This is a genomic window from Novosphingobium colocasiae, from assembly GCF_014652555.1.
GTDB classification, from domain to species: Bacteria; Pseudomonadota; Alphaproteobacteria; order Sphingomonadales; family Sphingomonadaceae; genus Novosphingobium; species Novosphingobium colocasiae.
This window is the reverse complement of sequence record NZ_BMZA01000004.1, coordinates 181,671-233,690: the sequence shown is the minus strand read 5'-3', so window position 1 is coordinate 233,690 and position 52,020 is coordinate 181,671. Positions and strand designations below refer to the sequence as shown.

Below are 52,020 nucleotides of genomic sequence, written 5' to 3'. Positions count from 1 at the left end.
AGTTCGCGCAGGAACGGGTTGGTCTTGGGCAACAGGTCCAGCGCCTCGGCACGGGTGAACGTGTCCGGCGTGTCATCGTGCAGACGTGCGGCGAACAAGCCATAGGCGATGGTTTCGGCGTAGATGTCGGCAAATTCTTCCACGGTGATGTCGTGGATCAGGCTGGTCTTGAAAGCCTCATACTGGCCGATCAGGTCGGTTGCGTCGCCGGTGGCTTCCTTGCCCTTCATGTCGGCGACCAGCGCGCGGCCCATGATGTCCTTTATGATCGCCGCCTTGCCCGCCATCATCGCCGCCAGCCTTGCCGATGACGTGACGCTCAGCGGAGTAACATGGGCAAAGTCGCGCAGCCGGTTTTCCAGAACAGGGAAGTTTTCGGCCCGCGCAGGCAGCGTCGGGATCAGGTCGGCGATGGTGATGAAATCGACAGATTCACCATCGCGGATAAATTCGAAGTCCAGCCCGTTGGTATAGATCAGGTTGGGCAGGCCCTTCTTGTAGCGCTCTTTCTGGGCCTTGCTGTAATCGGTGGCGGCGAATTTCCGCACGTCCTTGCCGATGTCCTTGGCCTCACACCAGCCGATGGCAACATCACCGCGATTGAACACGAAGTCCGGCGCGCCAACGTCGGTTAGGTGCTTGGGTTCATTGATGACGGTCAACGCGGGATCGATGGAGCCGAACAATTTGGCCAAGGCGGGGCGGAAGCTGTGTTCGGTCGTCTGGCCACTGGCGTAGAGTGCGCGAATTTCACCGACGTAACCTTGAATATCCACGCGCTATTGCCCCTCACATTCAATCGGGGTCTAACGGCCTTCAGCCGCGACGAGCAAGCATCCTTTTCTTGGCTCTTGTCGATGGTGGATGGAACCCGCAAACGGGGAACGCCGATGTCGGTGAAATCGCATTACACGATCGACGGGCAGCGCTGGCTGCGGATCGGCGCGGCCACGACGTTACTCGGAACGAACGGGGCCACGATAAAGAAGTGGATGGGAGACGGCACGCTGGAATGGCGGCAGTTGCGAGACAACTCCCCGACCCTGCTTGTCTCCGAACGAGACGTGCTGCACCTGCGCGCCAATCGCGACGTTGCACGGAAAGGAAACTGCGAAACGCGCCGCCGCAGCCACGCGGTCCGCCGATGAAACCGGCCGTTCGATGCGCCGAACTGCGCCGCCGTCCGGTCATGGCTCCGGCGTGTTCACCCGCACTTGGGACCCGGCACCGCTGCCCCTTCCCATATCGGGCCGCGATAAGCCCGATCCAAACCGGCCGTGATTCGCTGTCATTAGGCTGGTATCGCTACCCCGCCTTCTTCCCGGTCAGCGGCACGACATTGCCCGATCCAGCGGCTCCGCCCGCACAGAACCGCCCCCAAGCTCCCATCAGCTTGACCCGCGCGCCCGGCTGGCCCGGCGTGCCCAGATACGTCGTCCGGCGATAGGCGGCCTGCACCGCGTCGGGCGTCTTGTGTGCCAGCGCGGCTTCCACCACGGCATCGGGAAAGCCCTCGTTCGCGGCCCAATCGGTCAGAGCGGAGCGGAAGCCGTGGACATGATACGGCTCGCTCATGTCGCGCAGCACCTTCAGCAGGGTCATGTCCGACATCGGCTTGCCCGTCGCGCCGGGGAAAACAACGTCGCTACCCACCATCCGCAAGGCGTCGGCCTTTGCCAGAACCGCCAGAGCCGCGTCTGACAGCGGGACCATGTGCGCCTTGCCCCGCTTCATGTGTTCGGCGGGAATCGTCCACAGACGCGCCTCAAGGTCAAATTCGGCCCATGTCGCCAGCCGCACCTCTTGCGAGCGCGTGCCGGTCAGGATCAGCAGGTCCAGCGCCAGCCGCCCGAACGATGGCTTGCGCCGCAACGCGATGAAAAATGCGGGCAGTGCGACATAGGGCATAGCCTTGCGGTTCTCCCGCGCCTTCACCTGCCGGGGCAGGCCGCGCCCCGCTTTCAGGCTGCCATTGCCGGACGGGGCTTCGCGTGAACGCCAGCCCTTGGCATGGGCATAATCCAGCACGGCGCAAATGCGGTTGCGCACCTGCCGTGCGGTTTCGGGGATTTCCTGCCAGATCGGGGTCAGCACGGTGATAATGTCGGCAGCGGCGATTCCCCCGGTGGGCAACTCGCCCAGCTTGGGGAAGGCGTAGTTTTCCAGACTGGCGAGCCACTGGCGGGCATAGACGGCGCTTTTCCAACCCGCCTCGTTCTCGGCATGATACTGGCGCGCGGCCTCGCGGAACGTCACCTTGGCGGAGGCTTCGTCCTTGCGCTCTGCCAGAACGTCGCGCTTTTCGACCTTGATGGCTTTGCGCAACTGCCCCGCCTTTTCGCGGGCCTCGGCCAGTATCAGCAGTTTAGCGCTGCCCAATCCGATGTCCCGGCGCTTGCCGTCTTGCTGGAGCCGCACCAGCCACGAAGCCGCGCCGCTTTTCCCGACCTTCAGGAACAGGCCGTCGCCATCCTGATAAGTGCCCGGATTTGCCAGAGCGGCCTTGACCGCCACCGCAGAAAGTTTGCCCATTTCGTTCCCCACACTTTCGCAGGCTACGCAAGAGCATCAGAATGTGGGGAAGAGCGATTCTCTCCCCACACCTTCCCCACATTCAACGCCGGTTGCACGCGAACGGCAGCGAACGAAGGCGGCTCTGGGGCGACAATACGCTAGGTTTTCCGGGACTTCTAGGGACTTCGGCGAACATTCGCGGAAAGGCCGGTGGTGGACAGGGCTAGTGTCGGATTATCTTTTGAGAACCGAACTGTGGTTTGGCGAACCCAATTTTGAGCCCCACGCAGGACTGCGGGACACCGATCCATTTGGCGAACCTCACTAACCTCGTTCGCGCATAGAACCGCATAGCGCAGATCGCCGCGCTCCCCATCCGACCATTTGCGCAACGATAGCTTGAAGCTCGCCCCTTTACGTCGATAAGGCAGACATTGGGCATGCGCCTCGCAAATGGGTAATTTTGGTAATATTGTCGGTTTTTCATATAGTTATTAGGTAATAAATTGGTCACTTAAAAGTAATGAGATTACCACCTCGAACAGTAATTTCATTGATCACGAAAACCCATATAAAACAATGCGATAGGCAATCGAGGTAATAAATATTACTGGATATTACCTCCGACGGCAGGCCGCACGAATGGCGAAATTTCGCCACTTTTGGCCGTCCGCGAAGGTGAGATTACCGATATTACCCCACTGCGAGACATGCACCCGTCCGCAGTTTGCGCGACATCGGTCAGAGATGCATAATTCTCGATGAAGAAGCCGAAAGCGAGGTGTGGGGGCGAGCGCGGCGCGCGGGGTCGAGGGGGCAACCACCGGTCCGCCCGGCCTGTTCGATGTTCTATTTTTGTTCTACCTCGGTCGAATGCGAATCGATCGCCTCACCCGCCTTGCCCTTCGTGTCCTCTACGACGCCGCTGCCGAGGCGGAGGGCGGTGCCCCGCAGCGCACATGGGGGCACCGCCTGGCGTTGGCCTGGCTGGTCGAACGGGGCGTAGCCGACCAATGGCAGGCCGCCGCGTTCTGGCGTGACCTGGCGATGGAATGGTCATGGCAAGAGCACGATCACATCGCCCGATATGAGCAGACCACCGGCCTGCACGGCGCTCTGACCAACTGGAGCCTGCGCCTCGGCATCGAGCCGCTAGACCCCGTCCAGCTCAAGCACCTGACGCGCCGCTATCTGCCCGACCTTGAACACGACAGCGGAACGCCCCAGAACCCATCCATGTGCAACCGCTATTCCCCCGGCGATCGCCAACGCATCGAGCATCATTTCTCGGCCCGCCGGCTGCGGGAATTCAACGCCGGCCCGCCGATCGTTCACCCGCGTGAGCCGGGCTGGGTCGTCCGGGAAACAGAGGGCACGCGGATACTCGAACAGATGACGTGGGGCTTCCCCGTCTATCTGCGCGGCAAGTCAGGCCAGCCCCTCAAACCCAAGCCGACGAACAATGCCCGCTTCGACAAGCTCGGCAGCTATTGGAAACGCTGGGCGGCCAACCCGGAGCATCGCTGTCTGATCCCTGCGGCGGCATTCGCCGAGGCGGTCGGCCCGGCCGGCGCGATGACCACGACATGGCTATCGGTAAAGGACGAACCGCTGTTCGCCTGGGCCGGCCTTTGGCGCGAGACCGATGAGTGGGGTGCCTGCTACACCGGCGTGATGACCGACAATGCAGTGGAACTGGCCGCCATCCACGATCGCTGCCCCGTCATCATCGATCGGCAGGATTGGGCGACCTGGCTCCACGCGCCGCTCGAAGATCTCTATCGCTTTGACCGGCCGCTGCCCGCCGACAGGATGCAGGTGTTGCCCACCAGCGTCCTGTGGAAGGCCGGCGGCAATGAACTCCCCGCCGGCCTCGGCATCAGTTCGTGATGATCAGCTCACCCGCAGCGGTCGCCTTCGCGCCGCCGCCGACGGTGTAGGTCAGCCGTTCCGACCGCATGTCGAAACCGGCGAATATCCGCCGCACCTCTGGGTGATCGTTGAGCGAGAGGATGAAGCGCCCGCTGATGTGGCGCAGTTGCGCGGCCATCAGCGCGAACTGCTCACGATCGAACATGTCGCGGCCGTAATCCCTCTCGCTGCCGTAATAAGGCGGGTCGAGGTAGAACAACGTATCCGGCCGGTCATACCGGGCGATGAATTCCGCCCAGGGCAACCGCTCGATCACCACCCCGGCCAGGCGCTCGTGCACCGCCTCGATCATCGGTGCCAGCTTGGTCACATCGAAGCGCGCGGGCGTGCGCGGATCCACGCCGAACCCGCGCCCCGTCACCGTCCCGCCGAAGGCCAGGCGCTGCAGGTATAGGAACCGCGCCGACCGCTGCAGGTCGGTCAGCGTGGAAGGATCCTGCCGCAGCAGCTTCTCGAACCCCACCCGGCTCGTCACCTGCCACCGCAGCATGTCAAGGAAGGCAAGATAGTGGTGCTGGATCACCCGAAAAAACGTCGCCACGTCTTCCGACCAGTCGTTGATGATCTCGGCCTTGGGCCGCAGGCCACGGCGCAGGAACACGCCGCCCATGCCCACGAAAACCTCGGCATAGGTGCGATGCTCGATCATGTTGATCAGCGCGATGAGGCGCTTTGCGAGGGCGCGCTTGCCACCGATATAGGGTGCCAGCGGCCTGACGGGATGGACCGGCTCGAAAGCCGGAAGGGGATTCGACTCCATCGTTCATGTTCTCTAATTGTTCCCTTGCCGATTCGGCAGGCGGGATGGTCTCCGAGGCGGGACCGGTCGGGATCATGACGAGCGATGTTCGTCGGGCTTGGGGCGTTGGCGCGCCCCGGTCCCCCGCCTTTTCAGGCAGGCGAAATTCAGCGCGCGCCGCTGGGCACCTTCTGGAAGCCGTTGCCGCTCTGGCGGATCACCGCCCCATCGCTGCACAGGTAATCGGCAAAGGATAAGACCGGCACGCCGAACCAGTCGTTCATCCGCAGCATCCGAGTCGCGATCGGCACCACTTCGTTAAGGTAGTAATCGTCCCGCGCCTCGCTCACCTTGCCGAAGCCGCTGCTGTTCTGCGGAATCACTCCGATGAGTTGCGGCGGCGTGCGGTGCGCCGCCAGCATGTCGTCCCGGCTGATGTTCTTGATGTTTGAAAACTCGTCCTTGGCGGTCACATCGGCGATGGGAATGAGCTGGACGCCGTCCTTTTTCCCGTTGGGAACATACATGAACAGGTTCTTGAAATTGCCCACGCCCTTGGATCGCCCAAGCTGGGTCTGGATCGCGTCAACCGTCTCATTATCTGCCAGCGGCTCACTGACATACAGGATGAACCCCGCATGCGCGCCGTTGAGGTAATAGCGCCGCCGGAACAGCGTCGCGTTCTCGCTCAACAGGCCTGACTGCAACGCCGCCAGCCATTCCGGCATGCCATAGATTTCCTGCGCCACGTCCGGCTGCTGCAAGTGGAACACTTGCCCCGCCGCATACTGGTGCGTGTCGCCGATCGGCCCGTTGACGAACCAGTATACACCGGGCTCCACCCCGGCGCGGGTGTGCACGGCGGGCGAATGCTCCGCCCGCGCAAGCCGCCCGGCAAAATTGAGCACGGCTTCGAGATAGCTGTTGCCCATCTGGATGAAATCCAGCGCGAACCGCTCGAAATCGACGGCCGCCAGCCACCGGCTCGGCACCTGTTGCGTCACCAGCATGTTGACCTTCAGGCCCACCGCGCTGCGGTGATAGGGGGCCATGTTGAACGCCTGCGCCAGCTTGCCCATCGGCAGCGGCGGTTCGTACCAGCGGTTGTTGTGCCATATCTCGAAGTATTGCGTGATCTCGCGCCGGTCCAGAACGCTCTCCGGATCGCCAAAGCTGAAGATCTGGCCCGGGTGCGTAACCGCGTCGGCCTCCACCTGCTCCACCGTGGCAGGAAGAGCGCTGGTGCTTGTCTGGGTCATCGATCGGCTCCTAGTCGAAGAATATCGCCCTGCCGCCGCGTGCGCCCTCATGGGCGGTCCCGGCATCCAGCGGTTCGTTGGAAAGTGCGTTGAGCAGCGCCCAGGCGATGTCGGCATGGCCCACCTCGCCATTGCGCCGCGCGATATAGGTGACGCCCTTCTGGCTCCCGGTCAGCGCCGGGCGGATCGCCATCAGCGCCGCCATCAGGTCGCTCCACCCGGCGTCGAACTCGATCCGCTGGGCGCGGAACACGTTCTGGCCCTTGATCACCAGCGCAGTCTTGCTGGCCACCGAATACTCGATCTTGCGCACCATCGGGAACCAGTGGCTCACCAGCTCGAACACCGCCTGCCCGTGCCCAGTGGTATCGATGGCGATATCGGTCACGTTGTAACGGGTGGCCACGGCCTTTATGAAATCGGCCTGCCCCTGGAAGTCGAGGCCGTTGAGCCGGTGCTTTTCCAGCACGCGGAACTTGCCTCGGCCCGCATCCTCCGGGGGGGCCAGCACCACCAGCGCGGCATCGTCGCGGCCCTGCTTGTTCGGATCGTACCCGATCCACACCGGCGCATCGCCGAACGGCCGCCCGCCGGGAATATCGATCAGCGCCGGACGGAAGTCGCTCCACTTGAGGAAGCTGTTGACCCGCGCCGGGGAAATCCGGGCGTAGGGGAAGCTGCTTTCGGTATCGTCGATGTCCTCGCATTCGAACAGATTGCGGAAGCGCTCTTCGGAATATTCGCGGCGCAGCTCGTCCACGTCGACCAGCTTGCCCAGCCCGCCCGCCACCGCGTCGTGGATGGTCAGCGACTGCTGCCACGAACCGTCCGGCATGCGCGCGCCGCCGCGCAGGTTTTTCAGGCTGATGTCGAACGGCTTTTGCTCGCCCTTTGCCCGGCCCTTGTTCCAGTCCTCGCCGTTCCAGAACGCATAGCTGGCGTGCGTCTTGATCGATGGAGAGGAAAAATAGGTCTTCTTGTAAATCTTGTGCGTCGCCATGGCGCTGGCGACGCCATTCAGCTCCGAAAAATTCGGCACCCAGGCATATTCATCGAAGTAAAAATCGCCGCTTTCGCCCTGCGCGGTCGCGCTGTTGGTCGAAAGAAAATAGAACCCGACCGGATCCAGCGCTGGCCCGGTCGCCGCCGGCTCGCCACCCTCCCCTTCTTCGTCGGGATACTGCCCGACGAAGTCGAGCATGATGATCTTGCCCTTGAGCTCGACGCCGGTGACCCGGCGCACCCAGCCCACGATCTCGCGCCGGAATTTCAGCGCCTGGCGCTCGCTGGCCGAAAGGAATATCTGGTTGCGGGGCCGCTCGTCCTCGTCCAGCGCCGTCGCGCCTTGGCCTTCCAGCACCGCCTCTGCCACCTTGGCCAAGGCTTCGCGGGCGAAATACCAAGTAGCGCCCACCTGCCGGCTCTTGCGCAGCTTGCGGGTGCGCTCGTTCCGATGCTCCCACCACAATTCCTGATAGGCGAAGTTCTTGGCGTGGAAATCGTCCAGCAGCGCCTGCCATTGGTCGAGCGTGAGGAAGTTCCGGCGCTTTTCCTCCCGCTTCGCCTTGGCCGCCGGGCCGTTGCGCGCCGCGATCCGCTCGTTGAGATCGCCTTCCTTGCCGGTCTCGCCATATTTGCGGATGCGCGCCGATTTTTCGAGCTGGCGCATCAGGAAATCGACCCGCTTCATGTCGCCTTCGGTGAACGGCTCCTTGTCCAGCAGCGCGGCGATCTTCACCTCGATCCGGTCGTCGATCACCGCGATCGGCGATGCCAGCTCCCACCCGTCGCGCCGGCTCCAGCTCGCCAGCGTGCTGTACTTCACCCCCATTTCCTCGGCGATCTGCACCAGCGTCCATCCGCGCCAGAACAGGCTGCGCGCCTCGCGCCGCTGCGCACGCGCCACCTGCCGGCTGATCGCGGGCGGGCTGTCGGTTTCGGTGGCGGTGGAGGCTGCGGCATGGTGCATGGCCATGCCATGCACCGCGCTGGCGGCCCTATGTCCAAGGCTCGCCGGTGTAACGCGGCGCGTCACCCGCGCGCGACATTGCCAGATCGCCGCCGCTGCGGCCTCAAGGCGTCATCAGCCTACCGCCCCAGAACCCAGCGCCGACCGGAGCCGATCCCATGAAGACCAAGCCCTTCCTCCTCGCCACCGCCGGCAGCACGGTCGATAACCGCACGATCGATGACAAGATGCTGAAGGAAATGGCATCGAGCTACGATCCCAAGACCTACGGTGCCCGGCTCAACATCGAGCACATCCGGGGCATCTCCGGGGACAAGCCCTTCCGCTCCTATGGCGACGTGATCGAGCTTTCCACCGCCGAAGTGGAGGTCAACTTCAACGGCAAGACCGAAAAGCGCCTCGGCCTGTTCGGCGTGCTCGACGTGACCGACGATGCCAAGGCGCTCAACGATGCCGGACAGAAGGTCTATCCCTCGATCGAGATCGAACCCAACTTCGCCGGCAAGGGCTTCGCCTACCTGATGGGCTGCGCCCTGACCGACAGTCCCGCCGCCATCGCCACCGATCGCCTGGCTTTCAACCGCCACCTCCCCGGCACCATCCAGCTATCGCGCGACGTCTCGGCCCTGATCGAATTCGCCGCTGACGCCGATCCGGCGGACGGCACCGGCCTGTTCGCCTCGCTCAAGTCGGTGCTCGATGGCTTCGCCGCCAAGATCGCACCGCCCAAGGCCGAGGAAAAGCCGTCCAGCGAACCGGAGGCCAAGCCGGGCGCGCTCGACTTCGCCCAGCTCACGCCACTGCTCGAACAGCTCACCGGCACGATCGACAAGCAGTTCACCACGCTGCGCACCGAATTCCGCACCGAGGTCGATGGCCTGGCGGTGCAACTCGCCGCCTTCAAGCAGGAACGCGAAAGCGAGCCGGCCCCCACCTACAAGCGCCGCCCGCTCGCGAACGGCCAGAACGGCAACTTCGCCAAGACCGATTGCTGACCCGCCCCGCCACTGCCTGCCGCCGCCACCGCACCGAACAAGGAACACTCCCATGCGCAACGAAACCCGCGCCCTCTTCAACGCCTACGTGTCGCAGATCGCCGCGCTGAACGGCGTCGCCAGCGCCACCGATCAATTCAACGTCGATCCCGAAATCGAGCAGAAGCTCGAAAGCGTGATGGTCGAAAATTCCGAATTCCTCGCCGCGATCAACGTGGTTCCTGTCATTCAGCAGGAAGGGCAGGTTCTGGGCATCCAGACCACCCGCTCCATCGCCGGCCGCACCGATACCAGCGGCAATACCCGCCGCCAGCCTACCGATCCCAGCGGCAATGCGGAAAAGCGCCGCTACCTGTGCAAGGAAACCGAGTACGATTGGGCGCGCGGCTACGCCATGGTCGATGCCTGGCGTCACAAGTCCGATTTCGAGATCCTCATCCGCAACGCGATCCTCGAACAGCAGGCGCTCGATCGGATCATGGTCGGTTGGTACGGCACGTCCGCCGCCGCCCAGACCAATCGTACCGACAACCCGCTGTTGCAGGACGTCAACTTCGGGTGGCTTTACAAGATCCGCACCAACGCCCCAGCGCAGGTGTTCAATGACGGCCACCTGACCGTCTACACCAACGGCACCAACAACCCCAACCTCAAGAAGATCTACGTCAAGGATGGCGTTGAACTCTTCGACGGCGCGGCGGCCTACAACGCGGTTGGCGGTTCGGCCCATGCTCTGGCGGATTACAGCTCGCTCGATGCCCTGGCGCTCGATGCCAAGCGGCTGATCCCCGAATTCTGGCGCGGGCGTACCGATCTTGTCGTGATCGTCGGCCACGATCTGGTCGACGACAAGTATTTCAATATCGCCCAGACCACTGGCACGACTGCCACCGAAGTCGAAGCGACCGACCGTATCCTGCGCTCGACCAAGCAGATCGGCGGATTGCCGGCGGTGCGCGTGCCGTTCTTCCCCGGCAACGCGATCCTCATCACCACGCTCAAGAACCTCTCGATCTACTGGCAGGAAGAAACCCGCCGCCGCCAGCTCAAGGACGAGCCGGAATACAAGCGGATCGCCAACTACGAGAGCGTCAACGAGGCCTACGTGGTCGAGGAATACGAACTCTGCGTGCTGGTCGAAAACATCGTGGTCGGCGGTGCACCGGCCCGATCGGTCGCCCCGTAATACCACCCGAGAGGGTAGCGAGGCCCCGAGCTGCGGTACGGCGCGGCGAAGGGAAGATCCCACATCGGCCGGGGGACGGTACAGATCCCGGCTCCAACCCGAGAGGTCCCGCATGTTCAGCCCCGCCCTGCGCCATCGCCAGCGTGTCCTCGCCCAGCTTGCCGGCGAAGCCGTGGCAGGCGACGGCCCGCAAGCCGCGCCGCCGCCGCCCGCAGCCGACACCGCCGCCGGTCAGGAATACGCCGCCCTGCGCGTCCTGCTGCATGACAACCTGCGCACCCTGGCCGACGTCCAGTCGATCGAGACGCGCAATCCCATGAAGGCGCAGATGGCCAAGGCCTTCGTGCCGTGGGTCGAAGGCGCGCTCGCCGCCGGCGATGCGGGCGAAGCCGCGCAGGACGAAATCCTTGTCACCCAGATGATCTGGGCGATCGACTATCGCGATATCGATCTCGCGCTGCAGATCGGTGCCCACGTTCTCAAGTTCGCGCTGACCCTGCCCGAACCCTACAAGCGCACCCCGGCATGCTTTCTGGCCGAGGACCTGGCGACTATCGCGCTCGCCAGCGCCGAACAGGTCACGCTCGAACAGTTGCTGCGTGTCGCCACGCTCACCGCCGATTTCGACATGCCCGATCAGGCCCGCGCCAAGCTGCACAAGGCTATCGCCCGCGCATACGATCGCAAAGCCGAAGCCTTCGACCCGGCAGACGAAAATGCCCCCGCCGGCGGCAAGGGCGCTTACCTGACCGAAGCCGGCACCCACTACGCCCGCGCCATCGCCCTATGGAAAGACGTCGGCGTGAAAAAGGACATCGACCGCATCGAGCGCCAGCTCAAGGCGATGGCCGCCGCTGAATCGAACGACGGCAACTGACGGAACGCCCCACGGCGCTCGGGGGGCGGACGGGAACGGCATCGGCTTCGCTTGCGATCACCGCCGCCGCACCCGTCCCCACCCCCCGATTACACTTTTGTAAGGACAGGACATGACCGGCCTCATTTCCGTGCCTGCCGCCCCGAACGATCCTGCCGACGCGGCAGTCGTGGCCGATGGCTGGTTCCCGCCGGTAACGCTCGAATCCGTCCGCGACCGCCTGCGCCTGGGCGATGGCACGGTCACCACCGCCCGCCTGACCGAGGCGATCGAAAGCGCGATGCTCCACGCCTTCCGCGAACTCGCCGAATGGCGCACCGCCCGCGTCCTCGCCGGCGCGGCGTCGCTCGATCAGGTGACCGATCAGCAGGTCAACGGCCAGAACCACGCCGTGATGCTGTGGGGCCGGATCGTGCGCTATTTCGCCGGGGCGGACCTGGCATCCGACTATCGCGATATCTCGGCCACGAACACCGGCCTCGATCGCGCCGTCGAAAAGGACGAAACCAGCGACGAACTGCGCCGCCGCGCCCTCGCCGCCGTCGCCGATCTGCGCAGCATCGGCGGCGATCCCGTGCCCCGCAACCGGGTGGAGCTGATTTGATGGCCTGCGGAAGGCTTCAACTGTCCCCAATATCCTTTCGGGATGCAACGGCGTTCGTTGACCTCCATCACCGCCATCATCGGGCTCCTCAAGGCCACAAGTTTAGCTTAGCGGTAGTCGAAGATAATCGTATCATCGGCGTCGCGATCGTGGGCCGTCCTGTATCTCGCTACCAAGACGATGGCAGGACGCTAGAAATCACCCGACTTTGCGTCATTCCAGATCTCCCAAAAGTAGTCGATCGCAGCGGAAGGGAGCATGCCCACCCGGCTTGTTCGTTTCTTTATGGTGCGGCGAAGAGAGCGACATTCGCGTTGGGCTATAGCCGTTTTATTACCTATATACTCGATGACGAAGCGGGAAAATCAGTACTCGCCGCTGGGTTAGAGTTCGTTGGCCGCACTAAGCCTGGATCATGGTCGCGGCTGTCCCGTCCCCGCGACGACAAGCATCCCTTAGGGTCGAAGCAAGCCTTTGAGGTGGCTGCGTGACCACCGCCACCACCTTCGACGGCGAAACGCTCGATGCCCTGTGCTGGCGCGTCCTCGGCCGCACGGCCGGCGTCACCGAACAGGTGCTGGCGCTCAACCCCGCGCTCGCCACGCTCGGCACCGCCCTCCCCGCCGGGATCGTGGTGACCCTCCCCGAACTCACCGAAATCGCGCCCAGCCTGCGCGAGACGGTGCAGCTCTGGGATTGACCGATGGACAAGCTCAACTCCCTGCGCGCCGCCGTCACCGCCGTCCTGCCGGAACTGGAAAAGAACCCGGACAAGCTGCGCCTGTGGATCGAACGCGGTGCTGCCAAGTGCCGGGGCACCGCAACCGAGGCATTCGGCTTCGAATTCCAGGCCAGCGTGCTGGTTGTGGAAATGACCACCGATATCGCCGTGCTCATGCTGGCGGTGTTCCGCTGGTGCCGCGTCAATCAGCCCGATCTGCTCGCCCCGCAAAGCCCCGGGGTGACCTTTGACGCGGAGATCCTCGATAACGGCAGCGCCGATGTGCTGCTGCAGATCCCGCTCACCCAGAACGCCACCGTGCTCAACGGCGGCACCGCGATAAGCTGGCTGGCCGAGCCCGACCCCCTGTTCGATGACGGGCTGGGCCTGGGTGACGCCGATCCGGTGCCGCCCTTCGCCGGGCTCGACGTCGCGGATGACGCGCCGCCCTGGGACGATTGATGGCCGAGGATCTGCAGCAGTTCGAGGAATGGTTCGGCCGCATCCTGCAGGGGATGGAGCCTGCCGCCCGCAAGCGCGCCGCCATGAAGCTGGGGCAGCGCCTGCGCGCCAACAACCTGAAACGCATCGCCGCCAACGTCGAACCCGATGGCTCGCCTATGGCCCCGCGCAAGCCGCGCCTGGACCGGCGCGGCAGGCTGCGCGCCCGCGCCGGCGGCAAGATGTTCAAGGGCCTGCGCCGCGCCCGCAACTGGAAGATCGACGCCGATCAGGACGGCGTCGAAATCCGCCCCGCCACCGGCGCGGTCGATCGGGTCGGCTCGGTCAGCCAGTTCGGCGAGATTTCCACCGTCGGCTATCTGCGCAACGGCACGCCGATCCGGGCCCGCTATGCCATGCGCCGCATCCTCGGCTTCGGCCCGGAAGACGACACACTGGCGCTCGAAGTGGCCGCCAGCCTGTTCGATCCCGACACGCGATAGCAGCCCTGCCGGGTAACGCCGCGCGTCACACCGCCGCCCCCTGTCCTGCGCGCGCGCGGATGGCCCATGCCAGCGGTCATGGTCGGTTCCATCGCCTCATCCCCCGCCGTCGATCTATCCGCGCTGCCCGCGCCGGATCTGGTTCCGCAACCGGATTTCGAAACGCGCCTCGCCGGCAAGCTGGCGCGGCTGATCGCGCTGCGCCCGGAATTTACGGCGCTGGTCGAAAGCGACCCGGCCATGAAGCTACTGGAAGCGGATGGCTATGACGAACTGGTGCTCGCCGAAGCCTGCAACCACGCCGCCAAACAACTGCTGCTGGCGTTCGCGACCGGCAGCAATCTCGACCAGCTCGGCGCGCTGTATGATGTCGAACGGCTCACCGTCACCCCGGCGACGGAAACGACGGCGGCGGTGATGGAAAGCGATACCGCCTATCGCCAGCGCATCCAGCTCGCCCCGCACAGCTTCTCGGTCGCAGGGCCGGAGCTGGCCTATGTCTATCACGCTCGATCGGCGCACGGCGATGTGGCGGACGCTACCGCCGTCTCGCCCAGCCCCGGCGAAGTGGTGGTTACCGTGCTGTCCGCCAGCGGCGATGGTGTGCCGTCCACCGACGTGCTCGATGCGGTCAACGCGCTGCTGCAGGGGCCCATCCGCCCCTTGACCGATCACGTCATCGTGCAGCCGGCCGAGCTGGTCGATTTCGCGATCGAGGCAGAGCTTTACGTGTTCGCCGGGCCCGATCAGGCGCTGATCCTCGAAACCGCGCAGGCGGCGCTGACCGCGCACCTTGCCACCGTCCGCCGCTTGGGCCGCGATGTCGCCCGTTCGGCGCTGATCGCCGCGCTGCATGTCGGCAATGTCCAGCGGGTCAACCTGATCAGCCCGGCTGACGATATCGCCATCACCAGCCACCAGATCGGCAGCGCCGTTTCGATCGATGTAACCATCGCGGGCACCGAACTGTGAGCCTGCTGCCGCCCAACGCCACCCCGGCCGAACGCGCGCTGGAACAGGCGATGCTGTCGGGCATCGATCTGTCCACCGTGGGCACGCTGTGGGATCCGGCGAACTGCCCGGCCGAGGTGCTGCCGTTCCTCGCCTGGGGCCTGGCGATCAGCCATTGGGACAGCGCCTGGACCGAAGCCGAGAAGCGCACCGCCGTCGCCGCCGCCATCCCGTACCATCAGGTCAAAGGCACCCGCGCGGCGGTGGAACAGGTGCTGGCGCGCTTCCACCCGCTGCTTTCGCTCACCGAATGGTGGGAGACGACACCCACGCGCGATCCGCACACCTTCGAAGTGCGCGCCCCGGCCGATATCGGCGCTGAATTCCTCACCGCCGATACGGCATCGGCGCTCATCCGCGATGTCGCCGCCGCCAAGCCGCTGCGCGCCCATTTCGATTTCGTGCAGGTGCTGGAGGCGCAGGCCGGGCTTTATCTCGCCGCCGGCGGGCTGGCGGGTAGCATGTACCGCGCCGCCGCCACCACCATGATCGATACGAGCCGTGACTGGTCGATCGTGCTGCAGACCGAGGATGGCGAGCCGATCCGCACCGAGGATGGCCTCGATTATCTGGAGACCAGTTGATGGCGGTGATCGTCCTCAAGATGACCGATGCCGGCCTTGCCGCCGTGCAGGCGGCCAGCGGCACCGATCCGGTGGAAATCACCGAACTGGGGCTCACCGCCACCGCGTTCGACTATGCGCCCACGCTCACCGCGCTGCCGGGTGAATTCAAGCGGCTCGATGTTGCCAGCGGCGTGGCCACCGCGCCGAACGTCACCCACCTCACCGCTTACGATACCAGCGGGGATACCTGGACCGCCACCGGCCTCGGCCTGTTTCTGGCGGACGGCACGCTGTTCGCGGTGCATCCCAGCGCCGATCCGATCATGACCAAGGTGGCGCTGGCGTTCGGCCTGCTGGCCTTCGATATCGCGTTCGAGGCCGATCTGGCCGCCAACATCGCCTATGGCAATGCCGTCTTCACTTATCCGGCGGCGACCGAGGAAAGCCAGGGCGTGGCGGAAATCGCAACGCAGGGCGAAGTAAACGCCGGCACGGACGATCAGCGCATCGTCACCCCGCTCAAGCTGGCCGCGCTGCTGGCAGCCCTGCTGGGCCCTGTCACCGCCGCGATCGGTTCGCTGACCGCCAGCCTCGCCGCACTTCTGACCGACGTCTGGCGGCCATCGAATGATGGCGCGGGCAGCGGACTCGATGCCGATCTGCTCGATGGCCGGCACGGAGCCTGGTACGCGCCCGCCGGACAGGTGGCGGCGTTCGCCATGGCGGTAGCACCCGCCGGATGGCTGGCCTGCAACGGCGCGGCGGTCTCGCGCGAGACCTATGCCGCGCTGTTCTCTGCCATCAGCACCGAGTGGGGCGGCGGTGACGGTTCAACCACTTTCAACCTGCCCGATCTGCGCGGCGAGTTCCTGCGCGGTTGGGACGATGGGCGCGGCATCGACGCGGACCGCGATTTCGCGAGCTTCCAGGCCGATGAGCTCAAGGAACATGCGCACGGCCTGAAAATCTCGACCGAACTCTACGCCAGCCACGACGGCAGCGAGGAGAATGACCGGATGGTGCGCGCCTCTGATGCGCCGCAGGCCAACTACATCTCGGCCGCCGGTGGCACCGAAACCCGGCCGCGCAACCGCGCGGTCCTCTACTGCATCAAGACCTGAGGGCAACGCCATGTCCAAGATTACCGCGCTGCCGCCCCACTCCACCGAGGATATCGACGGCACCGAAACCCTGCCGATCGTGGTCAACGGCCAGACCCGCCAGACGCCGGCCGGCCCGCTGGTCGATCGTCTGGCGCAGCCGCATGTCGATGCCGCCGCCGCCAGCGCCGCCGCCGCTGAAGGCGCAGCCATCGCGGCCGAGGCGGGCACGAACTATCGCGCCACGATCGCCGCCGCACTGGCCGATTTCGCACCGGGCGTGGCGTTCGTCTGCCCGCAGGTGACCGGCGAAAACCCGGATGGCGAAGATCGCCGCTATCTCCGCACGGTCGGCGTACCGGGCTACGAGCTCACCGCCGATCAGCCGTTGAGCAAGCGGGTGATGCAGTCCACCGCCGATGGCAAGGGCACGCACGCTCTGGGCCACAAGGCCGATGGCACCGGGGCGATCGACCGCACGGCGGCCGATGTCCTGCGCGACGATCTGCGCGGCGCGGACTATGCGACGATCCAGCAGGCGCTGGACAAGGCTGCGGCGGATACGGTCGGCGCGCAATCGCTCCGGCGGAAAGTCACGCTGCGCGCCGGTTCGTACAGTATCACCGGGCTGGCACCGCTGGCGGTCTCCGAAGGATCGACGCTGGAAGGCAACGGGCATCAGGAAGCCAGCGACAAGTGCGCCACCGTGATCACGCGCGCCGACAGTGGCGATGGCGTGCGGATGGGCGGTCATTTCACGGGCGGAAAATACTGGTGGTTCGGCCAGTTGCGCAATCTGGCGCTGGTGGGCGGGAAGAACGGCACGGGCGGCTACGGCATTTCCGCGCGGATGCCGACCGGCGAACCGGTGACGCTGCAGGACACAAGCACGATCGAGCAATTCACCATTCGCGGCTTCGGCACGGGCGGCATCGAATTGCCGCTGGGCATGCTGCCGGGCAGAGTGGGGCCGGGCAAGCTCTTGTGGAACGGCGCTGTTGGCATCGATTTTACGTCGGCGGCCCAATACGGCCACCAGGCGGCGCATTTCTTTGAAATTTCGGGGGACGGGCACACCGATGCGCTGATCCGCATGACCAACCTGTGTGCGCAGCAGGGGACGACTCTGCTCACCATCCCGAAGTCCGAATGCCGGGTCATGAATGACTTCGCCGGGGTGGAGGGCAACCAGAATGCGGTCAAGCTGGTGAACCCGGAGGCCGGCGCACGGGTGTTGATCCACGCGCTCGATCATATTTCGTCGATCCCGGATGGAGGAGCCTACAAGAAGCCCGCTGATGCGATCAGCATCAGCGGCAGCAACGTGCCCCACATCGAATGGTCCTGCTCGAACATCCGCGTGCGGGGAACCGATACCGGGGCCGATCCTGCCATGCTGTCCCACGCGGCACAGTCGGTCTCGATCCCCTATACGTTTGCGTCCGGTCGCTACTCCAACCTCGATCGCATCGACGCGTCGCAGGCATCGACGCCAACCTGGCTGTTCGGCAACAACTACACGGTCCCGAACAAGGGGCCCTGCACTCCCGCTATGGTGTTGGGCGGCGTCACGCCGGGCTACGTCCTGCACAACAAGGCCGGCAGTGCCGATCTCAAGGGTGGTGCGCTGGTCCTTTCCAGCGGCGTGCTATCCCTGCGGTACATCAAGGACGACAACTCGACGCTGACCGCCCTGGCCTTCAACCGCACCGGGAGCGGGCTGGGCGATATTGTCGCGGGCAGCCATTTCCGCCCCGCCAGCGACAATGTCTACGCCAACGGCAGCGCGTCATTTCGCTGGACAACGATCTATGCCTCGACCGGCACGATCAACACCTCGGACGAGCATGACAAGCACTGGATCGGTGGCCTCACGGACGCGCACCGCGCCGCCGCCGCAGCGATCCGCGCCGAGATCGGAACGTTCCAGTTCAACGATTCGGTTGCCGAAAAGGGTGAGGATGGCGCGCGCATACACGTCGGCGTGCGGGCCCAGCGGGTTATCCAGATCCTGATCGATGCCGGGATCGAACAGGCTGCGGCCGATGACTGGCGCGATGCGGTGGTCAATCCATATGCGGCCGGCACGGTGCTCTCTCCCGAGGATTGGGCCAACCGCACCGTTTTCACCGTGCCCGAGAGGCCGTCGTTCCGCCTCGCCTTTTTGTGCTGCGACGTGTGGGATGATGAGTGGGAGGATGTGACCGAATACGTCGAACTGACGCGCGAGGAGGTGGTGCCGGTCGAAACCGGCCTGCTCGATAAACACGGCAAAAAGGTCATCCGCGACGAAAAGCGTACCGTTCCGGCCGGGGAGGAGTTGCGGCTCGTCGGCAAGCGCCTGGTGCGCCCCGGTGGCCGGCTCTTTGGGTTGCGCGAAAGCGGGCTGCACTGGCTGATGATGGCGGCGCTGGACGGGGGCGCGGCGTGAAGCTCGACGATCTCCTTGTCTGGCTGGCGTCGCTGGGAGCCGCGCTTGCCCTGTGCGGCGCACGTCTGGGCTGGCTGCTGTTCGGCATGGCACCCGAGCCGCCTGCCGATCCGGCGGCGCTGATCCTGTGGCGGCGCAAGCGGCGCTGGCTGACCATCTCCGAACTCTCCGCCATCCCGGCCTTCGCCACCATCAGCGTGACCGTGGGCAAGCTGCGCGACTGGCCGATCGAGGGCGTCGTGCTGTTCAGCATGGTGCTGGGCGCGCTGGGCTTCGCGTTTTTCCTGGACGCTCTGCAGACGCTGATGCGCCGCCGCCTGGGACTCGATGCCGATCAGGGCCGCACGCCGTGACCTGGCTGGCCGATCTCGCCTTCGCGCTCCCGGCCGCGCTGTCTGCCTTCGCCTACTGGCGCGCCCGGCGGCTGCACAAGCGCATCCTCGCCATCGAACCGCACTGGCGCTGCCCCGCCGCCCAGCTCCGCGCCCGCCTTTTCCCGAAAAGGAAATGACCATGGCCTACCCACGTGGATATGAATGGCTGGCCGGAAAAACGCCGCTTCCGCGCCTGATCAGCGAGGCGCTTGCTCTTCACGGCACGTTCGAAGCACCCGGCCCCGCCGACAACCCGGTTATCCTCGCCTGGGCGCGCGAGGTGGGCAAGGATGTGGCCGCCGTCTACGGTCATGATAGCGTCCCATGGTGCGGCCTGTTCGTCGCGGTGTGCTGCAAGCGTGCCGGAAAACCGGTGATCTCCGGGCCGCTGTGGGCCGCGAACTGGGCGAAGTTCGGCCAGCCTTCGCTTGTGCCATCACTGGGCGATGTGCTGGTTTTCCGGCGCGACGGCGGTGGGCACGTCGGCTTCTACATTGCCGAGGATGCGACGGCCTATCATGTGCTGGGCGGCAATCAGGGGGACAAGGTGTGCATCACCCGCATCCTCAAGTCCCGGTTGGTCACCGCCCGTCGCCCGATCTGGGAGGTCGGCCAACCCACGAGCGTGCGACCCTATCGCGTGGCGATCGCCGGGGCGCTCTCGGTCAACGAGGCGTGAAACAGCAAGAAGACATCCCGGCCGACCTGTCCGAACTGATCCGGCTCGGCACCGTCACCGCCGTCGATCTCGCCGCAGCCACCTGCACCGTGCGCTATGGCGACCCCGATGATGACGACGGCGGTGCGGAAACGCCGCCGATCCGCTGGCTTGCCTCGCGTGCCGGGCAGACCCGCGTCTGGTCCCCGCCCAGCGTCGGCGAACAGGTCATAGTTCTCGCACCTGATGGCCAGTTGGCCGGGGCGGTCGCGCTCACCGGAATCTGGCAGGACGCTTTCCCGCCACCGGGTGTGACCCTAACCGAATTCTTCCTGTTCGCCGATGGCGCGCGAATCGCTTACGATCCGGTCGGCCACGCCTTGAGCGTCACCCTGCCCGCCGGTGGAACCGCCGAAATCGATGCACCCGGCGGCCTGACGATCCGGGGCGACGTATCGATCGAAGGCACGGTCACCGTCAGCGAGGACGTGACTGCTTCCGGAATCAGCCTCACCGGCCACAAGCACGGAAATGTTCAGAGCGGCACCAGTCAGACTGGCGGGCCGCTCTGAACTCGATTACTATCGACGAATTCTAATCAGTGTCATCGGGAATTTCACATCCAAGCGTTGAACGGTAGTGCGACAGAGCAGCGGCATATTGCTGCAAAGCATTGCTCAGGTGGAATTCAGATGCTCGGATTGCATGGGTTCGTTTTATTTGTGAGGCGCGGTGAGCCAAAAAGGCATCTTCGTCAAACGCGCCATCGTCGGCGACCATGAATAGGTTTCCGGATTGGTCTCTTGGCGGCTCTTCATCAAACTCGTCTTCGTAGATGCCCCGCCTTCGGTTCGAATGCTGCTCGTTACGTTCACTATCGAGGAAGCTGTGAACCGCTAGCAATCTCTCAAACCATTCAAGGACTGGCTCGCCCTCAAATTGATCTATGCCACTGTATTTCATGAAAATTTATCCAAAGTGGTGCCGGGAGCAGTGCTCGAACCCAATTGCATTCTAAACGCTTCGCTGTTGAAAATTCTGCCCCCCTAAGAGGGTCCGAGCACGCGGATTTTAACACTCTGAACTGCCGATCGCTATTGGGAAAGATTATCGAAATGCCCGCGCCCCTAATCCTCGCAGCCGCAGCCGCCGCGTGCATTGCCTCAGTGCACGACGGCGATACATTCCGCACCTGCGCGGGCGAACGCATCCGCATCGCCAATATCGATGCGCCCGAACTGCCCGGCAGCCCCAAGTGCACCGAACATCGCCCCCGCGCCTGGTGCGATTACGATCTCGGCTATCGCAGCCGCGATGCCCTGTCCGCTCTGATCGCCACCGGCCCGGTGCGCATCGATCGCAGCGGCAGAGATCGCTACGGCCGCACCCTCGCCACCGTAACCGTCAACGGCCGCGACGCCGGCGAATATCTGATCGCGCGGGGCCTCGCCCGCCGCTGGTAGCTGTGTAACGCGCCGCGTCACCCCGCCGCCCACTGGCCGCGCGCGCGCGTTCCGCGCCATGCCTCCATCCCATGAACGGGATGAACGCCACCACCGGCCAGGCCATTGACGGCGCGCAGCACCTTGCGCAGTCGATCGCCGATATCCTGTCCACGCCGATCGGCACGCGGACCATGCGCCGCGAATACGGTTCGCTCCTGTTCGATCTGATCGACCAGCCACTCAACGCTGCCACCGCCATGCTGCTGCGTGCCGCCACCGCCGTGGCCCTGCGCCGCTGGGAGCCGCGCATCAGGCTCTCGAAAATCGCCCTGTCCGGCACGCCAGCAGGGGGCAGCCTGGTCATCACCCTGTCCGGCACCCGCACCGATGTGCCTGCGCCCACCGCGCGCACCACCCTTGCCATCCCCCTCCCCGCCCTGATCGCAGCGTAGAAGGATCCCGCCATGCACCACGGCCTGACCATCACCGATACCACCACCGGCGCCCGCAGCGCCCAGGTCCGCAGCACCGCGATCATCGGCCTGATCGCCACCGCCAGCGCCGCCGTGGGCCAGCCCACCACCGATCTCAACGCCGCCTTCCCGCTCAACACCCCGGTGCTGGTCACCGATGTCGATGCGGCGGCGGGCAAGGCCGGCACTGGCGGCACCCTGGCCAAGGCGCTCGAGGCCATCGGCGATCAGTGCAGTCCGATCGTCAACGTCTTGCGCGTGCCCATCGCTACGGGCGAAGAGGATCAGGATGATCTGGTAATCGCCGGCATCCAGGCGCTCATGGCAGCCGAAAGCGTCACGGGGCAGCGCCCGCGCATCCTCGGCGCGCCCGGCCTCGATACCCAGGCGGTCAGCGCCGAACTGGCCGTCGCCGCCGCCCGCCTGCGCGGCTTTGCCTATGTCGCGGCTATCGGCGACGATATTGCCGAGGCAGTGGTCTACCGCGATGAATTCGGCGCGCGCGACATGATGCTGTTCTGGCCAGATGTGAACGACTGGGAAGGCTGCGCCATCGCCGATGCGCTGGGCCTGCGCGCGAAGATCGATGAGGAACAGGGCTGGCACAAGACCATCAGCAACGTCCCGCTCGGCGGCGTCACCTCGATCACGAAGAGCGTGCATTTCGATCTGCTCGATCCGTCCACTGATGCCGGCGTGCTCAACGCCGCGCCGATCACCACGATGATCCGCCGTCAGGGCTATCGCTTCTGGGGTCAGCGCACCTGCGCCGGCAATGAACAGCCCGAATTCAGTTTCGAAAGCGCGGTACGCACGCGCCATGCGCTGGTCGATCTGCTCGAGGCGACGATGGCCCCCTTCCTCGATCAGCCGATGACCGTGGGCCTGATCAAGGACTGCCTGGAAAACGTCAACGCGCAGTGCCGCCAGCTCAAGGTGGAAGGCCGCATCGTCGGGGCGGAATTCTACTTCGACCGGACCAAGAACAGCGCCGAACAGCTCGCCGCCGGCCGCCCCACCTTCGGCCTGAAATACACGCCCTGCGCCCCGCTAGAAAACCCGATCGTCGAACTCATCAACACGGCCGAGTTCTACGACGGCTTCGCCGACCAGCTCGTCTAAGCAAAGGAACAAGCCATGGGCCTGCCCCGCACCCTCGTGAATATGAACGCCTTCGTGAACGGCAACAGCTACCAAGGCGTCATTTCCGAATTCGAACAGCCCAAGCTGGCGATCAGCACCGAGGATTACCGCGGTGGCGGCATGCTCGGCAGCGTCAAGCTGGACAAGGGCCTTGAACCGCTCGAAGCCACCCTCACTTTCGGCGGCCACGAAAAGCGCCTGCTCCGCACGTTTGGCACGACAGACGTCGAAGGCGTGCGCCTGCGCCTGGTAGGCGCTTATAGGGCAGACGATGGCAGCCCCGCGCAGGCCGTTGAAATCTATGCCGGCGGCCGGTTCACCGAGATCGATCCCGGCAAGGACAAGCCGGGCGATGCCACCGAACACAAGTACACCGCCCCCCTCAATTACTACCGCCGCGTCGTCGATGGCCGGGTCGAAATAGAGATCGATATGATCGGCGGCGTGTTCATGGTCGATGGCGTCGATCGCTACGCCGAAATCACCGCCATCCTGCAAGGCTGATCTCTCCCAACCCGGCGCGCGGTCCATTGCGGGGCACCGCGAACCGGCCGGGCCGGGAACGGCGGTCCCACCTGCCCTGCAGGTTCGCCCTTTCCCGGCCCACCCGCCCCGCATCAACAGGAGCCCCGCGCATGACCAGCCCCGCCGAAATCGCCGCCGTAACCAGCAATGGCCCCCGCACCGAGACGGTATCGCTGGTCGAACCCATCGTGCGCGGTGAAACCACCATCCCCTCGATCACGATCCGCAAGCCGCGCGGCGGCGAGCTGCGCGATCTCAACCTGCAGGACGTGGCGGCCAGCAACGTCGCCGCGCTTCTCAAGGTCATCCCGCGCATTTCCAACCCGCCGTTGACGGATGATGAGGCAGATATGCTCGATCCGGCGGACCTGATGGAAATCGGCGGGATCATTCGCGGTTTTTTTATGACGGCAGCCGAGCGGCAGGCCATCGCCATGCTGATCGCGGAACATCAGCCGAAGAGCTGATGGCCGACCTGGCGCTGATCTATCACTGGTCACCGGCCGTTCTTGAGGCGCTTCCGGTTGACGAACTCCTGGCGCACCATCGCCGCGCCATGGAGCGCTGGCAGGCGTCCAACCGTGCTGTCGCGGCGGAGCTGGCGCGGGTACTGGTCGGATGAACAACAAGCTCTCCCTGCTGGTCAACTTCATCGGCGTGGACAAGATGTCCACCGGCCTGCGCAACATCGTCGGCCTGAGCAGGAAGGGTTCGCAATCGATCCGCGCGCTCAACGGCGAGGCGAAGAAGCTGCAGAATGAGATCAAGCGCTATGATCGCCTGATCGAGCAGACCACCGGCAACACCACCCACTTGTGGAACAGCCAGAAGCAGAAGCTGCAGGAACTGGAAACCGTCCAGTCCCGTATCGCCCGCCAGCAGCGGATCATGGCGATCGACGCCGATCGCCAGGCCATGGCCAACCGCGCCGCCGCCTTGAAGGGCAAAGGGCAGGAAAACGTGCTGGGCGGGGCCGCGCTCGCCGCGCCGCTGATCCTTGCCACCACCAAGGCTGCCGAATTTTCCAGCGGCATGGTCGATATCCAGCAGAAGGCCGAACTGTCCGATCGCGCCACCGCGCAGATGGCCAACAACATCATCGCTGCAGCCGCCGCCGCGCGCCAGCTTCCGGAGGATATGCGCGCCGGCGTCGATGTCCTGTCCGGCTTCGGTCTGGATCCGCGCAAGGCCGCGTTGATGATCGCGCCGATCGGCCGGCTCGGCACCGCCTTCAAGGTGGACCTGTCGGACGGGGCGGCGGCAGCTTACGCCAACCTCAACAACCTCAAGGTGCCCATCACCCAGACGTCGGCCGCGCTCGATGTCATGGCGGCGGCGGGCAATGCCGGCGCGTTCGAGGTGAAGGATATGGCGCGCCATTTCCCCAGCCTCACCGCGCAGATGCAGGCGCTGGGGCAGAAGGGCGTGCCGGCCGTGGCCGATCTGTCCGCCGCCCTGCAGATCGCCCGGCGCGGTGCGGGCGATGCCGACGAAGCGGCCAACAACGTCCAGAACCTGCTGTCGAAGATCAATTCCCCGGGGACGATCGCCGCGTTCAAGAAGAACTTCGGCGTCGATCTGCCCAATGCTCTAAAGCGTGCCTATGCCGAGGGAAAAACGCCGATCGAAGCAATTGCCGAGATCACGAAGAAGGCCACCGGCGGCGACATGGCCAAGCTCGGCTTCGCGTTCGAGGATATGCAGGCGCAGTCCGCGCTGCGCACGCTGATCCAGAACATGGATGATTACCGGCAGATGCGCGCCCAGATCGCGCGGTCATCGGGCACGGTAGACAAAGCATTCGACCAGCGCGTCACCCGCGACGCCACCGTGCAGTGGCGCGCCTTCCTCGGCACCGCGTCCCGCCTCGCGATTGTCCTGGGCACCACGCTGCTGCCGGTCGCAACCGATGTTCTGGGCATGATGGGCTCGGCCGCAACCGCCGTCGCCAACTGGGCGCAGGCGCACCCCGCGCTCGCCGCCGGTCTGATGAAAGGTGCCGCCGCGCTCATCACCTTCAAGGTCGGGCTCGGCGCGGCCCAGTATGCGCTCGGCGCTATCCTGGGCCCGGTGGCCAACGTCATCGCTTTCGCCCGAAAGGCGGCACCCGTGCTGGGCCTGCTGCGCACGGCCGTCATTTTCCTCGGCCAGGGTTTCCTGCGCGCCGGGGCCATGATGCTCGCCAACCCGATCGTGCTGCTCATCACCGCGATCGTCGTCGCCGTCGGCGCGGCGGCTTACCTGATCTATACCCATTGGGACCGGATCAAGGCCGCGTTCTTGGGCGGCGTCGCCTGGGTGAAAAAGACCATCGGCGGCTTGCCGGGGTGGCTCAAGAACATCGGCGCGATGATGATGCAGGGCATGCTGCTGGCGATCAATCCCATGGCGCTGGCGTGGAAGCTGATCGAGGTGGCCCGGAACGGCGTCAGCGCGTTCCGCAAGTACCTCGGCATCAACAGCCCTTCACGCGTGTTCATGGCGCTGGGCGGCCACGTCGCCGGCGGACTTGAACGCGGGATAGACGGGAACCGCCACGGCCCCGCCCGCGCCGTCGGCCGCATGGCGGCGGGCGTCATGGCTGCCGGCGCGATCAGCCTTTCCCCCATGCAGGCCGCCGCCGGGCCAATCGGCTCCGGCCGGGGCGGCGGCGACACGTACATCTTCAAGATCTACCAGCAGCCCGGAGAGGATGGCGAAGCGCTCGCCCGTCGCACCGCCGATCTGATTGACCGCATGAAGGCGCGCAAGGCGCGCGGCAGTTACGAGGATCGCTGATGGCCACCGCCCCCGTCACCCTGCCGCCGCTGATGTCGCTGGGCATGTTCGTCTTCGGGATGAACACCTGGGCCTATTCCGAATTCCAGCAGCAGATGGACTGGCGGCACGAAAAGGCCGATCGCTTCGGCGCGCGCGCCGCCAGCCAGTTCGCCGGGCCGGGCGACGATCGGATCACCCTGTCCGGCCTGCTCGTCCCCGAAATCGCCGGCACCTATGGTGCCATTGCTACGCTGGAAGAAATGGCGGGCACCGGCGATCACTGGGACCTGATCGACGGGCAAGGCATCATCTATGGGGCCTATCGCATCGTGTCGCTGAACAAGGCGTTCCGGGGCATTCTGGCCGGCAATCTCCCGCGCGGCGTCGATTTCACCCTCGAACTCGAACGGCACGATTGATGCCGGCGAACATCGCCGCAGTGCGCCTCACCCTCGATGGCAAGGATCTGGCTGACAAGATCGACCCGCGCCTGCTCGCCCTCACCCTCACCGAAAAGCGCGGCGGCGAGGCGGACGAGCTGTCGATCACGCTGCACAACACCGATGGCCTGCTCGCCCTGCCAGCGCCCGGCAAGGTGCTGTCACTGGCGCTGGGCTGGGCGCAGGGGGACGATGTGACACCCGGCCTGATCGACAAGGGCCGCTTCACCGTGGATGAGGTGGAGGCAGGCGGCTATCCCGATCAGGTCACGATCACCGCCCGCTCTGCCGATCTGTCCGGCAAGTATCGCCAGCGCCGCACGAAAGTCTGGAAGGATACCACCCTGGGCGCGGTGCTGGCTGATATCGCCGCGCGCCACGGCATCACCGCCCGCGTCCACCCCGATCTGGCCGGCAAGCCCATCGCAGCGATCGATCAGCACGGCAAGAGCGACATGGCCTTCGTCCGCGATCTCGGCAGCCGCTATGACGCCGTCGCCACGTGGAAGGATCGCAAGCTGATCTTCATTCCGGTCGGCAGCGCCACCACCGCCGGCGGCAAGGCGATTCCTGCCCTTTCCCTCACCCGCCGCGATGGCTGGGCTTGGCGCTTCACCCGCGCCGATCGGGACGAGAATGATGGGGCCGAAGCCCAGTGGCACGATCAGGCCGCCGGCCGCCGCAAAAAGGTCAGCACCGGCGGCAAGAACCCGAAAAAGCTGAAGCGCGTCTACGCCAGCGAGGCGGACGCAAAGCAGGCCGCCCACGCCGAAGCCGGCAAGCGCAAACGCGGCGGCTTCAAGTTCGAATACGATCTCGCCGTGGCGGATTGCACCATCCAGCCCAATCGGCCCGCCACCCTGTCAGGCTGGGGCAAGACGGTGGACGGCATCACATGGCTGGTCGAAAGCCTTGAAACCACGATGGGCGGCGGCGGGATCAGGCAGAAACTGGCGCTGGAAAGCACTCAAATTTAGGCGCAAACCGCCAATTCTCGCTCTTCAAACCGCTTCGCAGGATGGTACTCGGACACTCGCTCCACAATAGTCTGTGTTGCGTGAGCGTTAACATCCGGCTTAACTTCCTGAATCGCAGCTTTTAACCAAGGTATGGCACTGCGCACAACGCGCCCGAACAACGCACAACGATAAGTGTCGCTCAATAAAAAAGCAAAAATCGCTGTCACATACCGCGCCCGATACTGCACCGGAATGCGATGAACAGATAAATCCTTGGCCCCAGGATTGTGCTTATCACCCCACACCATCGCCTTAATCGTGCTAAAGACCATGTACCGGGTCAACCATCCTTCGGGGAGGGCAGACATCGCTACCAGCTGTCGCGCAAACTCGGGGGGCAATTCGGGCGCACTCACCAAGTCATCCGCGATTGATATGTACAGGTCGCGAAAATGGCGGGCAGTGGGTCGCTGTCGTAAGTTTCGCCGGACCAGCATAATCAACCCAAAGCTCGCGATAGCGACGCTGAAAACGACGACCGCATAACTAGTCATGTGATTCGCCTCCTATCTCTCCTTGCGCTTTGCGGCCAACCTTCGGACTTTGACGCCGAATTTCCGGACGATTCCGGTACTTGGCCGATAAACGCTCTGAATCCACTCTTCGTTTCCGGGCATCCGCACGATCCTCCTTCCAGAGGGTCGCGAGATACGCGAACAATCCATACCTGGGTAATAATAGCAAAATTACTACCAGGGTGGATAGTGCCCACCCTGGGCCAGTGATTTCCGCTAATGTCCCGGTCGCGTTCAGAACGCTGCTGACGCTTTCGCCGCTAGTGGGCGCACTTCCCCCAAGCTCCAAATTTACCCCTCCTGATCCCTTCCTCTTCGCCCCTTAATGCTGACCAACGTCGTCGGCACCCTTAAACTTTCCCCGCGAGGGCGACCATTCGGCCCACCCCGTTCATCTCGCCGACACTGCAATTCACTCGCAAGCCACCCCGTCATTATCCCGGTCCAGATGCGGCGCATAGCCGGGCGATCCGCGATAGACCGGGGCCGCGCCGGCCGCCCGCGCCTCGCGGCAGCTTCGATAGCTGGCATGGGAGGAAGATCTGCTGCTTGCCTTGCGCTTCGCCGGCGCGGCCTTGGCCTTCGTCCGCCCAGCGCTCGCGCGCCTGGGCACCGGAACCGCAATCGCCGCAACCGGCGTCGGCGCAGCCCATCCGCCGTCCGCCGGTTCGTCCAGTGCGGCGGCCTGCGCCCTTTGCGCCGCCGCCTGCGCTTCGCGTGACCGCGCGGCGGCGTTCTCCTGCTCAATCAGCCGCGCCTGCTCTTCTTCCCGCTGGCGCTGTTCCTCCGGGTGCAGCGCCGCGCGCATCCGCTGCACCTGTTGCCCCAATGTCAGCCCGGAACACAGCGGCAGGTCGGGCAGCGTGGAACGATCGATAAACGGCACGTCGGCTCTGATCTGCTCGCCCAGCGCCGCATCGATCTTGGCCTCTGTCAGGCAGCGGGCGGAGGCAGTGGCCGGCACCATCAGTAGCACCATTGCGGCGGCAGGCCAAAACCACCTGGAAAGATCAGCATGCCCCAGCATGCTGCGCCCCGAACTCGGCCTGGCTTTTCGTGTACTGGTCGCCCGAGCTGGAAGACAATTGCTCGATCAGGCCATCGCAGGAGAACCCCGAAATGTCGAGGTACTGCCTCGCAGACCGCGCAGCCTGTTCGTTCCAATCAACATCCAGGCTATCCACTGCCGCTGTCGCATCAGCCACGTCATAGCCATCGCCCGCGTCGGACGAGAGCTGTTCGATCAACCCGCGCCGCGAAAATCCACCGATGCCAAGGTACTGTACCGCAGACCGCGCAGCATTGTTCTGCGGTCCGGTGAGGTTGTTGGCGAGCGGTTCCGCGTCCGCGTCCGCCGTCTCGGTGGCGCGCGGTGTGGGGCTCGCCGTCGCGCTGGCCACCGGAACGTCGCTTGGATCATCCGTTAGCGGCGGCGGTTTTTCCACATCGCTGCACATGGCGATCAGCAGCACGCCCATAATCACCGCCCCGCAGCCGAATGCTTTGGCTTGGGCGTGGCCCTTCTTCCGGCTCGCTACTTCGTCGGCAGTGAACACGGATTTGCAGTGCGGGCAAATCTCGGCATCGACCGCAATCGGCTCCTTGCACTTCGGACATGCTACTTCATTCAGCTTCGGTTTCTTCGGCATTGCCCCCCTGCCTGCTGATCAAACCTTCCGCACGATGGCAACCACCCGGCCCACCACGTTCATTTCGCCGTCGTAGGCGACCTCATCCTTGAAATCGCTGTTGATCGACGTGATCCGCATCGCGCCGTCCTTTCCAGGCCGCAGGGCCTTGATCATGCCCATGCCGTGCATGTCGAGCGCCCAGAACTGGTCCCACATGCGCGGCGTGCGCTGTTGGGTATCGATCAGCAGGATGTCGTTTTCCAGGATCGCCGGCATCATCGAGGTGCCGTTGCCGGTGGCCCAGAACAGGTCAGAGAAGGGCGAATCGGTAAACTGCCGGATCCATGCCCGCGAGAACACCCGCTTGCGCCCCGTTACGGCCGTGTCGTGGATATAGCTCGCGCCTAGGCCATACGACACGTCGAACTCTTGCAGTTCCACCGTTTCGGGCGGCCCAGCCCGATACGGTAATTGCAGATCAGAGACAGCAACTGGCGAAACGCTGTCCGTCTCTCCGGTGAGATACTCGGGCGTCGTGCCAAGCACGCGGGCGATCTCGATGATTTCCCGAGGATTTCGCGTCCCACCTTTTTCCAGGCGGTTCGCAGACGACTGCCCGATTCCCACGCGCCGGGCCAGCTCCGCTTGGCTGAAGCCCGCCGCTTTGCGCAGTTCCGCTAGTCTTTCGGGAATCAGTTCGGCCACGTCTTGAGCCTACCCAAATACGAATAGCGCTGCCCCATGCATTTTCGGTTTGACTGCCTATCCATTACTGGATAGCTACCCATTTATGGATATTCGCCCGACCAGATATGAAGCGCTGCTTGCATGCCGCGATGCAGCCGGATCGATAAGCCAGCTCGGCCGTGATCTTGGAATACCGCAATCCACGATGTCGCGGATCGTCCATCAATCCAAGCAGTTGCCTGCGGAGCACGTCATCCGTGCGGAATCGCTTTACGGCGTATCTCGTCATCATCTTCGCCCCGATATCTACCCTGTCGAACTGCCGGGGCACCCTCGCTTCGTGGGCGTCGATCACTGCGCCGCATTGCGGTTTCAGGGCGTAGACACCGCCGCCCGCCGCGTCCCTTTCAAACATTTAACCGAAACGAAGGGAGCCGCCGCGTGAGCAACTACTCCACGCTGCAGCGCAACACCCTCGCAGGCTTGTCCGAAACTGCGGGTGCGCTGTACCTGACCCTGCTTGACGTCTTCCAAGGCCACACCCGCGACGGAGAGCGGAAGGCGTTTCTCGCAGCATGTGACTACGACAAGCAGGTAGGAAGCACCCTTGATCGTATTTTGCGGCACATGCCCGGCGCACCGGGTCCGATGGTGCATGCGCAACTCAGTGCGTTTTTCGCAGACCGCTGGCGCTACAATTTCATGCCGCTGGTCAAAGCCCAATGACCAAGCGCCGCGAACCCCTCACTTACCAGCACACGCTGACCGAGGTCGCCGCCCGGATCGGGTGGGATCGCGCCGCGGCGATCTGCGGCGTGGGAGAGCGCGCTGCGCGCTATTGGTCCGATCCGGATTGCGAGGTTGAAATCCGCCTGATCGATGCCGAGCGGTTGGACCGGGCGTTCATGGAGCATGGCGGCGATCACGCCCCGTTCCACCGCCTCCACGCCCTGCGCCTCGATATCGCCGCCCGCGAACCGGCCGACCGCGATCTGACGCTGGTGGCAGGCAAGGTGGCCAAGGAAAACGGCGAAGCGGTGGCCGCCCTCATTGATGCCGCCGGACGGCCGGATCGCACCACCGTGCGCCGCGCGCGCAAGGAAGTTCACGAAGCGATCGACAGCCTGACCGACGGTCTGGCCATGCTCGATCGCGCAGAACAGACGGGGGACCGGAAATGAGCGGCGAAGGGCATCTGGCGGCGCGCCCGCTGATCGAGGCACCACTGGAATTCCGCCTCCGCAGCGGCGGCATGCAAACCGGCGATAGCGCCTTCGTCCTCTGCCCGATCTGCGATGCCCCGGCCTATATCCGCAAGTCCACCCGCGTGACGCCTACGGTCAAGGAACTGATCGCGCACTGCACCAACAGCGGCTGCGGCCACACCTTCATGTCCCAGGTGGTCTATATCCACACCTACAACCCGGGGATCCTGCAGCGTCCCGGTTTCGATCTGGTGCTGTGCCCGCGCGATCGCGTGCCGCATGTGCTGCCGCCCCGCGCCGCGCCCGATGACGATCCCGATCAGATGAGCATGTTCGCCGCCTCCGGCTGATCCGCGCGCGGAGCCCACCACAAAGCCTGAATTCGAATGACGGCCGCTTCGGCCGAGGGGGAAACTGTGCCTGTTCACGTCATGAAGTCGCGCAACTGCGGCAAGACCTTCGCCATCTACCCGGCCTGCGATTGCTGCGGGCGGCGGTGGAACCGCCTGTTCGATGCCTTCACGAACGGCCGGGGCTGGCAGCGTCTCTGCGCCGGCTGCATCGATCCCGAACGCGGCCCGCCCACCGCCTACACCGGCCCCTACCCCGTCACCACACGGCGCGCCAACCGCGCCCCGCACCTCTCGATCGTTGGCGGAGCCGCGCGCCCGTGAATCTCGAAGCCGACATTCTCAAAGGGCTGCAGGACAAGTTCCAGTTCCGCAAGACCGGCGGCGCATGGCTGCAGGAAGGGCGCTGCCCCGATTGCAACCAGCGCGAGGTCTACTGCGCGGCTAAAGACCCCAAGGTGGTCAAATGCGGCCGCTCCGAAAACTGCGGCTCCGAATGGTCCGTCCGCTCGCTGCTGCCCGATCTGTTCGAGGAATGGTCCAAGCGCTTCGTCGCCACGGAGGAAAACCCCACCGCCACCGCCGATGCCTATCTGCTGCACGAACGCGGGCTCGATCTGCAATACCTGCGCGGCTCCTACACGCAGGAACTCTACCGCGAAGGCAACCAGACGTCGGCCACGGTGCGCTTCCCGGTCGGCGATACCTTCTGGGAACGCCTGATCGACAAGCCCGCGCGCTTCGAAAAGAAGGCGCATTTCCAGAAGGGCGGCAAGCCGGGCGGCCACTGCTGGATCCCGCCCCGGATCGATTGGGAAACGCTCGCCCGCGCCGATGATATCTGGATCACCGAAGGCATCTTCAATGCCGCCGCGCTGGCCCAGGGCGCGGGGCTGGCCGTCGTTTCGGCCATGTCGTCGAACTACTGGCCCGAACACTTCCTGGATCGCCTGCGCGAAGAGCTCCAGCGCATCAAGCGCCCCACCCGCCCGCGCCTGGTCTTCGCCTTCGATCCCGGCGGTGCCGGCGTCAAATACGCCCGTCGCTTCGTGCTGCAAGCCAGGGATCAGGGCTGGGCTGCCACCGCCGCCCAGGTCACCCCCGATGGCGAAGGCACCGATCTCGATTGGAACGATTTGCTGCTGCGCCACCAGCAGTGGAAGGGCGATGCCGAAAAGGCCCCCCTAAGCCCGAAGGCTATCGCGGAATACCTGCACAACGGCGCGGTCACCGTCGCCGAAACGCCCCGCGTCAAGGCGAAGCTGATCTATGAAAAGACCAAGTTCGCCACCTTCGATTTCCGCCACGGCAACCGCCTCTGGTGGTGCAAGGTCAACTACGATCAGGAAAACGAACAGCGCGATTTCCTGATCGACGAGATTTGCACCTGCGCCTTCCGCGTCCTCTACATGGAGCGGGACGAGATCGACGATGAGACGAACTTCTTCATCCAGCTCGATTTCCCCGATCGGCCCACCGTAAAGGCGCGCTTTTCCAACAATGCGCTGGCGAAGAACGGCGAATTCGAAACCCGCATGCTGGCCTTTGCCGGCCTCTGGCTGGGCGGGCAGGAACAGCTCAACCGCATCAAGAAGCGCCAGCTCCGCAAGCTCAAGCAGATCACCCCGGTGCGCGCCACCGGCTATTCGGAACCGCACAAGGCCTGGCTGTTCGGCGATATCGCCGTGCGCGAAGGCAAGGTCGAAAAGCTGAATTCGAACAAGTATTTCGATTTCGGCAAGGATGCGGTCAAGCTCTACTCTGAAGAGCGGATGCTGGCGATCGATTACGATCCCGATCGCCTCGATTTCGAATGGCTGCCGGATCTGTGGACCGCCTATGGTGCCAAGGGGCTGGTCATCCTGGCCTTCTTCACCATGTCGCTCTTCGCCGTGCAGATCCGGCGGCGCGATGGCTCGCTGGGCTTTCTGGAAGTCACCGGCGTCCCCGGCTCCGGCAAGACCACCGCGATTGTCTTCTTCTGGAAGATGCTCGGCCGCGCCAATTACGAAGGCCACAACCCCAACGCCGCCAGCATCGCCGCGCTGACCCGCATCATGATGAAGGTGTCGAACCTTCCGGTCGGCATTATCGAAGGCAAGCGGGACGATGACCGGCGCGGGGCCCGGTCCTACGATTACAACGATCTGCTCACCCTCTACAACGGCCGCAACCCCCGCGCCACCGCCCGCAAGACCGGCGGCTTCGAAACCAGCGAACCGCCGTTCCTTGGCTCGATCTACCTCATGCAGAATGAGCGGATCGATGCCATTCCCGCCGTCCTCGAACGCCTCATGTCGCTCGATATCGACAAGTCGCGCTTTTCCGATGCCGCCCGCGAAGCCGCCACCCGCCTGAAGCGCTGGCCGGCCGAACGCCTGTCCGGCACCATCGTCCACGTCGTTCGCAACGAAGCCAAATACCTGCCCTTCTTCTTCGATCGGCAGGACGTTCACTTGCGCGAAATGGGCCGCCGCGTCGAAGGCCTGGTCAACGATCGCTGCATCCTCAACCACAGCCAACTCGCCGCCGCCGTCGAAAGCCTGCCGCACCTGTTCGGTCGCGAAATGCGCCCCGAATGGATCGCCGAAACGCTCACGCTGGTCGATGCCATGGCGCTCGATCGCCAGATGTCCAGCGGCGGCGATCACCCGATGGTCGCCAAGTTCTGGGATCAGGTCGATCACCTGATCGATGCCGAAAAGGCGACCGATCATGGCGAGGGCAAATCGCTCAACCAGCACCGCAAGCCGAATGAAAAGATCGCCATCCGCCTGACCGAATTCGAAGCCCGCGCCCGCCACGCCGGCCTCACCCCGCCCGATGGCGATGCCCTGCGCAAGCTCCTGCGCAACAGCCATTCGCGCAAGTTCCTGCGCTACGACAACGTCAACAACCCGGCGGGCAAGAGCGTGAAATGCTGGGTCTTCGCCCAGCCCCAGAATGCGGAACGGATCATATGAGCCGCCCGCCCCTCCCCATCCGCCAGCGGCCCTATGTCGGCCCGGTGCGCATCTGGTCCGGCATCGAAACCGAAGAGCCGCCGGTGCGCCGCGATGACTGGCCCGATCTCGCCGCCATGGCCGAAGCCATGCTGGAAACCCGCCGCCGCCGCTTCCCCGATATGGTCAGGTCAGGCCGAATGGCCGCCGATGCCGCCGCCGCCGAAATCGCCACCTTCGAAGCCATCGCCCGGGACTGGCTCTGGATCCTGCGGGGCCAAGGCGAACCGGCCGGCATCGAAACCCTGCCCGCCCGCGCCGCCGCGCTCGATCGCAGCTTGCACACCCTGCTCGATCTCGCCCGCGAAGCCGGCGGCTTCACTGCCGATCTGGCGGACAAGGCGCACCTCGTCATCGCCCTGCGCTGGCACTGCGAACCCGCGAACCGCCCCCACGCCCTGCTGCAGACCGGCCGCGAAATGCGCGCCGCGCTACCCCCTCCCGAACCGAGAAAGGCCGCATGATGCCGATCCATCCCGTCAACTGCCGTTGCCAGCGCTGCACGCCGGACGTGCGCCCAGCGCCCTCGCTCGCCGCCTCGATCCTCGCCGTCGCGGGCTTCGTCGCCATCGTCCTTGTCGCCGTCGGGGTCGAAGCCCTGCGCGGCCGGCTGTTCTGAAAGGAAGGCACCATGCCCAGCCCCTCCCGATCGCCGCGCCCGGCGGACCAGCCCCGCCCCGTCCCGCCGCCCTGCACCTTCATCTGCACCGGTTGCGAATGCGTCGAACACCGCCGCACGCCGGTCCTGCCCGAAGGTTGGACCACCATCGAAGCGCGCGGCGATATCCTGGCCTACTGCCCCGATTGCGCCCCGGCCGGAGCAGTGCAGTGAACGCCCGCCGCCACTTCACATGGCAGCGCCGCATCACCCGCCGCTACGAAGCCGCGCTTCTCCGCTTTTACGGCACCGCTGCGGCAACGCTCGCCGCTGTCGTCGCCATCGCCCAACTGGTGAAGTGGATCGGCCGATGCTGACCCGCTGGCAAAAGGTCGAACTGGCGGCGCGCGACCAGGTCATCGCCCATCGCTTCGGCGGCGCGCCGGCCCCGGTCAATCCATGGCGTCGCGAGACTGTCTCCCACATCCGCTGGAACATGGCCCGCCGCAAGGCCGAGGCGACGATCGACGCCGCCCAGGCCGCGCTCGATGATCTGGGCGCGATGGTCGGCGTGCCGCTTCCCCTCGTCCTGCCGGAGGCAAGGCCATGATGCTGCCGCTCATCGTCTCCGCCAACGCGGTCGATCGCTATGTCGAGCGGATCGGCGGCAACGCCGGCGAAGCCTTCGCCGTGCTGTCGGGCGAGGCGGTACGGCGTGGCATCGATTTCGGCGCGCGCTGCATCCGCCTGCCGGCCAGCCGAAACCGCGCGCCCGGCCGCGTGCTGATCAACTTCGATCGCGATGCCGCTGGGCGGCCCGTCGCTGTGGTCACCACCGTGGTGCCGCTCACACGCCTGCCCGCCCAGCTTCACCCCTACCATTTCGGCGGACCCGCACCCGTCGCCGCCGTTCTGGCCCACCTGCAAAGAAAGGACCGCTGATGCCCCGCGCTCACCTATGCGATGTCCCCGGCTGCGGCCGCTCCCGCAAGCGCTGGCAGCGCCTGTGCGACCCATGCTTCAAGGCCCTCCCCGGCGACATCCGCACCGCCTTGGCAGATGCCTTCAAGGCCGGTCGCGGCCCCGAATGGCGACGCCAGCGCAGGCGTGCCCGGCAACACCTGGACGATCTCCACGCCGGCTCCGCCACGCACCGCGCCACCTCACCCGAAGCCGCCTACGCCGCCCAGGCCCGCTTGCTGGGCGAACACGATTGACCTTCAAACAGAAGTGCCCCGCAAATGACTGACAAGACCTGCAACTGCCTGGCGGACTTCAATGAGAAGCTGCGCGAGCACAATACCGAAATCGAAGTGACCATCGGCTTTCCGCGCGACGGCAGCCCTTCCTTCGTCCGCCCGAGGATCGCAACGAGCAAGATCGAGAGCCGCAAGCGGGGTAGACCCGTCATTGCTGTTCCAACCTACTGCCCGTTCTGCGGCATCCAGTATGAAGGCTACGGCCAGCAAGGCGGTGTATCGTGAGCGCGGCGATCGGGGCACCGTGCCCGATCAAGGACTGCGCAAAGCACGCCAAGCCGGGTCATCTGATGTGCTGGCCACATTGGCGGCGCGTGCCGAAGGCCCTCAATCACGCCGTCTTCGACACATTTGCCAACCTGCGCAACGATCCCACCGCCTATATACAGGCGAAAGATGCGGCCATCGCAGCAGTAGAAGCCAAGGAAGCGGCGGAAGGCGGTGCCGCATGAAAGCCCTCACCCTCTGGCAGCCATGGGCCTCGCTGGTGATCGCCGGTGCCAAGCCCTACGAATTCCGCTCCTGGCGTCCGCCCGCCAGCCTGATCGGCCAGCGCATCGTCATCCACGCCGCCGCCCGCAAGGTCGATCGCGAAGAGGCATGCTGGCTCTGGACGCTGCTGATGGACCGCCACCACAGCGAACAGGAACGCATCGCCGCCGCTGAAACCTGCCTGCATGCCGATATTGCGATCCCCATCCTTGAACGCGGTTTCATGGATGGCCTCGAACCGCTCCCCCTCGCCGCCGCCCTCGGCACCGCGATCGTCGGCGAACCGCGCCTCGGCACCCGCATCGCCGAAGAATTCGGCGTCCCCCGCGCCAACGACAGCGACCGCGACAGCCACGCCAACTTGGGCTGGCCCATGCTCGATATCGAACCGTGGCCCGAACCCATCCCCATGCGCGGCAAACAGGGCCTCTGGAACTGGCCCGACCCCGCCGACTTCATCGGAGACCTTTCATGACAACCGTGACCTATCTGGACGCCTCGGCCTTGCCCGAAGGCGAATATGCCATCGTCGAAGCCCTCGGCCACCGCACGCTCGTCGGCCGGGTGGCCGAGGTTGAACGCTTCGGCACGAAGATGCTGCAGGTCGAGCCGCTCTTCGATTCGGTCATGCTCGGCCCCGTCCTGCTGGGCGGCGGTTCGATCTACCAGTTCACCCCGTGCGATCCGGCAACCGCATGGGCACGGCGGCCGAAGCAAACCTACCAGCTGCCCGCCAGCGTCGCCGCCACCGTTCCCGTGATCGCCCTGCCGGACAACAGCGAACTGCCATCCTTCCTGGCTGAGGTGATCGAGGTCGAGCCAGAGCATGCGACCGGCTGCGATTGCGACGATTGCGGATACCGCTGGCCATGACCGCCCCCGCCAACGCCCTGATCGCCGCCGCCCAGGCCAGCGAAGCCGTCGCCGAGCTCCTGCGTTTCCACCGCGAAGGCCCCAACTGGCCCGCCCCGTTCGGCGATATCGAGGTAACCTGCAAACTCGCCGAAGCGCTCAAGCTCGCGGCCGAGATCGAGCGTGACAGCCTGCACGATGGCGCCGCGTTCGATGAAGAGCGCGAAGCCCTCGGCCAGCTCATCCACGCCTGCGGCAACTTCATCGAAGGCTGGGCAGGCTGATGACCGTCCAGCTCACCGAACTCGCCACCGATTGGACCGGCCAGACTTACGAGGAACGCCTGCACCTCTGCGCCGAAACGCTGTTCTTCCACGGCCTGCTCAAAGACCGGACCTACCACCACGCCACCGCCCAGATCCGCGCCCGCGCCGATATCCAGCGCAACCACCGCGCGCGCCTGCTCCGCATGGAGACCCGAAATGGCTGATCCCGCAGACCTCGAACGCGCCCGCGCGATCGTCGATAGCAACCCCGTAATTTCCACCTTCGCCGCCTGCGAATGGGATGAGCTAAGCGACGACGGGAAGGTGTGGGTGGCCGAAATCGTCAAGCAGGCCATTGCTTCAACGGACACCCGCAAATGGTCTTGGTGGGCGGTCGATATCGCAGGTCCGGACGAAAAGCCCGAAGTCTACGCGCTCAACGAACCGACGCGCGAAGCCGTGATCGCCACGGCCGGGCGGGAATATCCGGCCGGAACGTGGATCGCCATAGTCGAAGCCACCACCGAAGGCCCCTTCCATACGCGCCCGTTTCGGGAGGATGGCGACTGCGCTCTGCTCGAACGGGTGATTGATCGCTTCTGCGATGACAACAGCGCGCGATGGGGAGAGGACGGCCCGGAAATATGGCTGCCCAACGAAGAGATCGCCAAGGCCCTCAACGACACGTTCGAACGGCTGATCGCCGCGAATACCGGCCTGATCGAAGCCGCCGTCTGGTCGTTCACCGCAACCAGAAATGCGGACGTGCTCTGCATCCCGGCAACGCAGGCCCGCCCATGATGGCCTTCATCCCGATCGACGCCACCGCCCGCGACGGCTCCGGCCACACCTTCCGCGCCGCAGACCAGACCACCCACGCCGCAAGCTGGTGCGCCCTCCGCCAGGCCTACGTCTATTCCGACGGCACCCGCGTCGCCCCCACCCTGACCCACTACCTCTCCCGCCACCCGGCGAGGGCGACCTGAAATGTGGGCCTATTACAACGAACCCGACCCCGAAAAGGCGCACGCGCTGCGCGCCCTGATGGCCGATGGCTGGATCGCCCCCGGCGAGGTTGACGAAAGGGACATTCGCGATGTCGTTCCAGCAGAACTTTCTGGATTTGCTCAGTGCCACTTCTTCGCCGGGATCGGCCTCTGGTCCGTCGCCGCCCGCGCAGCCGGCATCCCTGACGATTTCCCCTTCTGGTCTGGCTCCTGCCCATGCCAGCCTTTCAGCACGGCAGGCGCAGGAGAAGGGTTTGCTGATCCTCGCCACCTCTGGCCGCACTGGTATTGGCTCATCGCGGTCTGCGGCCCTCACGCAGTCGTGGGCGAACAGGTTGCGGATAACGACGGCCTCGCTTGGCTCGACCTTGTATCGGCTGACATGGAAGGATCGCTTTACGCCGGCGGGGCGCTCGATCTTTGCTCTGCGGGCCTGGGGGCGCCCAACATACGCCAGCGGCTATATATGCTCTGGCTGGTCCACAGCGAGCGCGCGGGATTGGAAAGACACGCCGGGAATGGCGACGATCGCCACCAACCCGGATGGTTCGGAGCGCGACAGAACAGACCTGTTGCCCCGGCAGGCCCTACTGGCCGGGTGGCACGCTCCGACCGCGATGGACGCCAACCGGGGCGAATACCAGTACGACAACGGCGACCCCACCCGCCCGCGCCTGTCGAATGCGGGTATGGCGAAGGCGGCGATGCAGGAACTTCCGCAGGGGCCGTTCGCCATCCGCTGCGCGGTCCGACAAACGGCTTCTGGGCTGGAGCTGACTGGCTGCTCTGCAGAGACCCTGACGGACCAAAGCTGCGGCCCGTTGAACCCGGCGCATTCTGCCTGGCTGCAGGGTATCCCGGCCGAACTGGCGCACTGCGTGGATATGGCGATGCGATCAATCTCCAGGTCGCGACCGCGTTCCTCCAAGCCGTCTGGCCGGAAATGAGGGCAGCATCATGACACCGAAACTCACCCCTTATCAGGCCACCATGCTGCGCCTCTCCGGCTTCGACCCGATCGACGGCAACGGCTACGGCATCGAGCTGCGCGGCTCCCCCGATTGGGCTGCCGCGCGCAAGCTGGTCAAGCTCGGCCTCGGTTGGATCGAGGGCGGCCGGCCCAACGGCTCCGAACTGCCGGGCCTGTTCTTTGCGAACCACGAAGGCACCGCGGTCAATTTTGCGGATGAACTGGCCGCATGGGAAACACGGAAAGGGCGCTGGTGATGGATACCGCCCCCGCTCCAACCCGCCCAATCCTGCGCTGGCACGGCGGCAAGTGGTTGCTCGCACCATGGATAATCGCACAGTTTCCGCCGCACCGGGTCTACGTCGAGCCGTTCGGCGGCGCATGGTCGGTTGGCTTCCGCAAGCCGCGCGCAGCCGCAGAGGTTTGGAACGATCTCGATGCCGAACTGGTCAACTTGTTCGGCGTGCTGCGCGATACGGATGGCAGCTCGCGGTTGACTGCCGCCCTTCGTCTTACGCCCTTCGCCAGGGATGAATTCTACCGCGCCTATGAATTGGCGGGCTGCGCGGTCGAAAGGGCGCGCCGGCTGATTGTCCGTTCGTTCATGGGCCATGGGTCCGATGGCGCGTCTGGCCAATATCGCACCGGCTTCCGGGCCAACTCGAACCGCTCCGGATCACCCCCTGCGGTGGATTGGACCAACCTTCCTGATAGCCTCGACCTGGCGGTGGCGCGCCTGCGTGGCGTGGTGATTGAAAGCCGCCCGGCGATGCAGGTTATGGCTGCGCACGACGGCCCCGACACTCTGCATTATGTCGATCCGCCCTACTTGGCCGAGACGCGCGCCCGTGCGCATCGCCGGGCCGATAATGGCGGCGTGTACCGGCACGAATTGAGCGATGACGATCATGCCGAGCTGCTTGCCTTCTTGGACAAGTTGCGCGGCATGGTGGTCCTCTCGGGTTATCCAAGTCCGATCTATGATCGCGCGCTCCAAGGGTGGCTCCGAATTGATCGCGCCGCTCGGGCCGATGGCGCACTTCCCCGCACCGAATGCATCTGGCTTAACCCGTCCTGCGCGTCGCGACGGCCGTCGCCCGACCTCCTGGCGACCGCATGACCCAGCCCCTCTTCATCGGCCTCGATACCGGCGCGCCCGGTGGCGACATCGGCGTTGCCCGGATCGGCCCGCACACCCTCTACCAGGCGGACGCCTACACCCTGCGTCCCAAGCTCGGCTTCTTCGACGCCGAAGTGATGGACCCGCCCTACGCCTTCAACAACAGCGGTGGGGGCGGTTTTCGTAAGGCACGCGGCGCAAGCGACCAGATAGTCAACGAAGCACTCGATCAAGGCTTCGACATGACGATCATCAACCCGCTGCGCGCCGGGAGCCTGGTGGTGTTCTGCCACAACGATCAGCTTCCCGATCTGCTGGCCTACCTCAAGCCGCGCTACCACCGCTTCTGCCTGCTGCACTGGATCAAGCCCAACCCCTCGCCCATGCGCAACAAGCACTATCTCGCCGATACCGAACCGTTCGTGCACGCATGGAACCCCGGCCACCATCCCGTGGGCGATCATCACGACATGCACCGCTGGATTACTGCCGGCACCATGGCCGCTAAGGTCCACGGGCACCCCACCGTCAAGCCGCTCGCCGTGATGGACAAGATCCTGCGCAACGTCGCCGGCCGCACGGTCATTGATCCCTTCATGGGCACCGGCTCAACCGGCGTCGCCGCGATCCGCCAGGGCAAGGTGTTCACCGGCATCGAACACAACCCCACCCACTTCGCCACCGCCTGCGCCCGCATCGCCGATGCCTGGGAACAGCAGCAGGCCTGACATGACCGAGCGCGCCGCCTTCCTTCAGAGCGATGTCGAGCGCGCGATTCGCGCCGCGCGAAAGACCGGCGCTGTCCTGATCCTTGAGCCCCGGTCCGGCAGGATGATATTCGATACCTCCACCTCGCCGCGAATCGAACCGCAATTGCCCGCGCCCGATCCGGAAGAAGAGCCCAACCCGTGGGAGGAAGGCCTCAAGGATGCCGCGCCGTAAGTCCCACCGCTGGCTGCCCGATAATGTCACCGCCTATAAGGATCGCCACGGCCGAACCCGCTATCGCTATCGCAAGACGGGCGAGAAGCCGTACCACTTCAAGGCCGAGCCCGGCACGCCGGAATTCATGATCGAACTGGCCGAGGCACGCGCCGGCGGCCCGATCGCGATCGGAGGCAGCAGGCCGGTAGCCGATGGCTCGATGGATGATCTTGCCCGCAAGCTATTCGCCGCGCCGCGCTGGCTGCGCATGCAGCCATCCAGCCAATACACGTACCGCCGGATCATCGAACGGTATCTCGATCGGGTGGACAAGCGCGGCCTGCGCTATGGCACCTATCCCGCCAGGCGCGCCACCGTCGGGGTGCTCGATTCGCACATCGCCGAGCTGGCCGATACGCCGGCGAGCGCCAACAACCTGCGCAAGGCGCTCAAGAAGCTCTTCGATTACGCGATCAAGCTGGGCTGGATGGCGACGAACCCGGCCTCCCTAACCGATTCGTTCCGCTCCGGCCCCGGCTTCCACACCTGGACCGATGATGAGATCGCACGGTATCGCACCCATCACGATCTCGGCACCACCGCCCGCCTGGTGCTGGAACTCGCCCTCAACACCGCCGCCCGTCGCTGCAACCTCGCCGGGCTGGAGCGCGACGATCTGCGTGACGGCCGCTGGCACGTGGCGCACGCGAAGGGCAACGATGAAACCAGCGTGCCCCTGACGGCCGAAGCGCGCGCCGCCATCAACGCCCTGCCGGCAACGCCCTTCAAGTTCCTGATCGTAAGTGAACGCGGCACGCCGTACACCGTCGAAAGCCTCGGCAACCGCTTCCGAAAGTGGGCGCGCGAAGCCGATTGTCCCGGATCACTGCACGGCCTGCGCAAGGCCGTCTCCCGCCAGCTCGCCGAATCCGGCGCATCCGATGCGCAAGGCCGATCGGTCACCGGCCACAAAAAGAACGCCACCTTCGCCAAATACGCCGCCAAAGCCGACCGCACCCGCCTCGCGGACGAGGCGATGCGAAAACTGTTTGGCGAACCTCATTTGGCGAACCCGGAAAAACCCGAGTAAATCTGCCGCCTAACGGCGCTCGGTGGTGGACAGGGCTAGATTCGAACTAGCGTACGCTTGCGCGGGCAGATTTACAGTCTGCTGCCTTTAACCACTCGGCCACCTGTCCACACCGGTTCGTGCGTGGCGGATTTTCGCCGCCGTCGATGGCCGCCGAGGCGACCGTCTTGCCGAGGAGCGCGCCTTTGCCCAAGCGAGCCTTGCCTGTCAATGGGGTGGCTGGCAGGAGCGGATCAGTTTTTGAAGATTCGAGGAATTTGTCGATGAGCAAGCGCGGCTCCCATCATGGCCCCCGCGGCGGGGACGCGGGCGAGGACGCCCAAGGCGGCCGGTCGGCCAGGCCGCTGCGCGGCCGCGCCGGGCGGATGAAGAACGGCCGGGGCAGCGGACGCGCCGGCACCGGCATGGTGCGCCTGTGGGGCCGCCACGCGGTAGAGGCGGCGCTGAAGAACCCCGACCGCCAGCACCGCAAGCTCTGGGCGACCCGCGAAGGCGTGGCCTCGCTCGATGGCGAATTGCCGAGCGACTTCCCGGTCGAATGGGCCCAGCCCGCCGACCTTGCCCGCCTGGTCGCCCGCGACGCGCCGCATCAGGGGCTGGTGCTGGAGTGCGCGCCGCTCGATGACATCTTCCTCGACGATGTGTTGCAGGGCGATCCCGAACGCCCGGTGGTCGTGCTCGATCAGGTTACCGATCCGCACAATGTCGGCGCGATCATGCGCTCGGCGGCGGCGTTCAACGCCTGCGCCATCGTCACCCAGGATCGCCATGCCCCGCCCGAATCGGGCGTGCTCGCCAAGTCCGCCTCGGGCGCGCTGGAAGTGCTGCCGTGGGTGCGGGTGGTCAACCTCGCCCGCGCGCTGGAGGAGATCGCCGAGGCCGGATACTGGCGCATCGGCCTTGACGGCGAGGCCGAGGCCACGCTGGGCGAGGCGCTGCCCGCCGGGCCGGTGGCGCTGGTGCTGGGCGCGGAAGGCGACGGCATGCGCCACAACATCACCCAGCACTGCGATGCGATTGCCCGCCTGCCGATCAGCGCGGACATGGAAAGCCTGAATGTGAGCAACGCCGGCGCAATTGCGCTATATGCGGTGGCGACCCGATCGGAGTGACCGGCCGGGCACCGTCGATGGCGACATGGGGGACCCGGGCAATGGCAAGGCGTATCGGACAGGCAGGCTGGCGGCGGCTGGTCGCGGCGCTCGGGATCGGGGCCCTCACCCTGCTGCTGGCGGCGTGCCTGTTCGCGCCGGGCAAGTTCACCTCCAGCCTCGACATCGGCAAGGATCGCAGCTTCACGTTCCGCTACAGCGGCGAAATCTACATGCTGCCGCTGATCGAAGCGGAAAAGAAGGCGCGCTTTACGCCCGAGGCATGCCACGCCGACGACACTTTCGACGAGCGCCCTTGCCACCAGGACGAGCTGGCCGAACAGCAAAAGGCCTGGGAAGCGCAGCAGGCCGCCAAGCGCAAGAGCGATGCGCAGGCGGCGCAGTACCTGTTCGGTGGCATCGATCCCGGCAACCCGGCCGCCGCGCAGGAGATCGCCGCCCGGCTCCAGCGCCAGGCCGGGTGGAACAAGGTGACCTATCTGGGGGCCGGACGGTTCGCGGTGGACTATGTCCTGTCAGGCCGGCTCGATCACGATTTCACCTTTCCGACGGTGGAGCGCTTCCCCATGGCCAACGCCTTCGTCCAGATCGCCCTGCGCGATGATGGCAGCGTGCGGATCGATGCGCCGGGGTTCGGCCCTGCCGGCGGCGGCAGCGGCGCGGCAGGGCTGATGGGCGGCCTTGGCGGGATGACCGCCGGCGACGATGGCGGAAAGCCCAACCCGATCGACGGCACTTTCATCATCCGCACCGACGGGCAAATCCTGGCGAACAACACCGACGAGGGACCGGTGGCCGAAACGACCGGCAAGGCGCTGGCCTGGACGATCAATCCGCGCACCCAGGTTGCGCCGATGGCGCTGGTCCAGCTTTCACCGCGTTAGCGCGTCGAGCTTTTAATCAACGTCACACGTTCCGTTCATCTCGGCCACGTCGCGCCGGCCTCGACTGCCTGTCGCCCTCAGCCCCGGCCGCGAAAGGCTTTCGCCAGGCCCCACACGGCAATCGCGGCCCAGAACGCTTCGAGCACCAGCGAGGGCGGGTTGAGGTTGACCAGCAGCGATACGGTCAGCAGCAGCGCGCCCGCAAGGTTGACGCCGTGCTGGACGAACGGGTTCGGGCGGCTACGCCCGGTGGCATAGGCATAAGCGAATATGATGCAGGCCATGCCGGCGAAGCCGATGGCGTTGGCGGCGTCGGCCGATAGCCAATCGGTTACCCGCACAGGCCGTCCAGCATTGCTTCGAAGGTCGGGAAGCTGGTGGCGATCGGGCGGGTATCGTCCACTTCCACCCCGTTGCAACTGGCGATGCCGGCCACCGCCATGGCCATGGCGATGCGGTGGTCGAGGTGGGTGGCGACGGGCTGTTCGGCCCCGCCCGCCAAAGGCGCGCCGCCGGTGCCGTCGATGATGAGGCCGTCCTCGGTTTCCTCCACCCGCGCGCCTGCCAGTGTCAGCGCCTGCGCCATCACCGCCAGGCGATCGGATTCCTTGACGCGCAGTTCCTCCAGCCCGGTCGTCACCGTGCGTCCTTCGGCCAGCGCCGCGGCGACGAACAGCACCGGGAATTCATCGACCATGCTCGGCACGATCGCGGGATCGACGGTCACGCCGGTCAGCGGCGAATGCTTCACCAGCAGGTCCGCCACCGGTTCGCCGCCCACTTCGCGCGGGTTCAGTTCCTCGATATGCCCGCCCATCTGGCGCAGCACGGTGACGATGCCGGCGCGGGTGGCGTTCATGCCGACATTCTCGATCAGCACTTCGCTGCCTTCGACCACCAGCGCGGCGACGATGAAGAACGCGGCGGAGGACGGATCGCCGGGCACGTCGATGGTCTGCGGCTTCAGCTCCGCCTCGCCGCGGATGGTGATAATGCGGGTGCCGTCCTGATCGGTCTCGACATCCAGCTCCGCGCCGAACCCCTTGAGCATGCGTTCCGAATGATCGCGAGTGGGCACCGGTTCGATCACCGTGGTGATGCCCGGCGTATTGAGCCCGGCCAGCAGCACCGCGCTCTTCACCTGTGCCGAAGCGACCGGCAGGCGATAGGCGATCGGCACCGCCGGGAACGCGCCCTTGAGGATCAGCGGCAACCGTCCGCCGCCCTGGTCGCTCACGCTCGCCTCGATCCGCGCGCCCATCTGGCTGAGCGGGGTGATGACCCGGCCCATCGGCCGCTTGGACAGCGAGGCATCGCCGACGAAGGTGGCGGTGATCGGGTGACTGGCGACAAGCCCCATCAGCAACCGCGTAGAGGTGCCCGAGTTGCCCATGTCGAGCGGTGCCTGCGGTTGCAGCAGCGCGCCGACGCCGACACCGTGGACCGACCACGCCCCCTCGCCCGTGCGTTCGACCGTGGCCCCCATCGCCCGCATGGCGGCGGCGGTGGCCAGCACGTCTTCGCCCTCCAGCAGCCCGGTCACCTTCGTTTCACCGACCGCGAGCGCCCCCAGCATGATCGAGCGATGGCTGATCGACTTGTCGCCCGGGACACGGATCCGTCCGCGAAGCGGCCCGTTGGGCAGGAAGCGGCGCGGGCGCATGGCGCTGGTATCGTGGCTCAAGAGATCAGGCTTTCGGCGAATAATACTGGAAAATCGGGGCGGCTTTTGACAGCGCGGGCAGGCTATGGCAAGGCGCGCGCCCTGATGTGGCCGAACGCGGACAAGCCCAAGCTTGATTTCGCGTCCGTGCCTACCCATCAATACACGGATTTTTTCGCGCTCCCCGGCTTCTGGCGGGAGCGGAACAGACGAGGACGTTTCATGGCCAAGCCTGAGTGGGGTGCCAAGCACGGCTGCCCGAAATGCGGCACCCGCTTCTACGATCTGGGCAAGGATGACCCGGTGACCTGCATCGAATGCGGCAATACCTGGAATCCGGAACCGGTGCTCAAGTCGAAGCAGCCGATTCCGTTCGAGGAAGTGCAGAAGAAGGAAGTCGTCGAGAACGAGGACCTGGACCTCGCCGATGAGGATCTGGACATTGATGAAGACGGCGATTCGCCCGACAACGACGTGGACCTCGGCGGCGACGACGACCTAGGTATCGGCGGCGGTGACGACGGCGAGGAAATCGACACGTAAGGCGACTTGAAAAGGAGCGCCGGTGAAAAATTCCGGCACTCCAAAAACCCTCTTGCCAAGCCGGGAGCACCCCCCTAGAGGGCGACCTCCCAAGCGCAAGTGAGGGACGAAACGAACCGCCCAGGCTCGTTTCGGCTGAAATGGACGGGGCCGTAGCTCAGCTGGGAGAGCGCTACAATGGCATTGTAGAGGTCAGGGGTTCGATCCCCCTCGGCTCCACCATTTCGACACATAGGTTTCGCGTGACGCGCGATACGCTGGTTGACGAGGTTTCGTCCGCCGGCGTTTTTCGCGTAATGTCCCGCAAGCGCTGGTCGGCGAGGTTTCGCCCACCGGCGTTTTTGGCGTTACGGGTATCGTGTCCGGTGTACGTCGCAACTGGAGTTGGTCAATGTTCGACAGTCTTTCGGATCGTCTTGGCGGCGTCTTCGACAAGCTGCGCGGCCGTGGCGCGCTCAAGGAGCAGGACGTCCGCGATGCCATGCGCGAAGTGCGCATCGCCCTGCTGGAGGCGGATGTCGCCCTGCCCGTCGTCCGGCGCTTCATCGATCAGGTTACCGAAAAGGCGATCGGCCATGACGTCCTGCGCTCGGTCACGCCGGGCCAGCAGGTCGTCAAGATCGTCAACGATGCCCTGATCGAGACGCTGGGCGGCGAGACCACCGCCGAACTCGATCTCAACGCCGCACCGCCGGTGGTCATCATGATGGTCGGCCTGCAAGGCTCGGGCAAGACCACCAGCACCGCCAAGCTCGGCAAGATGCTGAAGGACAAGCAGGGCAAGAAAGTCCTGCTGGCCTCGCTCGACGTCAACCGCCCGGCGGCGCAGGAACAGTTGAAGGTGCTGGGCGAGCAAGTCGGCGTCGGCACCCTGCCGATCATCCCCGGCCAGCAGCCCACCGAAATCGCCACCCGCGCCATGCAGGCGGCAAAACTGCAGGCAGTCGATGTGCTGCTGCTCGATACCGCCGGCCGGCTCCACGTCGATCAGCAGTTGATGGACGAGATGAAGGCCGTGGCCGCGATCTCGACCCCGCGCGAAACGCTGCTGGTGGTCGATTCGCTGTCCGGCCAGGACGCGGTGAACGTCGCGCAGAGCTTTTCGGGCCAGGTCGATCTCAGCGGTGTCATCCTCACCCGCATGGACGGCGATGCGCGCGGCGGTGCGGCGCTGTCGATGCGCGCGGTCACCGGCAAGCCCATCAAGTTCGCCGGCACCGGTGAGAAGATGGATGCGCTGGAGGTGTTCCACCCCAGCCGCGTCGCCAACCGCATCCTCGGCATGGGCGATATCGTCTCGATCGTCGAGAAGGCGGCCGAGAGCGTCAAGATCGAAGAGGCCGAGGCGCTCGCCAAGCGCATGGAGCAGGGCAAGTTCGACATGAACGACCTGCGCACCCAGTTGCGCCAGATGCAGAACATGGGCGGGCTCGGCATGCTGGCGGGCATGATGCCCGGCATGAAGAAGGCCAAGGCGGCGATGGCCCAGTCCGGCATGGACGACAAGGTGCTGCTGCGCATGGACGCGATCATCGGTTCGATGACCCCTAAAGAGCGCGCTAACCCGGCGCTATTGAACGCCAAACGCAAGATCCGCGTCGCCAATGGATCGGGCACGCAAGTGCAGGACGTCAACAAGCTGCTGAAAATGCACCTGGAGATGGCCAAGGCGATGAAGCAGATCAAGAAGATGGGCGGCCTCAAGGGCCTCGCCGCCATGTTCGGCAAGGGCGGCCTCGACGCCGCCATGCCGGGCCTTGGCGGCTCGGGGCTTGGCCCGGGTGCGGGTGGCTTTCCCGGGCTCGGCGGCGGCGGTGCCGATCTCAGCAAGTTTTTGAAGAAATAACTTTATCATACTGAATTTGAAAGAAAGGTAAGTCACATGGCCGTTTCCATTCGTCTGTCCCGCGGCGGTGCCAAGAAGCGCCCCTACTACAAGATCGTCGTCTCCAACGCGCTGTCGCCGCGCGACGGCAAGTTCCTGGAGCAGGTTGGCACGTACAACCCGCTGCTCGCCAAGGACGATGAAAACCGCGTTCGCCTGGTCGAAGACCGCGTGCGCTACTGGCTCGGCGTCGGCGCGCAGCCGACCGACCGCGTCGCCCGCCTGCTCGACAAGGCCGGGATCAAGGAACGTGCCGCCACCGTGAACCCGAACAAGGGTGAGCCGGGCAAGAAGGCCAAGGAACGCGCCGAGGACAAGGCCGCCAAGATCGCGGAAGCCGAAGAAGCCGCCAAGGCTGCTGCCGAAGCCGCTGCTGCTCCGGCCCCCGAAGCCGCTGCCGAGGAAGCTCCGGCTGCAGAAAGCACCGAGGAATCGACCGAGGCCTAAGCCTTGGCATCGCGATCCGATCGCCCCGTTACGCTTGCCGCCATTTCCGGCGCGCATGGCGTGACGGGAGAGGTGCGCCTCAAACTGTTCGGCGAAGGCGTGGAAGCCCTGAAGGCTTACCGCGCCTTCAACGATTCCACCCTCACGCTGGCCAAGCTGCGCGATGACGGCAAGGGCGGTGCCATCGCCCGCTTCACCGAAGTGGCCGACCGCACCGCCGCCGAAAAGCTGCGCGGCACGGCGCTGACCGTCCCCCGCTCGGCGATGCCGCCGCTGGCCGAAGGCGAATACTATCACGCCGATCTGATCGGCCTTGCTGTTGTCACTGACGAAGGCTTGGCGATCGGCACGGTGATCGCAGTCGATAACTTTGGCGCGGGTGACGTGCTGGAGATCGAACGCGCCGAGCCGGATGAAAAGGGCCGCCGCGAGCGGTTCATGGTGCCGATGAACACCGCCGCCGTGCCGGAGTGGGATGCCGAACGGCTGATCGTTGCCAGCGCCTTCGCGGGGTAGTATATACATTGCGTATATACAGGAGCTGCCGATGGGTATCGAGTTCACTGCCAAGAGCTTCAAGTCAGGAAACTCGATCGCCATCCGCATTCCAGCGGCACTGGGCGTTGAGCCCGATCGCGAGTGGACCGTCGAGGAAAAGGACGGCGATTTGATCTTTCATCCCAAGGCCAAGCCCAACCGCAAGTTCAATATCGAAAAAGTGCGCGGATGTGCTGCAGGCTCGGGGTTGAAACCAATCAAGTCCGAGGACCGCATTTTCGAGCCCAGGCCGTTGCGTTGGGATGATGCGGATTGGCGCGGCAAGCATCTGCCGGGCGAATGAAATACCTTCTCGACAGCAATGTCCTGATCGCGATTGGCCTGGATACTGACGACAGGATCATGGCGCGTGCCGCAGAATGCGATGCAGGGGAGATCGTGACCTCGGCCATTGTCTTTGCCGAGGTGCTGCATGGTTCGGAGCGCGGGAAGCCGCCTCCGCTTGAGGTGCTGGCATTGATGGCCGAGGAGATCCCTGTGCTCCCGTTCGACGATGCGGCCGCCAAAGCTTATGCCAAGGTACCGTTCAAGCGCGCGGGCTATGATCGTTTGATCGCCGCTCATGCGCTGTCACTGGGCCTGATCGTCGTTACCGAAAACGAGGCTGACTTCGCTGACGTGCCTGGACTGGTGATTGAGAACTGGGCGTTGTGATCTTGTTCTTCGTCTTCATCCTTCCTCTCGTTCTAGCCCTCCTCGCCTTGATGAGCCTGCTCGTTGCATGGTTGCTCTGGATCATGTGGAAGGTTGGTTTGTTGCGCAGGCCTTGGCAGTTCGTGCTTGCGATGCCGGCGATGCTAATAACGATCCCGGCATGGGCGTTCTGGCAGGGGCGCCTGCAGGAAGCCGAATGCTATCGGGTATCTGGCCCCGGTGAGTTGAGCTGTGGTGGAGAGCTTGGCGGTGTGTTCATCGACACGTTCATGATTGGGCTTATCTCACTTGGTCTCTTGGTCGGCCCGATCATCGGGCATCGGCTGGCGTGTTCATGGTTGACTCCAAGAGGCCCAAGATGACCTTCGCCGCCACCATCCTCACCCTCTACCCCGAAATGTTCCCCGGGCCGCTCGGCGTGTCGCTGGCAGGCAGGGCGCTGGAACGCGGGGACTGGTCGCTGGATGCGGTGCAGATCCGCGATTTCGCGAAGGACAAGCATCGCACCGTCGATGACACGCCGGCGGGCGGCGGGGCCGGGATGGTGCTCAAGGTCGATGTGCTGGCCGATGCGATCGATCATGCGCGCGCAACCGCGAAGGCTAAGATCGCTGCGCCCCT

The 52,020-nt window shown here is 65.1% G+C and carries 75 protein-coding genes, 2 tRNA genes and 1 pseudogene (1 of these 78 cut by a window edge); 65 read left to right on the top strand and 13 right to left on the bottom strand.

Annotated elements, in window-relative coordinates:
• The coding region annotated (locus tag IE122_RS08835) for an Eco57I restriction-modification methylase domain-containing protein (RefSeq protein WP_229813928.1) crosses the window boundary (this coding region is incomplete at its 3' end): on the bottom strand, window positions 1-686 show 686 of its 2,122 nt. The annotated region extends 1,436 nt beyond the left edge of the window.
• A 24-nt stretch (window positions 687-710) separates the two neighbouring features.
• Between IE122_RS08835 and IE122_RS08830 the strand changes: the two genes are divergently transcribed.
• Window positions 711-1,148 (top strand): hypothetical protein, encoded by a 438-nt coding sequence (locus IE122_RS08830; protein WP_189620806.1) that lies wholly within the window; start codon window positions 711-713, stop codon window positions 1,146-1,148.
• A 157-nt stretch (window positions 1,149-1,305) separates the two neighbouring features.
• Here the strand turns inward: IE122_RS08830 and IE122_RS08825 are convergent, their stop codons facing one another.
• Complete coding sequence (locus IE122_RS08825) at window positions 1,306-2,532, bottom strand: tyrosine-type recombinase/integrase (RefSeq protein ID WP_189620779.1); 1,227 nt, start codon at window positions 2,530-2,532, stop codon at window positions 1,306-1,308.
• An 855-nt stretch (window positions 2,533-3,387) separates the two neighbouring features.
• Here IE122_RS08825 and IE122_RS18355 point away from each other — a divergent pair.
• Window positions 3,388-4,404 (top strand): SOS response-associated peptidase, encoded by a 1,017-nt coding sequence (locus IE122_RS18355; RefSeq protein WP_229813926.1) that lies wholly within the window; start codon window positions 3,388-3,390, stop codon window positions 4,402-4,404.
• Here IE122_RS18355 and IE122_RS08815 read toward each other — a convergent pair.
• From IE122_RS08815 to IE122_RS08805, 3 genes are all read right to left on the bottom strand, one after another.
• Complete coding sequence (locus tag IE122_RS08815) at window positions 4,394-5,206, bottom strand: DNA adenine methylase (RefSeq protein WP_189620778.1); 813 nt, start codon at window positions 5,204-5,206, stop codon at window positions 4,394-4,396. The two genes, IE122_RS18355 and IE122_RS08815, sit on opposite strands and share 11 nt — an antisense overlap.
• 146 nt (window positions 5,207-5,352) lie before the next feature.
• Window positions 5,353-6,444, bottom strand: a complete 1,092-nt coding sequence (locus tag IE122_RS08810; protein ID WP_189620777.1) for a phage portal protein — start codon at window positions 6,442-6,444, stop codon at window positions 5,353-5,355.
• A 10-nt stretch (window positions 6,445-6,454) separates the two neighbouring features.
• Window positions 6,455-8,413 carry a terminase large subunit domain-containing protein gene (locus IE122_RS08805; protein WP_189620804.1) on the bottom strand — a complete coding sequence of 653 codons (1,959 nt, stop codon included), beginning with the start codon at window positions 8,411-8,413 and terminating at the stop codon, window positions 6,455-6,457.
• A 158-nt stretch (window positions 8,414-8,571) separates the two neighbouring features.
• Between IE122_RS08805 and IE122_RS08800 the strand changes: the two genes are divergently transcribed.
• From IE122_RS08800 to IE122_RS08730, 16 genes are all read left to right on the top strand, one after another.
• Window positions 8,572-9,408 (top strand): GPO family capsid scaffolding protein, encoded by an 837-nt coding sequence (locus IE122_RS08800; protein ID WP_189620776.1) that lies wholly within the window; start codon window positions 8,572-8,574, stop codon window positions 9,406-9,408.
• Between the two features lie 52 nt (window positions 9,409-9,460).
• On the top strand, window positions 9,461-10,594 hold the full coding sequence (locus IE122_RS08795) for a phage major capsid protein, P2 family (RefSeq protein ID WP_189620775.1): 1,134 nt from the start codon (window positions 9,461-9,463) through the stop codon (window positions 10,592-10,594).
• A gap of 112 nt (window positions 10,595-10,706) precedes the next feature.
• Complete coding sequence (gene gpM / locus IE122_RS08790; RefSeq protein WP_189620774.1) at window positions 10,707-11,471, top strand: phage terminase small subunit; 765 nt, start codon at window positions 10,707-10,709, stop codon at window positions 11,469-11,471.
• 112 nt (window positions 11,472-11,583) lie between these two features.
• The gene (locus tag IE122_RS08785) at window positions 11,584-12,075 is read left to right on the top strand and encodes a head completion/stabilization protein (RefSeq protein ID WP_189620773.1); all 492 of its coding nucleotides are present in this window, start codon (window positions 11,584-11,586) and stop codon (window positions 12,073-12,075) included.
• Complete coding sequence (locus IE122_RS18550) at window positions 12,075-12,566, top strand: XF1762 family protein (protein WP_373299124.1); 492 nt, start codon at window positions 12,075-12,077, stop codon at window positions 12,564-12,566. The genes IE122_RS08785 and IE122_RS18550 overlap by 1 nt, the downstream gene beginning before the upstream one ends.
• Window positions 12,563-12,775 (top strand): tail protein X, encoded by a 213-nt coding sequence (locus IE122_RS08780; protein ID WP_189620772.1) that lies wholly within the window; start codon window positions 12,563-12,565, stop codon window positions 12,773-12,775. The genes IE122_RS18550 and IE122_RS08780 overlap by 4 nt, the downstream gene beginning before the upstream one ends.
• Before the next feature lie 3 nt (window positions 12,776-12,778).
• Window positions 12,779-13,258: a phage tail protein gene (locus IE122_RS08775; protein ID WP_189620771.1), complete on the top strand. Its 480-nt coding sequence runs from the start codon at window positions 12,779-12,781 to the stop codon at window positions 13,256-13,258.
• Window positions 13,258-13,740: a phage virion morphogenesis protein gene (locus tag IE122_RS08770; RefSeq protein WP_189620770.1), complete on the top strand. Its 483-nt coding sequence runs from the start codon at window positions 13,258-13,260 to the stop codon at window positions 13,738-13,740. Before IE122_RS08775 ends, IE122_RS08770 begins: the two co-directional genes overlap by 1 nt.
• 78 nt (window positions 13,741-13,818) lie before the next feature.
• Window positions 13,819-14,712, top strand: a complete 894-nt coding sequence (locus IE122_RS08765; RefSeq protein ID WP_229813924.1) for a baseplate assembly protein — start codon at window positions 13,819-13,821, stop codon at window positions 14,710-14,712.
• Complete coding sequence (locus tag IE122_RS08760; RefSeq protein ID WP_189620769.1) at window positions 14,709-15,335, top strand: phage tail protein I; 627 nt, start codon at window positions 14,709-14,711, stop codon at window positions 15,333-15,335. The genes IE122_RS08765 and IE122_RS08760 overlap by 4 nt, the downstream gene beginning before the upstream one ends.
• Window positions 15,335-16,438 carry a tail fiber protein gene (locus IE122_RS08755; protein WP_189620768.1) on the top strand — a complete coding sequence of 368 codons (1,104 nt, stop codon included), beginning with the start codon at window positions 15,335-15,337 and terminating at the stop codon, window positions 16,436-16,438. The genes IE122_RS08760 and IE122_RS08755 overlap by 1 nt, the downstream gene beginning before the upstream one ends.
• Before the next feature lie 10 nt (window positions 16,439-16,448).
• Window positions 16,449-18,848, top strand: a complete 2,400-nt coding sequence (locus IE122_RS08750; RefSeq protein ID WP_189620767.1) for a tail fiber domain-containing protein — start codon at window positions 16,449-16,451, stop codon at window positions 18,846-18,848.
• Window positions 18,845-19,201: a hypothetical protein gene (locus tag IE122_RS08745; RefSeq protein ID WP_189620766.1), complete on the top strand. Its 357-nt coding sequence runs from the start codon at window positions 18,845-18,847 to the stop codon at window positions 19,199-19,201. The genes IE122_RS08750 and IE122_RS08745 overlap by 4 nt, the downstream gene beginning before the upstream one ends.
• Window positions 19,198-19,359, top strand: coding sequence for a hypothetical protein (locus IE122_RS08740; protein ID WP_189620765.1), 162 nt, complete (start codon window positions 19,198-19,200; stop codon window positions 19,357-19,359). The genes IE122_RS08745 and IE122_RS08740 overlap by 4 nt, the downstream gene beginning before the upstream one ends.
• A 2-nt stretch (window positions 19,360-19,361) precedes the next feature.
• On the top strand, window positions 19,362-19,901 hold the full coding sequence (locus tag IE122_RS08735; RefSeq protein WP_189620764.1) for a TIGR02594 family protein: 540 nt from the start codon (window positions 19,362-19,364) through the stop codon (window positions 19,899-19,901).
• Window positions 19,898-20,452, top strand: coding sequence for a phage baseplate assembly protein V (locus tag IE122_RS08730; RefSeq protein WP_189620763.1), 555 nt, complete (start codon window positions 19,898-19,900; stop codon window positions 20,450-20,452). The genes IE122_RS08735 and IE122_RS08730 overlap by 4 nt, the downstream gene beginning before the upstream one ends.
• A 22-nt stretch (window positions 20,453-20,474) precedes the next feature.
• Here the strand turns inward: IE122_RS08730 and IE122_RS08725 are convergent, their stop codons facing one another.
• On the bottom strand, window positions 20,475-20,843 hold the full coding sequence (locus tag IE122_RS08725) for a hypothetical protein (RefSeq protein ID WP_189620762.1): 369 nt from the start codon (window positions 20,841-20,843) through the stop codon (window positions 20,475-20,477).
• 152 nt (window positions 20,844-20,995) lie between these two features.
• Between IE122_RS08725 and IE122_RS08720 the strand changes: the two genes are divergently transcribed.
• The 9 genes from IE122_RS08720 to IE122_RS08680 all read left to right on the top strand — a co-directional run bounded on the left by IE122_RS08720 (window position 20,996) and on the right by IE122_RS08680 (window position 27,643).
• Complete coding sequence (locus IE122_RS08720; protein ID WP_189620761.1) at window positions 20,996-21,343, top strand: thermonuclease family protein; 348 nt, start codon at window positions 20,996-20,998, stop codon at window positions 21,341-21,343.
• Between the two features lie 71 nt (window positions 21,344-21,414).
• The gene (locus IE122_RS08715) at window positions 21,415-21,777 is read left to right on the top strand and encodes a GPW/gp25 family protein (RefSeq protein ID WP_189620760.1); all 363 of its coding nucleotides are present in this window, start codon (window positions 21,415-21,417) and stop codon (window positions 21,775-21,777) included.
• 12 nt (window positions 21,778-21,789) lie between these two features.
• Window positions 21,790-22,920: a phage tail sheath subtilisin-like domain-containing protein gene (locus IE122_RS08710; protein WP_189620759.1), complete on the top strand. Its 1,131-nt coding sequence runs from the start codon at window positions 21,790-21,792 to the stop codon at window positions 22,918-22,920.
• A 15-nt stretch (window positions 22,921-22,935) separates the two neighbouring features.
• A complete protein-coding gene (locus IE122_RS08705; protein ID WP_189620758.1) occupies window positions 22,936-23,445 on the top strand; it encodes a phage major tail tube protein in 510 nt (169 codons plus the stop codon).
• Window positions 23,446-23,576: 131 nt separating this feature from the next.
• Window positions 23,577-23,933, top strand: coding sequence for a phage tail assembly protein (locus IE122_RS08700; RefSeq protein WP_189620757.1), 357 nt, complete (start codon window positions 23,577-23,579; stop codon window positions 23,931-23,933).
• Window positions 23,933-24,088 (top strand): GpE family phage tail protein, encoded by a 156-nt coding sequence (locus IE122_RS08695; protein WP_189620756.1) that lies wholly within the window; start codon window positions 23,933-23,935, stop codon window positions 24,086-24,088. The genes IE122_RS08700 and IE122_RS08695 overlap by 1 nt, the downstream gene beginning before the upstream one ends.
• A complete protein-coding gene (locus IE122_RS08690) occupies window positions 24,085-26,244 on the top strand; it encodes a phage tail tape measure protein (RefSeq protein WP_189620755.1) in 2,160 nt (719 codons plus the stop codon). The genes IE122_RS08695 and IE122_RS08690 overlap by 4 nt, the downstream gene beginning before the upstream one ends.
• Window positions 26,244-26,645, top strand: a complete 402-nt coding sequence (locus IE122_RS08685) for a phage tail protein (protein ID WP_189620754.1) — start codon at window positions 26,244-26,246, stop codon at window positions 26,643-26,645. The genes IE122_RS08690 and IE122_RS08685 overlap by 1 nt, the downstream gene beginning before the upstream one ends.
• On the top strand, window positions 26,645-27,643 hold the full coding sequence (locus IE122_RS08680) for a contractile injection system protein, VgrG/Pvc8 family (protein ID WP_189620753.1): 999 nt from the start codon (window positions 26,645-26,647) through the stop codon (window positions 27,641-27,643). The genes IE122_RS08685 and IE122_RS08680 overlap by 1 nt, the downstream gene beginning before the upstream one ends.
• Here IE122_RS08680 and IE122_RS08675 read toward each other — a convergent pair.
• The 4 genes from IE122_RS08675 to IE122_RS08660 all read right to left on the bottom strand — a co-directional run bounded on the left by IE122_RS08675 (window position 27,640) and on the right by IE122_RS08660 (window position 30,536).
• On the bottom strand, window positions 27,640-28,179 hold the full coding sequence (locus IE122_RS08675) for a hypothetical protein (protein WP_189620752.1): 540 nt from the start codon (window positions 28,177-28,179) through the stop codon (window positions 27,640-27,642). The genes IE122_RS08680 and IE122_RS08675 overlap by 4 nt on opposite strands.
• Window positions 28,180-28,612: 433 nt before the next feature.
• A complete protein-coding gene (locus IE122_RS08670; protein ID WP_189620751.1) occupies window positions 28,613-29,167 on the bottom strand; it encodes an excalibur calcium-binding domain-containing protein in 555 nt (184 codons plus the stop codon).
• A 43-nt stretch (window positions 29,168-29,210) separates the two neighbouring features.
• The gene (locus IE122_RS08665) at window positions 29,211-29,849 is read right to left on the bottom strand and encodes an Ltp family lipoprotein (RefSeq protein ID WP_189620750.1); all 639 of its coding nucleotides are present in this window, start codon (window positions 29,847-29,849) and stop codon (window positions 29,211-29,213) included.
• Window positions 29,850-29,867: 18 nt separating this feature from the next.
• The gene (locus IE122_RS08660) at window positions 29,868-30,536 is read right to left on the bottom strand and encodes a type II toxin-antitoxin system RelB family anti-toxin (RefSeq protein ID WP_189620749.1); all 669 of its coding nucleotides are present in this window, start codon (window positions 30,534-30,536) and stop codon (window positions 29,868-29,870) included.
• 85 nt (window positions 30,537-30,621) lie between these two features.
• Here IE122_RS08660 and IE122_RS08655 point away from each other — a divergent pair, with 85 nt between their 5' ends.
• The 27 genes from IE122_RS08655 (at window position 30,622) to IE122_RS08525 (ending at window position 43,653) form a co-directional block, all read left to right on the top strand.
• Complete coding sequence (locus IE122_RS08655) at window positions 30,622-30,963, top strand: transcriptional regulator (protein ID WP_189620748.1); 342 nt, start codon at window positions 30,622-30,624, stop codon at window positions 30,961-30,963.
• Entirely contained in the window at window positions 30,960-31,244 is a 285-nt protein-coding gene (locus IE122_RS08650) for a hypothetical protein (RefSeq protein WP_189620747.1), read from the top strand. The genes IE122_RS08655 and IE122_RS08650 overlap by 4 nt, the downstream gene beginning before the upstream one ends.
• Entirely contained in the window at window positions 31,241-31,699 is a 459-nt protein-coding gene (locus IE122_RS08645; RefSeq protein ID WP_189620746.1) for a phage regulatory CII family protein, read from the top strand. Before IE122_RS08650 ends, IE122_RS08645 begins: the two co-directional genes overlap by 4 nt.
• Window positions 31,696-32,073 (top strand): Ogr/Delta-like zinc finger protein, encoded by a 378-nt coding sequence (locus IE122_RS08640; RefSeq protein WP_189620745.1) that lies wholly within the window; start codon window positions 31,696-31,698, stop codon window positions 32,071-32,073. Before IE122_RS08645 ends, IE122_RS08640 begins: the two co-directional genes overlap by 4 nt.
• Window positions 32,074-32,139: 66 nt before the next feature.
• Window positions 32,140-32,397 (top strand): hypothetical protein, encoded by a 258-nt coding sequence (locus IE122_RS08635; protein ID WP_189620744.1) that lies wholly within the window; start codon window positions 32,140-32,142, stop codon window positions 32,395-32,397.
• Window positions 32,394-35,036 carry a primase/helicase family protein gene (locus IE122_RS08630; protein ID WP_189620743.1) on the top strand — a complete coding sequence of 881 codons (2,643 nt, stop codon included), beginning with the start codon at window positions 32,394-32,396 and terminating at the stop codon, window positions 35,034-35,036. Before IE122_RS08635 ends, IE122_RS08630 begins: the two co-directional genes overlap by 4 nt.
• Complete coding sequence (locus tag IE122_RS08625; protein WP_189620742.1) at window positions 35,033-35,539, top strand: hypothetical protein; 507 nt, start codon at window positions 35,033-35,035, stop codon at window positions 35,537-35,539. Before IE122_RS08630 ends, IE122_RS08625 begins: the two co-directional genes overlap by 4 nt.
• Window positions 35,539-35,694, top strand: a complete 156-nt coding sequence (locus tag IE122_RS08620) for a hypothetical protein (RefSeq protein ID WP_189620741.1) — start codon at window positions 35,539-35,541, stop codon at window positions 35,692-35,694. The genes IE122_RS08625 and IE122_RS08620 overlap by 1 nt, the downstream gene beginning before the upstream one ends.
• A gap of 12 nt (window positions 35,695-35,706) precedes the next feature.
• On the top strand, window positions 35,707-35,907 hold the full coding sequence (locus IE122_RS08615; protein ID WP_189620740.1) for a hypothetical protein: 201 nt from the start codon (window positions 35,707-35,709) through the stop codon (window positions 35,905-35,907).
• On the top strand, window positions 35,904-36,050 hold the full coding sequence (locus tag IE122_RS08610) for a hypothetical protein (protein WP_189620739.1): 147 nt from the start codon (window positions 35,904-35,906) through the stop codon (window positions 36,048-36,050). The genes IE122_RS08615 and IE122_RS08610 overlap by 4 nt, the downstream gene beginning before the upstream one ends.
• Window positions 36,044-36,283: a hypothetical protein gene (locus tag IE122_RS08605; protein WP_189620738.1), complete on the top strand. Its 240-nt coding sequence runs from the start codon at window positions 36,044-36,046 to the stop codon at window positions 36,281-36,283. Before IE122_RS08610 ends, IE122_RS08605 begins: the two co-directional genes overlap by 7 nt.
• A complete protein-coding gene (locus IE122_RS08600) occupies window positions 36,280-36,615 on the top strand; it encodes a hypothetical protein (RefSeq protein WP_189620737.1) in 336 nt (111 codons plus the stop codon). The genes IE122_RS08605 and IE122_RS08600 overlap by 4 nt, the downstream gene beginning before the upstream one ends.
• Window positions 36,615-36,890 (top strand): hypothetical protein, encoded by a 276-nt coding sequence (locus IE122_RS08595; protein ID WP_189620736.1) that lies wholly within the window; start codon window positions 36,615-36,617, stop codon window positions 36,888-36,890. The genes IE122_RS08600 and IE122_RS08595 overlap by 1 nt, the downstream gene beginning before the upstream one ends.
• A 24-nt stretch (window positions 36,891-36,914) precedes the next feature.
• Window positions 36,915-37,157: a hypothetical protein gene (locus IE122_RS08590; protein WP_189620735.1), complete on the top strand. Its 243-nt coding sequence runs from the start codon at window positions 36,915-36,917 to the stop codon at window positions 37,155-37,157.
• The gene (locus tag IE122_RS08585) at window positions 37,154-37,384 is read left to right on the top strand and encodes a hypothetical protein (RefSeq protein WP_189620734.1); all 231 of its coding nucleotides are present in this window, start codon (window positions 37,154-37,156) and stop codon (window positions 37,382-37,384) included. Before IE122_RS08590 ends, IE122_RS08585 begins: the two co-directional genes overlap by 4 nt.
• Window positions 37,381-37,899: an ASCH domain-containing protein gene (locus IE122_RS08580; protein WP_189620733.1), complete on the top strand. Its 519-nt coding sequence runs from the start codon at window positions 37,381-37,383 to the stop codon at window positions 37,897-37,899. The genes IE122_RS08585 and IE122_RS08580 overlap by 4 nt, the downstream gene beginning before the upstream one ends.
• Entirely contained in the window at window positions 37,896-38,297 is a 402-nt protein-coding gene (locus tag IE122_RS08575) for a hypothetical protein (RefSeq protein ID WP_189620732.1), read from the top strand. The genes IE122_RS08580 and IE122_RS08575 overlap by 4 nt, the downstream gene beginning before the upstream one ends.
• The gene (locus IE122_RS08570) at window positions 38,294-38,560 is read left to right on the top strand and encodes a hypothetical protein (protein ID WP_189620731.1); all 267 of its coding nucleotides are present in this window, start codon (window positions 38,294-38,296) and stop codon (window positions 38,558-38,560) included. Before IE122_RS08575 ends, IE122_RS08570 begins: the two co-directional genes overlap by 4 nt.
• Window positions 38,560-38,766 (top strand): hypothetical protein, encoded by a 207-nt coding sequence (locus IE122_RS08565; RefSeq protein WP_189620730.1) that lies wholly within the window; start codon window positions 38,560-38,562, stop codon window positions 38,764-38,766. The genes IE122_RS08570 and IE122_RS08565 overlap by 1 nt, the downstream gene beginning before the upstream one ends.
• A complete protein-coding gene (locus IE122_RS08560) occupies window positions 38,759-39,343 on the top strand; it encodes a hypothetical protein (protein WP_189620729.1) in 585 nt (194 codons plus the stop codon). The genes IE122_RS08565 and IE122_RS08560 overlap by 8 nt, the downstream gene beginning before the upstream one ends.
• Window positions 39,340-39,528 carry a hypothetical protein gene (locus IE122_RS08555; RefSeq protein WP_189620728.1) on the top strand — a complete coding sequence of 63 codons (189 nt, stop codon included), beginning with the start codon at window positions 39,340-39,342 and terminating at the stop codon, window positions 39,526-39,528. The genes IE122_RS08560 and IE122_RS08555 overlap by 4 nt, the downstream gene beginning before the upstream one ends.
• 1 nt (window position 39,529) lies before the next feature.
• Complete coding sequence (locus IE122_RS08550; protein ID WP_189620727.1) at window positions 39,530-40,510, top strand: DNA cytosine methyltransferase; 981 nt, start codon at window positions 39,530-39,532, stop codon at window positions 40,508-40,510.
• Window positions 40,507-40,776, top strand: coding sequence for a hypothetical protein (locus IE122_RS08545; RefSeq protein WP_189620726.1), 270 nt, complete (start codon window positions 40,507-40,509; stop codon window positions 40,774-40,776). The genes IE122_RS08550 and IE122_RS08545 overlap by 4 nt, the downstream gene beginning before the upstream one ends.
• On the top strand, window positions 40,749-41,639 hold the full coding sequence (locus IE122_RS08540) for a DNA adenine methylase (RefSeq protein ID WP_229813920.1): 891 nt from the start codon (window positions 40,749-40,751) through the stop codon (window positions 41,637-41,639). The genes IE122_RS08545 and IE122_RS08540 overlap by 28 nt, the downstream gene beginning before the upstream one ends.
• Window positions 41,636-42,367, top strand: coding sequence for a DNA methyltransferase (locus tag IE122_RS08535; protein ID WP_189620725.1), 732 nt, complete (start codon window positions 41,636-41,638; stop codon window positions 42,365-42,367). Before IE122_RS08540 ends, IE122_RS08535 begins: the two co-directional genes overlap by 4 nt.
• 1 nt (window position 42,368) lies before the next feature.
• Window positions 42,369-42,581, top strand: coding sequence for a hypothetical protein (locus IE122_RS08530; protein ID WP_189620724.1), 213 nt, complete (start codon window positions 42,369-42,371; stop codon window positions 42,579-42,581).
• On the top strand, window positions 42,568-43,653 hold the full coding sequence (locus IE122_RS08525; RefSeq protein ID WP_189620723.1) for a tyrosine-type recombinase/integrase: 1,086 nt from the start codon (window positions 42,568-42,570) through the stop codon (window positions 43,651-43,653). The genes IE122_RS08530 and IE122_RS08525 overlap by 14 nt, the downstream gene beginning before the upstream one ends.
• Before the next feature lie 23 nt (window positions 43,654-43,676).
• Here IE122_RS08525 and IE122_RS08520 read toward each other — a convergent pair.
• A tRNA-Tyr gene (locus IE122_RS08520) sits at window positions 43,677-43,762 on the bottom strand.
• Window positions 43,763-43,916: 154 nt separating this feature from the next.
• On the opposite strand from IE122_RS08520, the gene IE122_RS08515 reads away from it, so the two are divergent.
• Both IE122_RS08515 and IE122_RS08510 read left to right on the top strand, forming a co-directional pair.
• Window positions 43,917-44,765 (top strand): TrmH family RNA methyltransferase, encoded by an 849-nt coding sequence (locus IE122_RS08515; protein WP_373299123.1) that lies wholly within the window; start codon window positions 43,917-43,919, stop codon window positions 44,763-44,765.
• A 41-nt stretch (window positions 44,766-44,806) separates the two neighbouring features.
• On the top strand, window positions 44,807-45,649 hold the full coding sequence (locus tag IE122_RS08510) for a hypothetical protein (RefSeq protein ID WP_189620722.1): 843 nt from the start codon (window positions 44,807-44,809) through the stop codon (window positions 45,647-45,649).
• 77 nt (window positions 45,650-45,726) lie between these two features.
• On the opposite strand, the gene IE122_RS08505 is transcribed toward IE122_RS08510, so the two are convergent.
• Together IE122_RS08505 and aroA are read right to left on the bottom strand one after the other, a co-directional pair.
• Window positions 45,727-45,990: a CBU_0592 family membrane protein gene (locus IE122_RS08505; RefSeq protein ID WP_444544218.1), complete on the bottom strand. Its 264-nt coding sequence runs from the start codon at window positions 45,988-45,990 to the stop codon at window positions 45,727-45,729.
• The gene (gene aroA, locus IE122_RS08500; RefSeq protein ID WP_189620799.1) at window positions 45,981-47,312 is read right to left on the bottom strand and encodes a 3-phosphoshikimate 1-carboxyvinyltransferase; all 1,332 of its coding nucleotides are present in this window, start codon (window positions 47,310-47,312) and stop codon (window positions 45,981-45,983) included. The genes IE122_RS08505 and aroA overlap by 10 nt, the downstream gene beginning before the upstream one ends.
• 222 nt (window positions 47,313-47,534) lie before the next feature.
• Between aroA and IE122_RS08495 the strand changes: the two genes are divergently transcribed.
• The 9 genes and pseudogenes from IE122_RS08495 to IE122_RS08455 all read left to right on the top strand — a co-directional run.
• The gene (locus IE122_RS08495; RefSeq protein WP_189620798.1) at window positions 47,535-47,855 is read left to right on the top strand and encodes a TIGR02300 family protein; all 321 of its coding nucleotides are present in this window, start codon (window positions 47,535-47,537) and stop codon (window positions 47,853-47,855) included.
• A gap of 146 nt (window positions 47,856-48,001) precedes the next feature.
• Window positions 48,002-48,077: transfer RNA gene (locus IE122_RS08490), tRNA-Ala, on the top strand.
• 169 nt (window positions 48,078-48,246) lie between these two features.
• Window positions 48,247-49,701 (top strand): signal recognition particle protein, encoded by a 1,455-nt coding sequence (ffh, locus tag IE122_RS08485; RefSeq protein ID WP_189620721.1) that lies wholly within the window; start codon window positions 48,247-48,249, stop codon window positions 49,699-49,701.
• Window positions 49,702-49,737: 36 nt separating this feature from the next.
• On the top strand, window positions 49,738-50,187 hold the full coding sequence (gene rpsP, locus IE122_RS08480) for a 30S ribosomal protein S16 (protein WP_189620720.1): 450 nt from the start codon (window positions 49,738-49,740) through the stop codon (window positions 50,185-50,187).
• 3 nt (window positions 50,188-50,190) lie between these two features.
• The gene (gene rimM / locus IE122_RS08475) at window positions 50,191-50,703 is read left to right on the top strand and encodes a ribosome maturation factor RimM (protein ID WP_189620719.1); all 513 of its coding nucleotides are present in this window, start codon (window positions 50,191-50,193) and stop codon (window positions 50,701-50,703) included.
• Window positions 50,704-50,734: 31 nt separating this feature from the next.
• A complete protein-coding gene (locus tag IE122_RS08470) occupies window positions 50,735-51,028 on the top strand; it encodes an AbrB/MazE/SpoVT family DNA-binding domain-containing protein (RefSeq protein WP_189620718.1) in 294 nt (97 codons plus the stop codon).
• The gene (locus IE122_RS08465) at window positions 51,025-51,399 is read left to right on the top strand and encodes a type II toxin-antitoxin system VapC family toxin (protein WP_189620717.1); all 375 of its coding nucleotides are present in this window, start codon (window positions 51,025-51,027) and stop codon (window positions 51,397-51,399) included. The genes IE122_RS08470 and IE122_RS08465 overlap by 4 nt, the downstream gene beginning before the upstream one ends.
• 2 nt (window positions 51,400-51,401) lie before the next feature.
• Window positions 51,402-51,761 carry a hypothetical protein gene (locus IE122_RS08460; protein ID WP_189620716.1) on the top strand — a complete coding sequence of 120 codons (360 nt, stop codon included), beginning with the start codon at window positions 51,402-51,404 and terminating at the stop codon, window positions 51,759-51,761.
• Window positions 51,758-52,020 (top strand): annotated as a pseudogene (locus IE122_RS08455) (tRNA (guanosine(37)-N1)-methyltransferase TrmD); the annotation flags it as partial. The gene IE122_RS08460 and the pseudogene IE122_RS08455, both read left to right, overlap by 4 nt.

Coding starts and splice junctions, on each gene's coding strand:
- IE122_RS08825 (WP_189620779.1), bottom strand. CDS start 2,532: ATGGGCAAACTTTCTGCGGTGGCGGTCAAGGCCGCTCTGGCAAATCCG.
- IE122_RS18355 (WP_229813926.1), top strand. CDS start 3,388: ATGCGAATCGATCGCCTCACCCGCCTTGCCCTTCGTGTCCTCTACGAC.
- IE122_RS08815 (WP_189620778.1), bottom strand. CDS start 5,206: ATGGAGTCGAATCCCCTTCCGGCTTTCGAGCCGGTCCATCCCGTCAGG.
- IE122_RS08810 (WP_189620777.1), bottom strand. CDS start 6,444: ATGACCCAGACAAGCACCAGCGCTCTTCCTGCCACGGTGGAGCAGGTG.
- IE122_RS08805 (WP_189620804.1), bottom strand. CDS start 8,413: ATGCACCATGCCGCAGCCTCCACCGCCACCGAAACCGACAGCCCGCCC.
- IE122_RS08800 (WP_189620776.1), top strand. CDS start 8,572: ATGAAGACCAAGCCCTTCCTCCTCGCCACCGCCGGCAGCACGGTCGAT.
- IE122_RS08795 (WP_189620775.1), top strand. CDS start 9,461: ATGCGCAACGAAACCCGCGCCCTCTTCAACGCCTACGTGTCGCAGATC.
- gpM (WP_189620774.1), top strand. CDS start 10,707: ATGTTCAGCCCCGCCCTGCGCCATCGCCAGCGTGTCCTCGCCCAGCTT.
- IE122_RS08785 (WP_189620773.1), top strand. CDS start 11,584: ATGACCGGCCTCATTTCCGTGCCTGCCGCCCCGAACGATCCTGCCGAC.
- IE122_RS18550 (WP_373299124.1), top strand. CDS start 12,075: ATGGCCTGCGGAAGGCTTCAACTGTCCCCAATATCCTTTCGGGATGCA.
- IE122_RS08775 (WP_189620771.1), top strand. CDS start 12,779: ATGGACAAGCTCAACTCCCTGCGCGCCGCCGTCACCGCCGTCCTGCCG.
- IE122_RS08770 (WP_189620770.1), top strand. CDS start 13,258: ATGGCCGAGGATCTGCAGCAGTTCGAGGAATGGTTCGGCCGCATCCTG.
- IE122_RS08765 (WP_229813924.1), top strand. CDS start 13,819: ATGGTCGGTTCCATCGCCTCATCCCCCGCCGTCGATCTATCCGCGCTG.
- IE122_RS08755 (WP_189620768.1), top strand. CDS start 15,335: ATGGCGGTGATCGTCCTCAAGATGACCGATGCCGGCCTTGCCGCCGTG.
- IE122_RS08750 (WP_189620767.1), top strand. CDS start 16,449: ATGTCCAAGATTACCGCGCTGCCGCCCCACTCCACCGAGGATATCGAC.
- IE122_RS08735 (WP_189620764.1), top strand. CDS start 19,362: ATGGCCTACCCACGTGGATATGAATGGCTGGCCGGAAAAACGCCGCTT.
- IE122_RS08725 (WP_189620762.1), bottom strand. CDS start 20,843: ATGAAATACAGTGGCATAGATCAATTTGAGGGCGAGCCAGTCCTTGAA.
- IE122_RS08720 (WP_189620761.1), top strand. CDS start 20,996: ATGCCCGCGCCCCTAATCCTCGCAGCCGCAGCCGCCGCGTGCATTGCC.
- IE122_RS08715 (WP_189620760.1), top strand. CDS start 21,415: ATGAACGGGATGAACGCCACCACCGGCCAGGCCATTGACGGCGCGCAG.
- IE122_RS08710 (WP_189620759.1), top strand. CDS start 21,790: ATGCACCACGGCCTGACCATCACCGATACCACCACCGGCGCCCGCAGC.
- IE122_RS08705 (WP_189620758.1), top strand. CDS start 22,936: ATGGGCCTGCCCCGCACCCTCGTGAATATGAACGCCTTCGTGAACGGC.
- IE122_RS08700 (WP_189620757.1), top strand. CDS start 23,577: ATGACCAGCCCCGCCGAAATCGCCGCCGTAACCAGCAATGGCCCCCGC.
- IE122_RS08695 (WP_189620756.1), top strand. CDS start 23,933: ATGGCCGACCTGGCGCTGATCTATCACTGGTCACCGGCCGTTCTTGAG.
- IE122_RS08690 (WP_189620755.1), top strand. CDS start 24,085: ATGAACAACAAGCTCTCCCTGCTGGTCAACTTCATCGGCGTGGACAAG.
- IE122_RS08685 (WP_189620754.1), top strand. CDS start 26,244: ATGGCCACCGCCCCCGTCACCCTGCCGCCGCTGATGTCGCTGGGCATG.
- IE122_RS08680 (WP_189620753.1), top strand. CDS start 26,645: ATGCCGGCGAACATCGCCGCAGTGCGCCTCACCCTCGATGGCAAGGAT.
- IE122_RS08675 (WP_189620752.1), bottom strand. CDS start 28,179: ATGACTAGTTATGCGGTCGTCGTTTTCAGCGTCGCTATCGCGAGCTTT.
- IE122_RS08670 (WP_189620751.1), bottom strand. CDS start 29,167: ATGGTGCCGGCCACTGCCTCCGCCCGCTGCCTGACAGAGGCCAAGATC.
- IE122_RS08665 (WP_189620750.1), bottom strand. CDS start 29,849: ATGCCGAAGAAACCGAAGCTGAATGAAGTAGCATGTCCGAAGTGCAAG.
- IE122_RS08655 (WP_189620748.1), top strand. CDS start 30,622: ATGGATATTCGCCCGACCAGATATGAAGCGCTGCTTGCATGCCGCGAT.
- IE122_RS08645 (WP_189620746.1), top strand. CDS start 31,241: ATGACCAAGCGCCGCGAACCCCTCACTTACCAGCACACGCTGACCGAG.
- IE122_RS08640 (WP_189620745.1), top strand. CDS start 31,696: ATGAGCGGCGAAGGGCATCTGGCGGCGCGCCCGCTGATCGAGGCACCA.
- IE122_RS08625 (WP_189620742.1), top strand. CDS start 35,033: ATGAGCCGCCCGCCCCTCCCCATCCGCCAGCGGCCCTATGTCGGCCCG.
- IE122_RS08620 (WP_189620741.1), top strand. CDS start 35,539: ATGCCGATCCATCCCGTCAACTGCCGTTGCCAGCGCTGCACGCCGGAC.
- IE122_RS08615 (WP_189620740.1), top strand. CDS start 35,707: ATGCCCAGCCCCTCCCGATCGCCGCGCCCGGCGGACCAGCCCCGCCCC.
- IE122_RS08605 (WP_189620738.1), top strand. CDS start 36,044: ATGCTGACCCGCTGGCAAAAGGTCGAACTGGCGGCGCGCGACCAGGTC.
- IE122_RS08600 (WP_189620737.1), top strand. CDS start 36,280: ATGATGCTGCCGCTCATCGTCTCCGCCAACGCGGTCGATCGCTATGTC.
- IE122_RS08595 (WP_189620736.1), top strand. CDS start 36,615: ATGCCCCGCGCTCACCTATGCGATGTCCCCGGCTGCGGCCGCTCCCGC.
- IE122_RS08590 (WP_189620735.1), top strand. CDS start 36,915: ATGACTGACAAGACCTGCAACTGCCTGGCGGACTTCAATGAGAAGCTG.
- IE122_RS08580 (WP_189620733.1), top strand. CDS start 37,381: ATGAAAGCCCTCACCCTCTGGCAGCCATGGGCCTCGCTGGTGATCGCC.
- IE122_RS08575 (WP_189620732.1), top strand. CDS start 37,896: ATGACAACCGTGACCTATCTGGACGCCTCGGCCTTGCCCGAAGGCGAA.
- IE122_RS08570 (WP_189620731.1), top strand. CDS start 38,294: ATGACCGCCCCCGCCAACGCCCTGATCGCCGCCGCCCAGGCCAGCGAA.
- IE122_RS08565 (WP_189620730.1), top strand. CDS start 38,560: ATGACCGTCCAGCTCACCGAACTCGCCACCGATTGGACCGGCCAGACT.
- IE122_RS08560 (WP_189620729.1), top strand. CDS start 38,759: ATGGCTGATCCCGCAGACCTCGAACGCGCCCGCGCGATCGTCGATAGC.
- IE122_RS08555 (WP_189620728.1), top strand. CDS start 39,340: ATGATGGCCTTCATCCCGATCGACGCCACCGCCCGCGACGGCTCCGGC.
- IE122_RS08550 (WP_189620727.1), top strand. CDS start 39,530: ATGTGGGCCTATTACAACGAACCCGACCCCGAAAAGGCGCACGCGCTG.
- IE122_RS08545 (WP_189620726.1), top strand. CDS start 40,507: ATGACACCGAAACTCACCCCTTATCAGGCCACCATGCTGCGCCTCTCC.
- IE122_RS08540 (WP_229813920.1), top strand. CDS start 40,749: ATGGGAAACACGGAAAGGGCGCTGGTGATGGATACCGCCCCCGCTCCA.
- IE122_RS08535 (WP_189620725.1), top strand. CDS start 41,636: ATGACCCAGCCCCTCTTCATCGGCCTCGATACCGGCGCGCCCGGTGGC.
- IE122_RS08530 (WP_189620724.1), top strand. CDS start 42,369: ATGACCGAGCGCGCCGCCTTCCTTCAGAGCGATGTCGAGCGCGCGATT.
- IE122_RS08525 (WP_189620723.1), top strand. CDS start 42,568: ATGCCGCGCCGTAAGTCCCACCGCTGGCTGCCCGATAATGTCACCGCC.
- IE122_RS08515 (WP_373299123.1), top strand. CDS start 43,917: ATGAGCAAGCGCGGCTCCCATCATGGCCCCCGCGGCGGGGACGCGGGC.
- IE122_RS08510 (WP_189620722.1), top strand. CDS start 44,807: ATGGCAAGGCGTATCGGACAGGCAGGCTGGCGGCGGCTGGTCGCGGCG.
- aroA (WP_189620799.1), bottom strand. CDS start 47,312: ATGCGCCCGCGCCGCTTCCTGCCCAACGGGCCGCTTCGCGGACGGATC.
- IE122_RS08495 (WP_189620798.1), top strand. CDS start 47,535: ATGGCCAAGCCTGAGTGGGGTGCCAAGCACGGCTGCCCGAAATGCGGC.
- ffh (WP_189620721.1), top strand. CDS start 48,247: ATGTTCGACAGTCTTTCGGATCGTCTTGGCGGCGTCTTCGACAAGCTG.
- rpsP (WP_189620720.1), top strand. CDS start 49,738: ATGGCCGTTTCCATTCGTCTGTCCCGCGGCGGTGCCAAGAAGCGCCCC.
- IE122_RS08470 (WP_189620718.1), top strand. CDS start 50,735: ATGGGTATCGAGTTCACTGCCAAGAGCTTCAAGTCAGGAAACTCGATC.
- IE122_RS08465 (WP_189620717.1), top strand. CDS start 51,025: ATGAAATACCTTCTCGACAGCAATGTCCTGATCGCGATTGGCCTGGAT.